The sequence below is a fragment of the Streptomyces sp. NBC_00273 genome (assembly GCF_036178145.1).
Classification (GTDB): Bacteria; Actinomycetota; Actinomycetes; order Streptomycetales; family Streptomycetaceae; genus Streptomyces.
Window position 1 is genome coordinate 6484407 of the sequence record NZ_CP108067.1, and the last position, 56246, is coordinate 6540652.

The window sequence follows — 56246 nt, forward strand, 5'->3', positions numbered from 1 at the left end:
GGCGTTCACGGCCGGGGAAGACTCGGCCTGACCTGTGTGTTCGCTTTGCCCTCCGGTGCCACTGGCTTCGAGCCACCCGCCCCGGACACTCCGCCCGGGCGCATCCTGGCCTACGCCACCGAGCACGGGTACGAGCCCCTGACCGACGAGCACTTCGACCTGGCCAAGCTGGGCCTGCCCTGACGTCACCTACGTCCGTTTAGCGCCCTTTGCCCATACACTGCCTGGTCATGATGGTCCTGGCGCCCTGGTACGAGTCCGGCTCCTTTTGGCAGTTCCTCATCACGACGCTCGTCGGCGTGGCAGTAGGAGTCTTGGGCGCGCTGGCGACCATGCGAGCCTCGTATCCGAAGCGACGCCTCACCTACAAGACGCGCACCAATGCGCCACTGTTCGACGCATCCGACAATCAAGCGGCGGGCCTTGCCGTGACCCACGACGGCACCCGAGTAATCCGCCCGCGAATCGTCGAGCTGGAGTTGCGCAACACTGGGCGCCGCGACATCACTGAGACCCAGTTCCACGCCAGGGAAGCGCTCAAGTTTGATCTCGGCGCCGATGTAAAGGCTGTGCTTGGGGTGGCATCACTCCCGACTGGGACTGTCACCCCCGGCGTAGGTATCGACCCGTCATCACCTCAAGCGATTCTCGTCCCCCCAACCCTCATGGTCAGCAAGCAGACGATCCGGGCTACAGTCCTCGTGGATGGCCCGAACGCCGAGGTGAGCTGTAGTCGGGCGCCGCTGATCGAGGTCGCCGTCCGCGAGGCGGGCCCAGACCTGGTACCGCGCGTCATCGCGGTGACGGTCCCGAACGTCTTGCTGGCATTGCTCATCATCTCGATCGCTTACGTGGTCTCGGCTTGCCTGCTTGCTTGGTGGACCTGAGCGTCGCCCTGCCAGCAGGTCGACCCTGAAACCGTGGCGCAATCTTGGCCGGTAAGACGTGGCGGTCAGGAAGATGCGGCTCCGGGGGTTACCCCCCCACCCCTCACGGCTCGACCTGGCCAACGTCGATCGCACACAGCAGGACAGGAGCAGCGGCGACGGCCGCGAGAGTCGAGTAGGCGCGCACGGCACAGTCCCCAGCCGCTCACCCAACGGTCAGCACAACGACTCGCAGCGGCTCGGCGAGAGCGGCAACGACGGCCGTAGCCAAGCGAGACAGGCCAGAGCCCCGGCCCATCTCTCCTCCCGAGAGTTAATGCCGGGGCCCTCTCTCCATGGTGAAGCACGTCACATCAGGCAGGGCCGGGCTTGACAGGGGCCCTCGCTCCCGTGAGAGAAAGAGGCGCAAGTTTGTTCCCCCAAGCCTCACCAGTCGAACTCGGCGTGCAGCGGCTCGATGAGCAGTCCGGGCAGGGAGGCGAAGCCGGCCGCGCCGATGATCGTCACGAAGGCGACGGCGGCGACGAACCAGGCACGGTGGACGCGGGCGGGCCGCCGCGGGGAGCGGCGGTCCACGGGGGCGGAGGCGGAGGCTGTCTGGGGCACGACGACAGCTTCCGGCCATCTGGGGACCGCAGGAAAGTGGCTTGACTGTCATGCTTCGCTACGATCGGGCCATGGAGTCGGAGAAGAAGGCACACCGGGTCGTCGTCCTCGCCCTCACCGGGCTGCTGCCCTTCGAGCTCGGTATCCCGCACCGGATCTTCGGGCGCGCCAAGGGCCCGACCGGGCAGCCGCTGTACGAGATCCTCACCTGTGGACTCGCCCCGGGGCCGGTGCGCACGGACGCCGACTTCGCGATCCATGTCGAGCACGGCCCGGAACTCCTGGCCGCCGCCGATACGGTGGTGGTGCCGGCCTCGTACGAGCTGGGCCCGGTGCACGAGGAGGGTCGGCTGACCGACGAGCTCGAGGCGGCCCTCGCGCACATCCGGCCCGGTACCCGGCTCGTCTCCATCTGCACGGGCGGATACGTGCTGGCCGCGGCCGGGTTCCTCGACGGGCGTCCCGCCACCACCCACTGGGCCTCCGCCGAGCACTTCCAGCGGCTCTTCCCGGCCGTGCGGGTCGACCCGGACGTGCTCTACACCGACGACGGGGACGTGCTGACCTCGGCCGGAGTCGCCGCCGGAGTCGACCTGTGCCTGCACATCGTGCGCCGCGACCACGGCACGGCCGTCGCCAACGATGTGGCCCGGCGGACCGTCGTACCGCCCCACCGGGAGGGCGGGCAGGCGCAGTTCATCGCGCGCCCGATGCCGGAGCCGCAGCTCGCCACCACCACGGCGGCCCGCGCATGGGTGCTGGACCGGCTGCACGAACCGCTCCGACTGACCGACCTGGCCCGGCAGGAGTCCATGTCGGTACGGACCTTCACGCGCCGGTTCCGCGAGGAGTCCGGCGTCAGCCCGGGCCAGTGGATCGTCGGCCGGCGGGTGGAGCGGGCCCGGCAGCTGTTGGAGCAGACGGAGCTGCCGATGGAGCGGGTGGCGCGGGACAGCGGCTTCGGTACGGCCCAGTCGCTGCGCAAGCACGTGCAGGCGGCGCTGGGGGTGAGCCCGACGGCTTACCGGCGCACCTTCCGCGCGGCCGGCGGGACGGGCACCCTGCCATCTCCTGATGGGCCATCAGTTGCTGCCGGACCCGCGCATTGACTTCTCCCGCCCCCCGCTCGTGAATGGCCCCCTGCGCCGGGCTCGGGCGCGCGGGAACGTAAGGGGCGAGCAGTGCGAACTGGGGCGCGGAAGCGGAGATGGCCGGCGGCCGTGGGCCTGGCCGTGCTGGCGGCCACGACCGGGAGCGCCCTGAGCGCACCCGCCGCGGCCGAGGGGGAGGCGCCCCCGGGCCAGGTGGACTTCCCGACCCACTGCCCGGCACCCCAGGAGGCCGGGCTCCCGCCCGCGGACGGGCCGACCACCGCGCGGATCACCGTCGACAACCCGGCCCCGCAGGTCGGCGACACCGTCACCGTGACCTACCAGGTGGTCCGGACCCCCGCCGTCAACCCGGTCGGCGGCGAACTCCCCGCCGACGTGCTGACGCCGACCGGCCGGATCCTGCTGGCGGGCGCCCAGAGCGGCGAGGTCACCGTGGTCGGGGCCAAGCGCAACGAGCCCGTCCCGGCGGGCGCGGCCCTCCCCGCCGTCACGATGACCGGCACGTTCACCGTCACCGCGCCCGGCGAGACCACGCTCGCCCCGGGCGGCTACACCCTGCACACCAGCCACTTGCTGGGCCTCGACACCATCTGCACCGCTGATGCCGCGTCCCCCGTCCCCGTCTCCGGCCGCCTGACCGCGACCGGGCTGCCCACGGCCAACCTGCGCAGCGTCTTCCTCGGCGCGGCCCAGGGCAGGCCGGGCGCCAAGGTCAAGGTCACCGCCGCCGGCTTCCCGCCGGGCGCGGCCCTCACGGTGGCCGGTCGGGCCGGCGCCGCCGAGACCGCCGACCGGGTGAGCGCCACCGCCGACGAGCTGGGCGCGGCCCTGGTCGAGCTGCCGGTCACGGACAAGGCCACCACCGCAGTGATCGCCTACGAGGGCGGGGCCTGGTCGGCGCGCCAGGGCTCGGGGCCGGCCGCGTACACGGTCATCGACGCGGCTCCGCCGCCGCCCTCCGCCACGCAGCAGGTCACGGCCACCGTCGAGCCGGGCGTCCTGGGCATGACCCAGACCGGCGAGGACATCACCCTGGGCGCCGTTCCGTACGGCGACGGCGGCGCCGCACCCGGCCGGATCGGGACGGTGACCGTCACCGACGCCCGCGGCGGCCCGGCCGGCTGGACCCTGATCGGCAAGGTCACCGACTTCACCGGACCCGGCGGGATCCGCATCCCGGGCGCCTCCCTGTCCTGGACCCCGAGGTGCGCGGCGGCCGAGGGGAGCCGCAGCGTCTGTACGCCGGGCAGCGCGGGCGCGGTCGGGGCCGACGGGGCGGTGCTCGCCTCCACCCCCGACGCACCGCTGGTCGGCGGCACCTTCACCATCGATGCCACGGTCACCCTCACGGTGCCGCCGTACACCCCGCCGGGTGCGTACACGGCGGTCCTCACCCTGACCTTGTCGTGACCGGGCGCCTGCGGCTGCCGCTGCGCGGGGCTCTCCCCGCCCCGCCCTTTCTCCGTTTCCCGGGGCTCCGCCCCGGACCCCGTGCCCCAATGGCAGGCGGGGCCGTTCTCGCCGCCGTCCTGCTCGCCCTCGTCCCCGCCGCGCCGGCCGAGTCCGCGGACGGCGGGCAGTGGTCCGTGCTGCCCGTCGCGAACACCGTCGGGCAACGGCCCTACTTCTACCTCGCCGCCGCGCCCGGCCAGTCCGTCGCCGACGCCGTCACCCTCACCAACCGCACCGACCGGCCCCGCACCTTCCGGCTGTACGCCGCCGACGCCTACAACACCGCCCGCGACGGCGGCTTCGCCCTGCGCGGCCCCGACGAGCCGCGGCTGGCCACCGCCGCGTGGACGGAGCTCGACCGGGAGCGGGTCACCGTAGCGGCCCGCTCTTCGGTCTCCGTCCGCTTCACCCTCGCCGTCCCCGACCGGGCGGAGCCGGGGGACCACCCCGGCGCCGTCGTGGCCCTGGAGGAACGGCCGGGGGCCGCGGCCGACGCCGGCCGGGGGATCGGCGTGCAGCAGGCCGTCGCCGCCCGGCTGTACCTGCGGGTGACCGGCCCCACCGCCCCCGCCCTCGCCGTCCGGGGCGTCACCGTGAAGCGTCGCGGCTCCGGCGCGGACGTCGCGTACACGCTCCACAACATCGGCAATGTCACCCTCCGCCCCCGGGCCGCCCTCACCGCCACCGGAGCCCTCGGCCGCCCGCTCCTCGCCCGCGAGCTCGGCGGGCTGCCCGCCGAACTGCTGCCGGGTCAGGAAGTACGGCTCGGCGCCCGTTGGGAGGGCGCGCCCAGAGCGGAATGGGCCGAGGTCACGGTGCGCGCCCGGGCCGACGGAACCACAGCTCAGGGCCGTGCGGACCTGGTCCGGCGGCCCTCGCCGATGGTCGTGCCGGCCCTTGTCGCCGTGATCTGGTCGGCGCTGGGAGCCGCATCGGGGAGAATGGCCCGTATGAGCGATCGTTCCCCCGAGTCCACCGCCCCGCACCGTGCGGGGTTCGCCTGCTTCGTCGGCCGCCCCAACGCGGGGAAGTCGACCCTCACCAACGCACTCGTGGGCACCAAGGTCGCGATCACCTCCAACCGGCCGCAGACCACCCGCCACACCGTTCGCGGCATCGTGCACCGCCCCGACGCCCAGCTCGTCCTCGTGGACACGCCCGGCCTGCACAAGCCGCGCACCCTGCTCGGCGAGCGCCTCAACGACGTCGTACGGACCACCTGGGCCGAGGTCGACGTCATCGGCTTCTGCCTGCCGGCCGACCAGAAGCTCGGCCCCGGCGACAAGTTCATCGCCAAGGAGCTGGCGGGGATCAAGAAGACCCCCAAGATCGCCATCATCACCAAGACCGACCTGGTCGAGTCCAAGCAGCTGGCCGAGCAGCTCCTCGCCGTGCACCAGCTCGGTGCCGAGCTCGGCTTCGAGTGGGCCGAGATCGTTCCCGTCTCGGCCGTCGGGGACACCCAGGTCCAGCTGCTGGCCGATCTGATCGCGCCGCTGCTGCCGGAGAGCCCGCCGCTGTACCCGGAGGGCGACCTCACCGACGAGCCCGAGATGGTCATGGTCGCGGAGCTGATCCGCGAGGCCGCGCTGGAGGGCGTACGGGACGAGCTCCCGCACTCCATCGCCGTGGTCGTCGAGGAGATGATCCCGCGCGAGAACCGTCCGGCGGACCGCCCGCTGCTCGACATCCACGCCAACGTCTACATCGAGCGGCCGAGCCAGAAGGGCATCATCATCGGCCCGAAGGGCTCCCGGCTGAAGGAGGTCGGGATGAAGTCGCGCAAGCACATCGAGGCGCTGCTCGGCACCCCGGTCTTCCTCGACCTGCACGTGAAGGTCGCCAAGGACTGGCAGCGGGACCCCAAGCAGCTGCGGAAGCTCGGTTTCTGAGCCGCGAACCGCCCGCCGCGACGACATGACGGCATGACGACGAACGGACGCCGCCCCCTCGGGGCCGCGTCCGTTCGTCATTCCGTCCGTGCGTCGGGGCTACGCGGGCCGGGCTACGCGGGCCGGCGCACCCGGACCACGTTGTCCGTACGGGTCCCGGGCGTTCCGTCGGGCTGGTTCTGGATCCGCTCGGTCTCCTCGGCCCGCAGCACCTCCCAGCCCGCCGTGACCGGCTCCAGTTGCGCGAGGACCTCTTCGGGGGTGGGGAAGTGCGCCTCTTCCCGCTCCTCCTGCCACGGCGCCCAGCCCGCGTGGCCGACCACCAGCAGCGTGCCGCCGGGGGCCACGGCCGCGGCGGCCGTGCGCAGGACCGCGTCACGGGGGAAGTCCCCGTAGTTGTGCAGGAAGCACGCGGAGACGAGGTCGAACTCCCCCTGCGGGAAGGACTCCGTCAGATCGTGCCGCGCGAAGGAGACGCGGTCGGCGACCCCGGCCTCCGCCGCGTGCTCGGTCGCCCGGCCGAGGGCGACCGAGGAGATGTCGGTCCCGGTGACCGTCCATCCGCGGCGGGCCAGCCACACGGCGTCGGCGCCCTCTCCGCACCCCAGGTCCAGGGCCCGGCCCGGGGCGAGGGCGGACACCTCGTGCACCAGCATGGCGTTGGCCTCGCCGCTCCAGATGCGGTGGCTCTCCCCGTACCGGCCGTCCCAGAACTCCTCGCCCGCCAGCGCCCCGGGCTCGGGGTGGTGATGGGTGTGCGTGTGGGTGTGCGCGTGCTCGGTCATGGCTTCCTCTTCCAGTACGGGTGCCGGTACGGCCGATGCTCCGCCCGCCCGACGAGGTGCGGCAAACTTTGTTGCCGACCTGGCAAAGAGGGATCCGAACTCGTCCGCCCCGCCCCGCCCCGCCGGCCGCGGCCGGCGGGGGCGCATCACACCTCGGGCTCGGCGATCAGGGCCGTGGCCACCCGGCGGAAGCCGATGCGGGCGTAGACGCGGGCCACGTCCTCGTCGCCCGCCGAGAGGAAGACCGTACGGGCCCCGCGCTCCCGGGCCCGTGCGACCAGGGCGGCCGTGACCCCGAGGGCCAGGCCCTGGCGGCGGGCCGACGGGAGGGTGCCGACGCCCACCACCTCGACGACGTCCCCGACCGGGTTGTACTGGCCCGCGCAGAGCACCACGCCGTCCCGTACGGCAGCGGCCAGGACCGTGCTGCCCGCCGCCAGCTTCCCGGCCACCCGGGCCCGGCCCGCCTCGGCCGCCGGGTCCGTCAGCGCCGCCGCCAGTTCCGCGGGGCCCGCCTCGCCGACCGCCGTTCCCGGGGCCGCGAAGGCCAGGGCCGGGACCGTCACGGCGGCGGTGAGCAGCGGGTCGTCGGCGCCGAGGAGGCGGACTTCCGGGTGCGGGGGAAGGGCCTCGGCCGAGGGGTCCAGGACCATCAGCGGGTGGGCGTGGACGTGGAGCCCCGCCGCCTCCACCGCGGCCCGTAGCGAGGGGCTGGTTTCGGCCACCCACTCGAAGGCCTCGGGAACCTTCAGCTCCCGCTGGCGCTCCCAGACCCGCTCCACGTCGGCCCGGGTCGCCGCGGGGCCGCCGAGCGCGGGCCGCGCGTAGTACGGCCAGCCCGCGCCCTCCTGGACGAACAGGGTCAGCGGGCCGAAGTCCTCGGCGCGGGCCCCGCCCACCCGCGGCACCGTGTCGTAGTACCGCTCCAGCTCGGACAGCGTTGAATCGATCATGTGGTCGGTCATCCGGCCATCCAAACAAAGCGGCGCCGCGCGGGCACCTGCTTTCCGGACCCGCTCAGGCACCCTCCTTCAGCACGCGCGAGATCAGCGCCCGCTGGGCGTCCGACAGGTTCGGCTCCGCGCAGGCCACCGTCCGCCCGTCCACGGTGATCCGGTAGGAGAAGCCGTCCCGCACCCGGTCCGCCGGGTCGCCCGGCGGCCCGGGCCGCAGCGCGAGCTGGGCCAGGGCCTTCCACTCGTCCTCGTCCGGCCGGGCCGAGGTGTCCACCTCGGCCCGGCGCTCGATGCCCGCGAAGCCGCCCGTCCGTACCACCTGAATGCGCATGGGTGCCCTCTACCCCGCGAGCGGGACACCCACCGCGGACCACGCCTTCTGGAGCGCCTGGTGCTCGGCGCCGCCGGCCCCGTACCGGGTCACGGCCGCCGCGGTCGAGAGCCGGGCGAAGTCCGCGAAGTTCGCCCGGGAGGTGAGGTCGCCGCCGGTCAGGGTGTCGTACCAGATCCGTCCGGCCCGCTCCCAGGCCTTGCCGCCCAGCTCGGTCGCCACGATGTAGAAGGCGTGGTTGGGGATGCCGGAGTTGATGTGGACGCCGCCGTTGTCGCTGTGGGTGTTCACGTAGTCGTCCATCGTGGCGGGCTGCGGGTCCTTGCCGAGCTCGTCGTCGTCGTACGCGGTGCCCGGGGCCTTCATCGAGCGCAGCGCGACCCCGGTGACGTTGGGGCCGAGCAGCCCGGCCCCGATCAGCCAGTCGGCCTCCTCGGCCGTCTGCTCCAGCGAGTACTGCTTGATCAGCGAGCCGAAGACGTCCGACATCGACTCGTTCAGGGCGCCCGACTGGCCGCGGTAGGTCAGGTTCGCCGTGTACTGGGTGACCCCGTGGGTCAGCTCGTGGCCGATGACGTCCACCGACACGGTGAAGTCGAGGAAGAGGTCCCCGTCCCCGTCGCCGAAGACCATCTGCTGGCCGTCCCAGAAGGCGTTGTTGTACTCCTCGCCGTAGTGGACGGTGGCGTCCAGGGGGAGCCCGGAGTCGTCGATCGAGCGCCGGCCGAAGCCCTTCAGGAACAGTTCGTACGTCGCCCCGAGCCCCGCGTAGGCGCGGTTGACGGTGGCGTCCTTGCTGAGCGGGTCGCCCTCCCCGCGGACCTTCGCCCCGGGCAGCCGGGTGCGGTGCTGGGCGTCGTAGACGGTCCGGTCCGGATCGTCGGAGGTCGGCGCGGCGAGTGCGGGGACGATCCCGCGGACGGCGGTGACCCGGCGCCGGGTGCGCAGCAGGGAGTCGCGCTCCAGGGTGCGCTGGGCGAGGTCGGCGCGGCGGGAGTCCTCGGACAGGGCGGCCTTGTCGAGGAGGTGCGGCGGTACGACCGTGCAGAAGACGGGGTGATGGCGGTGGGTGTGGGAGGCATCCATGCCCGGCAATGTGGCAGTGGGTCATGGCGGTGTCACTACCTGCGACCATGATTCATTCACTTGTCTGAAAGCGGTGACGCCAGGTTGACGGAACGACCCGACCCGGGCGGAGCGAAAGAGGCTTGGCTCACATTTGGTGCAAATCGGACGCTCCGGTCTTGCATACTGAAACAGGTCCTCGCGTCACGGCGCGGCTCGGCTAGGCTCGGCCCATCATGCGTTTCGGGCTGCTTCTCCTTAGCTGCCGCGGCGAGGGTCTGTAGTCGTAGGCCGACCCCCTCCCCGCGGAGTTTGGTGTTGCGGTTTTCACTACCGCCGTCGGCCGTCCCAGCGAACTACACGCGGACACGCGAGGAGCCCAACGCCATGAGCCAGCAGCCTTTTGTCGGTCGCCCCACGCCCATCACCAACGCGACCCACACCCAGAAGTCCTCCGGGATGCCGATCCACAAGTACGGCTCGTACCAGCAGGTGGACATCCCCGACCGCACCTGGCCGGACGCCCGCGTCACCAAGGCTCCCCGCTGGCTCTCCACCGACCTGCGCGACGGCAACCAGTCGCTGATCGACCCGATGACCCCCGCCCGCAAGCGCGAGATGTTCGACCTGCTGGTGCGCATGGGCTACAAGGAGATCGAGGTCGGCTTCCCCTCCTCCGGCGAGACCGACTTCGCCTTCGTGCGCTCCATCATCGAAGAGGGCGCGATCCCGGACGACGTCACCATCTCCGTACTGACCCAGGCCCGCGAGGACCTGATCGAGCGGACCGTGGAGTCCCTGGTCGGCGCCAAGCGCGCCACCGTCCACCTGTACAACGCGACCGCCCCGACCTTCCGCCGGGTCGTCTTCCGCGGCTCCAAGGAGCAGATCAAGCAGATCGCCGTCGACGGCACCCGCCTGGTCATGGAGTACGCGGAGAAGCTGCTGGGTCCCGAGACCACCTTCGGCTACCAGTACAGCCCGGAGATCTTCACCGACACCGAGCTGGACTTCGCCCTGGAGGTCTGCGAGGCCGTCTGCGACGTCTGGCAGCCGGCCGAGGGCCGCGAGATCATCCTGAACCTGCCCGCCACCGTGGAGCGCTCGACGCCGTCCACGCACGCGGACCGCTTCGAGTGGATGGCCCGCAACCTGACCCGCCGCGAGCACGTCTGCATCTCCGTGCACCCGCACAACGACCGCGGCACCGCCGTCGCCGCCGCCGAGCTGGCCCTGATGGCCGGCGCCGACCGCATCGAGGGCTGCCTGTTCGGGCAGGGCGAGCGCACCGGCAACGTCGACCTGATCACCCTGGGCATGAACCTGTTCTCCCAGGGCATCGACCCGCAGATCGACTTCTCGCAGATCGACGAGATCCGTCGCACCAGCGAGTACTGCAACCAGATGGAGGTCCACCCGCGCCACCCCTACGCGGGCGACCTCGTCTACACCGCCTTCTCCGGCTCCCACCAGGACGCCATCAAGAAGGGCTTCGACGCGATGGAGACCGACGCGGCCGCCCAGGGCAAGACGGTCGACGACATCGAGTGGGCCGTTCCGTACCTGCCGATCGACCCGAAGGACGTCGGCCGCTCCTACGAGGCGGTCATCCGGGTCAACTCGCAGTCCGGCAAGGGCGGCATCGCGTACGTCCTGAAGAACGACCACAAGCTGGACCTGCCGCGCCGCATGCAGATCGAGTTCTCCCGGATCATCCAGGCCAAGACCGACGCCGAGGGCGGCGAGGTCACGCCGAAGGCGATCTGGGACGTCTTCTCCGACGAGTACCTGCCCAACCCCGAGAACCCGTGGGGCCGCATCCAGCTGCGCTCCGGTTCGACGGCCACCGACAAGGACGGCACGGACACGCTGACCGTCGAGGCGGTCGTGGACGGCGTGGAGACGGTCCTGGACGGCACCGGCAACGGTCCGATCTCGGCCTTCTTCGACGCGCTGGCCGGCATCGGCGTCGACGCCCGACTGCTGGACTACACCGAGCACACCATGAGCGAGGGCGCCTCCGCCGTGGCCGCCTCGTACATCGAGTGCGCGATCGACGGCCGTGTCCTGTGGGGCATCGGCATCGACGCCAACACCACCCGCGCCTCCCTGAAGGCGGTCATCTCCGCCGTCAACCGCGCGGGCCGCTGACCCTCGTACGCGGACCCCGCTCCCTCCCTTCCGGAAGGGGGCGGGGTTCCGTCGTTCCCGCGCCCGGCCGGGCGGTGCGCGGGGCGGCGGTGCGCGGGGCGGCGAGGCGGCGGGGCGTGCGGGCTCAGCGGGCCAGATAACCGCCGTCCACCGGCAGGATCGCGCCCGTCACGAACGAGGCCGCGTCCGAGGCCAGGAAGGCGATGACGCGGGCCACCTCCTCGGGCTCCCCGAGCCGGCCCATCGGGTGCGCCCCCTCGATCTCCGACAGGTACTCCGGCCCGCCCGGCTCGTCCTCCAGCGCGATCACCCGCTCCGTACGGATGGTTCCCGGTGCCACCGCGTTGACCCGGATCCCGCGTGCGGCCCACTCCACCGCGAGGTGCTTCGTCAGCCCCGACGCCACGAACTTCGCGGGTCCGTACGCGGCCTGGCGGGCTTGCCCGGCCACGCCCGAGATCGAGGACACGCAGACCAGGGCCCCGCCGGGGCGCGGCTGCGCGATCATCGCCTCGATGGCGTACTTGCAGGTCAAGAACATGCCGCGGCCGTCGACCGCCATGACGTGGTCCCAGTCCTCGGGACTGGTCTCGCGTACGTCGGAGAGGGGGAGGACCCCGGCGTTGGCCACGGCCACGTCCAGGCGCCCGTACGCCCCGACGGCGGCCGCGACCATCGCGCGGTTGGCCTCCGGATCGGAGACGTCACCGGCGACGGCGGTGATCGCGTACCCCTCGTCGGCCAGTTCCGTACGCAGGGCCTCGACCCCGGGGCCATTGATGTCGGCCGCGGTCACCCGGGCCCCGGAGCGGGCCAACAGCCGGGCGGTGGCCCGGCCGATCCCGCTCGCGGCGCCGGTGACCAGACAGGACTTCTCGTTCATGCGGCGAACCCTAGAGGGGGCGGGGCGGGGGCGGGGGGACGTCGGGGACGCAGACCGGCCAAGTCCGGGACGCGGGACATGTTGTCTTGTCACACGACTGACGCATCCTCATCGATGTGGCTAACATCACGCCCACCCGGCGATGTTGCCGGAAGGTGACGGAGGTGCGACGTGCTGCCAGTTCGGGGTGGGGACGGCCGGAAGCTGACGGTCTGGGGCACCCGTACCACCTGGAGCACCGTGGGGGACGGGGAGTTCTTCTGCCCCGCCTGCGGTGGCGACCGCAATTACCGCAGGCGGATCGGACGGCGCCGGTTCACCGTCCTCGGGGTGCCGCTGCTGCCCCGAGGGCAGGCCGGGCCCGTCATCGAGTGCCAGGGCTGCCGTGCGCGCTTCGCCACCGACGTCCTGGACCACCTCACCACGACCCGCTTCACGGCCCTCCTGCGCGACGCCGTGCACACCGTGGCGCTGGCCGTGCTCACCGCGGGCGGAACGGCCTCGCGCGGCGCGCTGGAGGCCGCGGTGGGCGCCGTACGGGCCGCGGGCTTCCAGGACTGCACCGAGGAGCAGCTGGAGTCCCTCGTGGAGGCGCTGTCCACGGACGAGGGACGGCTCGGGCTGTACGACGTCCCGGAGTGTTGCGGGGCCGCGCTGTCGATAGAGCTCCACGAGGCCCTGGAACCGTTGGCCCCGCACCTGGCCGGCCCGGGCCGCGAATCGATCCTGCTCCAGGGGGCCCGCATCGCACTCGCGGACGGCCCGTACACCCCGGCCGAGCGCGAGGTGCTCGCGACGGTCGGCTCGGCGCTGCGGATCGACACGGACGAGGTGACCCGACTGCTGTCGGCGGTACGCGCTCCCTGAGGGGCGTTCCAACGGATCTCACACCAGCGGCCCTGTGCGAATCCATCGCGCAGGGCCGCTGGTGTCCGACCCGTGGACTCCGGACGGGCCCGTTCCGTCCAGAACGGCCTTCCGTGACGTAACGATCCGGCCTCGCAGGGCCTGTTTCGGGACGCGTGAACGGCGTGTGAAGGGTGCGGGCGCGGGCTCCGTGCCCGATGTGTCCACCAGTCGGACGGGCGGAACAGTGCGTTCGAGTTTGCCCTTCCGAAGGGCTGCAAACCTCGTATCCGCACGTCATGGGGCAGGTGCTTCACGGGTGCGCGGCGGGAAGGGTGGGCTCCGCACCGCTGTGCGCATACGCCTGTCGCGGACTCCGCACCACTGGAGAAACCTACAGATCGAGCAGGCCTGAACGTCAACAGTTTGTCGAAGTCGACGATATGTGTGAGGCCACCCACAGGCGTTCAATTCCGGTCACACGACAAGACGGCGCCGTTAACACAGCGCGGCTTCGATTCGCTCCACCGTGAATGCACTGACAACCCTGGCGTACCAACGGGTTAGCGACCCACTACGCCCCAGGGATAACCAGATCTCCTCTCACTTACCTACCTTGAAGGGCAAGGCTGAGATGGCACGTGTCGCCGCCCGGCTTTCCACCGACGGAGAGCAGAGCACGCACCCGGTCGACGAGGTGCTCCCCCTCCCCAAGCTCGCGCTGTACGGCTTCCAGCACGTACTCGCCTTCTACGCCGGCGCGGTGATCGTTCCGATCATCGTCGGCAACGCGCTGAAGCTGAGCCCTGAACAGCTGGTCTACCTGATCAACGCGGACCTCTTCACCTGCGGTATCGCCTCGATCATCCAGGCCTGGGGCATCGGTCGGATCGGTGCGCGCCTGCCGCTGATCCAGGGCGTGACCTTCACCGCCGTCTCCCCGATGATCGCCATCGGTCTCGGCGCCGGCGGCGGCACCGCCGCCCTGCTGGTCATCTACGGCGCCGTGATCACCGCCGGTATCGCCACCTTCGCCTTCGCCTGGCTCCCGGCCAAGGCGTTCCGGACGGTGATGCGGCTGTTCCCGCCGGTCGTCACCGGCACGGTGATCACCGTGCTGGGCATCGTCCTGATCCCGGTCGGTCTCAACGACGCCGCCGGCGGCCTCGGCAGCCCCGACTTCGGAGACCCGAAGAACTTCGCCTACGCCGGCGGCACGATGCTCTTCATCCTCATCCTGATGAAGATCGGCAAGCCGTTCCTCTCCAGCATCTCGATCCTCCTCGGCCTGGTCGTCGGCACCACCGTCGCCTTCCTGCTCGGCGACGCGAAGTTCGGCGACGTGAGCAAGTCCGAGTGGATCGGCGTCACCACCCCCTTCCACTTCGGTGCTCCGAAGTTCGAGTGGTTCCCGATCGTCCTGATGCTCATCGTCATGCTGATCACCATGGTCGAGACGACCGGTGACACCTACGCCGTCGGTGACATCGTCGGCAAGGAGGTCGACAGCGAGACCGTCGCCCGCGCCCTGCGCGCCGACGGCGCCGCGACCGCGCTCGGTGGTGTCCTCAACTCCTTCCCGTACGTGGCCTTCGCCGAGAACGTCGGCCTGGTGCGGATGACGAAGGTGAAGAGCCGGTTCGTGGTGGTCGCCGCAGGTGTGTTCATGATCGTCCTGGGTCTGCTGCCCAAGGCCGCCGCGATCGTCGCCGCCGTCCCGCACGGAGTCCTCGGCGGCGCCGCGACCGTCATGTTCGCCATGGTCGCCCTGGCCGGTATCCAGACCCTGGCCAAGGTGGACCTGAAGGAGGAGAAGAACGCGCTCATCGTCGGTGTCTCCCTCGCCTTCGCCCTGCTCCCCGCGACCGTCCCGGTCCTCTTCACCAAGCACATGGACCCGGACCTGGCCTCGCTCCTCAACAGCGGTGTGACGCTCGGCGCCACGGCCGCCATCGTCCTCAACCTGGTCTTCAACGGCCTGGGCAAGGACGGCGCCCACGACGCCCCCAAGGTCGAACTGCCCGCCCAGCCGACGGCGGGCGAGGAGTCCTCGGCAGCCGTACCGGCCCCGTCGGGCGAGGGCGAAGAAGCCCGGACGCCGGCCTCCTGACCCTCCCGCGGGGTGACCCCGGCCCGGGCCCCGCGCCCGGCCCGGGGTCGCTGTCGTGCGAGGCGGGGACACGCTGCCCGTGGTTCCGTCGCCGTACGGGACAATGGGCGCATGAGCCTGTTCCGCGACGACGGCATCGTGCTGCGCACCCAGAAGCTGGGTGAGGCGGACCGCATCATCACGCTGTTGACCCGCGGCCACGGCCGGGTGCGGGCAGTCGCCCGCGGGGTCCGGCGCACGAAGTCCAAATTCGGCGCCGGGCTGGAACCTTTCTCCCACGCCGACGTGCAGTTCTTCGCCCGGGGCAGCGAACTGATCGGCCGCAGCCTGCCGCTCTGCACCCAGACCGAGATCATCGCCCCGTACGGCAACGGCATCGTCACCGACTACGCCCGCTACACCGCCGGCACCGCCATGCTGGAGACCGCCGAGCGGTTCACCGAGAACGAGGGCGAGCCCGCCGTGCAGCAGTACCTGCTGCTCGTCGGAGCCCTGCGTACCCTCTCGCGCGGCGAACACGAACCCCACCTCATCCTCGATGCCTTCCTGCTGCGCTCCCTCGCCGTCAACGGCTACGCGCCCAGCTTCGAGGACTGCGCGAAGTGCGGCATCCACGGACCCAACCGGCACTTCTCCGTCGCCGCGGGCGGGGTCATATGCGGGGACTGCCGGGTGCCCGGCAGCGTCGTACCCTCATCAGAGGCCATCGCCCTGCTCAGCGCCCTGCTGACGGGCGACTGGGGGCATGCCGACGCGTGTGAGGCGCGTCACGTGCGGGAGGGCAGCGGGCTGGTCTCCGCCTATTTGCACTGGCATCTGGAGCGCGGGCTACGCTCCCTGCGATACGTCGAGAAATAGGAGCTGGGCACATGGCACGACGCGGGATTCTGGGACGCTCTCGCCGGGAGTACAAGGTTCCCGAGCCGCACCCGTCCGGTGCGGTCCCGCCGAAGATCCCCGGTGAGCTGGTCCCCAACCACGTCGCCGTCGTCATGGACGGCAACGGCCGCTGGGCGAAGGAGCGCGGTCTGCCGCGCACCGAGGGGCACAAGGTCGGCGAGGGCGTCGTGCTCGACGTGCTCAAGGGCTGCCTGGAGATGGGCGTCAAGAACCTCTCCCTGTACGCCTTCTCGACGGAGAACTGGAAGCGCTCGCCCGACGAGGTCCGCTTCCTGATGAACTTCAACCGCGACGTCATCCGCCGCCGCCGCGACGAGATGAACGAGCTGGGCATCCGCATCCGCTGGGTCGGCCGCATGCCGAAGATGTGGAAGTCCGTCGTCCAGGAGCTCCAGGTCGCGCAGGAGCAGACCGTCGACAACGACGCCATGACCCTGTACTTCTGCGTCAACTACGGCGGCCGCGCGGAGATCGCGGACGCGGCGCAGGCGATCGCCCGCGACGTGGCGGCCGGCCGGCTGGATCCGTCGAAGGTGAACGAGAAGACCTTCGCGAAGTACATGTACTACCCCGACATGCCGGACGTGGACCTCTTCCTGCGCCCCAGCGGCGAGCAGCGGACCTCCAACTACCTGCTCTGGCAGAGCGCGTACGCGGAGATGGTCTTCCAGGACGTGCTGTGGCCGGACTTCGACCGCCGCAACCTCTGGGCGGCCTGCCTGGAGTACGCCCAGCGCGACCGCCGCTTCGGCGGCGCCGTTCCGAACCAGCCGGCGGGTTAAGCGGACTGAGCTGCCGTTATCCTCGCCGCATGAACATGGGTGGGGATCACAGTCAGTCGGTGGCGGAGCAGGCCGGCCGGGCCGGGGCGACGGGGGAGCAGGAGCAGGTCGTCTTCACGTACCGGCTGACGCTCGCCGACATCAAGGGAGCAGTTCGGGCCAGGGCCCGCCGGACGCCGGCGGGCCGGGCGGAGACGCTGCTCCTGCCGCTGCTGACGACCGTCGCCGTCGTGGGGCTGGGCCTGCTCGACGGCTCCCGGCCTCCCGTGATCGTGGCCTCGTCGGTCGCGGCCCTGTCCGCCGCGACCGTCGGTGTCTTCTGGATCCGGCGCACCATGGCCCGTCGGGTGTTCTCCGTGACGGAGCCGTACGGGGAGTGCCGCACGGTGGCCGACGAGCGGGGCGCCGCGACCACGGGCGAGACCATGTCGTACACGATGGACTGGACGCTCTTCGCGCAGTACACGGAGACGCCGGAGCTGTTCGTACTGTTCGGGGGCGCGCGTGCGGCTGCCGTGGCGACGCTGCCGAAGCGGGGCGCCCAGCACCCCGACGACATCGACCGCATGCGCGCGCTCCTGGCCCGGAACCTGAAGCAGGTCTAGGCCGTCTCAGCCGCTTGCGGGCCGGCGAGATCCGGAAGGGGCGGCTCAGCCCGCGGCGGCGCAGTCGGCGCAGGTGCCGAAGATCTCCACCGTGTGGGCGACGTTCACGTAGCCGTGCTCGGCCGCGATGGACTCCGCCCACTTCTCCACGGCCGGCCCCTCCACCTCGACGGCCTTGCCGCACTTGCGGCAGACCAGGTGGTGGTGGTGGTCGCCGGTGGAGCACCGGCGGTAGACGGACTCGCCGTCGCTGGTGCGCAGGACGTCGACCTCGCCGGCGTCCGCGAGGGACTGGAGGGTGCGGTAGACGGTGGTCAGGCCCACGGAGTCGCCACGGTGCTTGAGCATGTCGTGGAGCTCCTGGGCGCTGCGGAACTCGTCCACCTCGTCCAGCGCCGCCGCGACCGCGGCCCGCTGCCGGGTGGATCGTCCTCGTACTGGCGCGGTATTCATCTCGCCAGGCGCAGTCGCCACCGGGTTCCTCCTCGTATCGGCCTCGGCCCATTGTGCCAGGCGGCCGACCTTTCTAGACCTTCACATCGTCCCTCGTGCAGACCTCTTCGGCGGCGGCGCGGGCCGTCTTCGCCCGGCGCCCGGCCAGGGGCGCCGACACGGCGGCCATCACGACGAAGACGGCGATGGCGAGCAGCACGATCGCCGCGCCGGAAGGTGCGTCGAGGTAGTACGTGGCGGTCACGCCGCTGAGGGAGACCAGCACGCCGATCAGCATGGCGAGCGACAGCGTCGCGGCGAAGCCGCGGGTGACCCGCTGGGCGGCCGCGACCGGGATCACCATCATGGCGCTGACCAGCAGCAGGCCCACGATCCGCATCGCCACCGTGACGGTGAGGGCGGCCGTGACGGCCATCAGGAGGTTCAGCGCGCGCACCGGCAGGCCGGTGACCCGGGCGAACTCCTCGTCCTGGCTGATGGCGAACAGCTGGCGGCGCAGCCCGACGGTGACGCCGAGCACGAAGACGGCGAGGACCACCGCGGCCCAGACGTCCTCCGGTGCGACCGTGGTGATGCCGCCGAAGAGGTAGCTGCTCAGGGTGGCGGTGGAGCCCCCGGCCACGTTGATGATCATGACGCCGCCGGCCAGGCCGCCGTAGAAGAGCATGGCGAGCGCGATGTCGCCGCTGGTCTTGCCGCGGGAGCGGATGTGCTCCATGCCGACCGCGCCGAGGACGGCGACGAGGGAGGCCATCCACACCGGGCTGGTGTTCAGCAGGAAGCCGAGGCCCACACCGGTGGTGGCCACGTGGCCGATGCCGTCGCCCATGACCGCCTGGCGGCGCTGGACGAGGTACGTGCCGATCGCGGGAGCGGTGAGGCCGACGATGGCGGCCGCGATCAGGGCCCGCTGCATGAAGGCGTATTCGAGGAGGTCCATCAGCTCAGCAGTCCCGTCCGCAGGGGCTCGGCGTCGTGCGCCGCGTGGGGGTGTACGTGGTCGTGGCCGGGCAGCGCGTGCTGGCCCACGGCCTCCGGAGGCGGCCCGTCGTGGACCACGCAGCCGTCGCGCAGCACGACGGCCCGGTCGATCAGGGGCTCCAGCGGGCCCAGCTCGTGCAGGACCAGGAGCAGGGTGGTGCCGAGGGCCTTCTGCTCGCGCAGGGCGTTCGCCAGGACCTCCTGGTTGGCGAGGTCGACGCCCGCCATCGGCTCGTCCATGATCAGCAGCTCGGGTTCGATGGCGAGCGCCCGGGCTATGAGCACCCGCTGGTGCTGGCCGCCGGAGAGGGCGTTGACCGAGGAGGAGCCGTACTCCTCCATGCCGAGCAGGGTGAGCGCGCGCTCGACCGCCGCCTTGTCGGCCTTGCGCAGGATCCCGAAGCGGGAGCGGGCGAGGCGGCCGGCGGAGACGACCTCACGGACGGTGGCGGGGACCCCGCTGGCCGCCGTGGTGCGCTGCGGGACGTACCCGATGCGCGACCACGCGCGGAAGCTCTTGAAGCCGGTGCCGAAGAGGGACAACTCGCCGTCGGTCAGCGGGACCTGGCCGACCACGGCGCGCACGGCCGTGGACTTGCCGGAGCCGTTGGCGCCGAGCAGGGCGACGACCTCGCCGCGCCGGACGGTGAGGTCGACTCCGCGCAGCACGGGGCGCGAGCCGAGCGAGGCCGTGGCCCCGCGCAGGGATATGACGGGCTGGTCCGCTGACTGTGCCGGCGTCGACTGCATGGCTCGCGCCTCCGTTGCTGCTGTCATCTACTTGGCTCCGAGCGCCTTCTGGAGGTTCTTCAGGTTCGACCGCATGACCTCGAAGTAGTCAGCGCCCTGGGACTTGTCGGTGATTCCTTCGAGCGGGTCCAGGACGTCGGTCTTCAGGCCGGTGTCCGCCGCGAGGGTCCTGGCCGTCTTGTCGCTGGCCAGCGTCTCGAAGAACACGGTGGAGACATTCTCCTGCTTCGCGAGGCCCTGGAGTTCCTTCATGCGGGCCGGGCTCGGCTCGGACTCGGGGTCGACGCCGGCGATGGCCTCCTGGTCGAGGCCGTAGCGCTCGGCGAGGTAGCCGAAGGCGGAGTGGGTGGTGATGAAGGTCTTGGAGGCGGTGTTCTGCAGCCCGTCCTTGAACTCCGTGTCCAGCGCGGTCAGTTTGCCGAGGAGCTCGTCGGTGTTCTTCTTGTAGTCCGCGGCGTGGTCGGGGTCGGCCTTCTCCAGGGCCGCGCCGACTCCCTTGGCGATCTCCGCGTACTTGACGGGGTCGAGCCAGACGTGCGGGTCCTTGCCGGCCTCGCCGTGGCCGTGGTCGTGGCCCTCGCCCTCGGCGTGGGCCTCCTCGGCGCCGTGGTCGTGGCCGGCCGAGCCGTGGACCTCCAACGCGGTGAGGGTCGCGGCGTCGACGACGTTCTTCACGCCGGACTGGGCGACGGCCTTGTCGACGGCGGGCTGCAGGCTCTTGAGGTAGAGGACCACGTCGGACTCACCGAGCTGCGCGGTCTGCTTGGGGCTGATCTCCAGATCGTGGGGTTCGACGCCGGGCTTGGTCAGGCTGTCGACCTTCACGTGGTCCTTGCCGATCTGCTCGGCGAGGAAGGCCATGGGGTAGAACGACGCCGTCACGCCGACCTTGCCGTCCTTGCTGCCACCGGTGCCGGCGGCGGCTCCGGAGCAGGCGGTCAGGGCCGTGGCGCCGAGGGCGACGGCTCCGGCGAGGGCGGCGGTGGGTATGAGGCGTCGTACGTTCATGACATCCATTTTCATCAAAGATGGAAACGATTGTCAAAAACCCAGGTGGGGGGCCTGGGTGGGCGGGCGTGGAAGGGGAACCGATTTGAAAGGGGGGGTGCGGGCGCCGGTAATCTAAAGACTTCGCCGTTCGTCCTCGTAATGAAGAGAGCACCGTGGCCGCCGACAAGATCGAAACCATCGTCAGCCTGAGCAAGCGCCGTGGCTTCGTTTTCCCGTGCAGTGAGATCTACGGCGGCTCCAAGGCCGCCTGGGACTACGGCCCGCTCGGTGTCGAGCTCAAGGAGAACATCAAGCGCCAGTGGTGGAAGGCGATGGTCACCGGGCGTGAGGACATCGTCGGTATCGACTCCTCCGTGATCCTGGCCCCCGAGGTGTGGGTGGCCTCCGGCCACGTCGCCACCTTCTCGGACCCGCTGACCGAGTGCACCTCCTGCCACAAGCGCCACCGCGCGGACCACCTTGAAGAGGCGTACGAGGCCAAGCACGGCCGTATGCCCGCCAATGGTCTCGCCGACATCAACTGCCCCAACTGTGGTGTGAAGGGCCAGTTCACCGAGCCCAAGCAGTTCTCCGGCATGCTGGAGACCCACCTCGGCCCGACCCAGGACACCGGCTCGAAGGCGTACCTGCGCCCCGAGACCGCCCAGGGCATCTTCACCAACTTCTCCGTGGTGCAGACCACTTCGCGCAAGAAGCCGCCCTTCGGCATCGCGCAGATGGGCAAGTCCTTCCGGAACGAGATCACTCCGGGCAACTTCATCTTCCGCACCCGCGAGTTCGAGCAGATGGAGATGGAGTTCTTCGTCAAGCCGGGCGAGGACGAGCAGTGGCAGGAGTACTGGATGCAGGAGCGGTGGAACTGGTACCGCGACCTCGGCATCCGCGAGGAGAACATCCGCTGGTACGACCACCCGAAGGAGAAGCTGTCCCACTACTCGAAGCGCACCGCCGACATCGAGTACCGCTTCAACTTCGGTGGCAACGAGTTCTCGGAGCTCGAAGGCGTCGCCAACCGCACCGACTTCGACCTCAAGGCCCACTCCGCCGCCTCGGGTGCGAACCTCACGTACCACGACCAGGAGACGGGTGAGCGCTACACCCCGTACGTCATCGAGCCGGCCGCCGGTGTGAACCGCGCCATGCTCGCCTTCATGCTCGACGCGTACAACGAGGACGAGGCCCCGAACGCCAAGGGCGTCATGGAGAAGCGCACCGTGATGCGCCTCGACCCGCGCCTGGCCCCGATCAAGGTCGCCGTCCTGCCGCTGTCCCGCAACGCGCAGCTGTCGCCGAAGGCCAAGGGCCTCGCCGCCGACCTGCGCAAGAACTGGAACATCGAGTTCGACGACGCGGGCGCCATCGGCCGCCGCTACCGCCGCCAGGACGAGATCGGTACGCCGTTCTGCGTCACCGTCGACTTCGACACCCTGGACGACAACGCGGTGACCGTGCGCGAGCGCGACACCATGAAGCAGGAGCGCGTCTCCCTGGACCAGATCCAGGCCTACCTCGGCAGCCGCCTGCTCGGCTGCTAGGTCCTGCCGCACGAAGACCGGTGGCCCGGTGCGCTCGCAGCGCACCGGGCCACCGGTCTTTTCGCGGGGCGGGCCCGGATCAGGAGGCCATTGCCGCCTGCGCCTGCGCTGCGGCCTCGGCCGCGCGGCGCTCGCCCTCGGCCTGGGACCGCTTCCCGTACAGGGTGGTCCACACGCCGAGTGCGGCCATCACCCCGTAGATCATGATCGGGCTGAGCACGACCATGGTGCTGGCGCTGAGCGTGTAGGCCAGCACGATGCGGACGATCGCCTCGGCGATGTACGCGAGGCCCCACACCAAGGTCATCCGGGTCAAGGTGGTGCGGAAGCCCTCGTACTGCCACAGGCCGTTCCACCAGGCGGTGCTCTCCGGGGTGCCGTCGGTGGCGAACTTGCGGCCGAAGTAGAACATCAGCGGGCGCGGCGCGAGCAGCGTCCCCAGGCAGAGCAGCCCGAAGAGCCCGGTGACCCCCGAGTCCTTGACGAGCAGCGCGCGGGCCGAGTGCGCGCCGACGAGCGAGACGACGGCGGTGATCACCAGGAACACCAGGGTGATGACGGCGAACTCGTCGAACTTGCGCCGCCAGGCCAGGCTGATGACGCTCTCGAGCACCGGCCAAGCACTGCTGAGCAGCAGCGCGGAGAACTCGCTCCAGCCGTGATCCTTGGTGAGTGCGTTGTACGTGATGATCGGCGCGACCACGTTGAACGCGATGGTCAGGATCCAGCCGAGGGCGGCGGCGCCGCCCGAGCGCTTCGGAGGTGCCGGTCGTGCTTCGTGAATTGCTGGAGTGGACAAGGTTCCCCCTGAAACGTGCCTGATGAAGTGCGGTAGGGGGACCGTAAGGACATTGACAGGACGCGGACAACCAAAACGCGACAAAGATGATCATCAAGTTGTCCGGGCTGACGGATTCCGGACGGATTCCGGCTGGTGGCGGCCCCGCGTCAGGCGCGCAGGCCCCGGATCACGAGGGCGGTGACCGCCTCGAACTCGGTGATGATCGTCGGCGAGAGCCAGTCGGCCGCGTACTGCGGGTCGTGGAAGCGGCCGGTGGCGTCGAAGACCGCGCGGGCCGCCGCCGGCACGTCGTCGGCGGCGATCGAGCCCGCCGCGACGCCCTCGGAGATGATCCGGCCCAGCTGGTCGATCAGCTCGTTCAGGTGCGCGTCCACCACACCGCTGTTCTCGGCGAGCAGCACGGTGTAGGTGGCGAACAGTTCCGGGTCGTCGCCGGCCTTGTGGCGCTTGGCCTCGAAGAGGGCCTCCAGCCACGCCTCCAGCTTGGAGGGGGCGCTTCCGGTGGGAGCCGAGGCGATCTCCTCCAGCATGACCACGCTCCTGGCGAGCCAGCGGTCCGTGACGGCCTCGCGCAGCGCCGCCTTCGACGGGAAGTGCCGGTACACGCTGCCGTGGCTGACGCCCAGGGCGCGGGCCACGTCCACCACGGTCGCCTTGGTGGGACCGAAGCGGCGCAGCACCTCCTCGGTGGTCGCGAGGATGCGCTCGGGAGTCAGGGGCTCGGCAGCAGCGGGAGGCATGGGTACGACCGTACCGTCAGCTCAGTGCTCACTGTCGAGGTGGGCCATCTGGGCCGCCGGGTACCTCTCGCCGGCCGCGGCGCCCGCCGGGACGGCCTCCTCGATGGCGGCCAGGTCGGCGGCGTCGAGGGAGACGTCCATGGCACCCAGTGCCTCGGTGAGCCGGTCCCGGCGCCGGGCGCCCACCAGCGGCACGATGTCGACCCCGTGCCGCGGTCCCTGAGCGAGCACCCAGGCGATCGCGGTCTGGGCGACGCTCACGCCCTTGCCCTCGGCCACCTTGCGCAGCGCTTCCACCAGGTCGAGGTTGCGGTGGAGGTTGTCGCCCTGGAAGCGGGGGCTCATGCCGCGGAAGTCGCCCGGGGTCAGCGCGCGGTCGAGGGTGAAGTGGCCGCTGATGAGCCCGCGGGACAGCACCCCGTACGCCGTGATCCCTATGCCGAGCTCGCGGGCGGTCGGCAGGATCTCGGCCTCGATGCCGCGGGAGATCAGTGAGTACTCGATCTGGAGGTCGGAGATCGGGGCGACGGCAGCGGCCCGGCGCAGGGTGTCCGCGCCGACCTCCGAGAGGCCGATGTGGCGCACGTGTCCGGCCTCGACGGCCTCGGCGATGGCCCCGACGGTCTCCTCGATCGGCACGTCCGGGTCCACCCGTGCGATCCGGTAGATGTCGATGTGGTCCCGGCCGAGCCGCTGGAGCGAGTAGGCCAGGAAGTTCTTGACGGCCTCCGGCCGGCCGTCGTATCCGGTGAAGCCGCCCTCGACCGTGCGCAGCGCGCCGAACTTGACGCTGGTCAGCGCCCGCTCTCGGGCCTCGGCGGGCGCCGTGCTCAGGGCCTCGGCGATCAGCAGTTCGTTGTGCCCCATGCCGTAGAAGTCGCCGGTGTCCAGCAGCGTGTGCGTGCCGTCGGGGGCGGCGTCCAAATAGGCGTGGATGGTCGCGACGGACTCGGCGCGGTCCGCCTCCCCGTAGAGGGCGGACATGCCCATGCAGCCCAGCCCCAACGGGAAGACGGTGGGGCCGGTGCTGCCAAGAGTGCGGCGGTCGGCGGTCGTGTGGGTGCTCTCGTTCGTCGTCATGGAACGAGAATGGCATGACGAGTGACAGATTTCAATATCTGTCACTCGTCAGTGTCAGACGAGGATCCGCAGTGCCAGGGCGGCCGCCGCGACGAGGGTCAAGACGGCCGCCGGCGCCAGCTCGTAGTCCTTGACCCGGAGGTGGCTGATGACCGCGCCGATGAAGTAGAGGGTCACGCCGGCCGCCGCGGCCACGCCGAGCGGAGTCACCCACAGGCCGGCCACCAGGCCGATCGCGCCCGCGGCCTTGAGCGTGGCGAGGCGCGGCAGCCACGCGTCCGGGACCTGGACCTTCTGCATGCTCGCCACGATCTGGTCGTTGCGCTGGAGGGTGAAGGTGGCGGAGGCGGTCAGGACGAGGGCGAGCAGGACGCCGACGACGGCGTAGGCGATGAACATGAAGATCTCCAACGGTCGGTGATGTAAAACCATTGAATAACATCAATGATATCTTGAACGCAACCATTCCTCGATTGCTACGATGTGGACCATGACGGCAGATCAGGACGGACCGCACCCCCCGCAGCGGCTGGGCCTGCTGCTGGCCTGGCACGGATCGGTCACCCAGACGCGGATGAAGCGGGCGCTCGGCGCGGCCGGGCTCACCCCCCGGCACGCGATGACGCTGATGCACCTGGAGGACGGCCCCATCAGCCAGCGGGCGCTCGCCGAACGGCTGGAGGTGGACCCGAGCGTGCTCGTCGGGATCCTGAACGACCTGGAGGGCGAGGGCCTGGCCGAACGCCGCCGGGACCCGGCCGACCGCCGCCGTCACAACGTGGCCATCACCGAAGCCGGGGGAGCGGCCCTCCACAAGACGAACACCGCCCTCGACGAGGTCGAGAGCGGCATCTTCGCGGGCCTGTCGGCCGCGGAGCGCGACCTCCTGCGCGGCCTCCTCGACCGGGTCAACACCTCGGCCGAGGACTTCAACTGCGGCGAGTAGCCGCCGGGCGGAGGCCCCTCAGGCCCGCGGGGAACCCGTCACGGCAGCGGCGCCGACCGCCTCCTCCAGGGTGCGGGCGGTCCGTTCCGCCGTCGCGCGGGCCCACGCCCCGCTCGTCGCAGCGCCCACGACCAGGACGAGCAGTCCGCAGATCGTGATGATCCACCAGGCCGGCTGGGCCGCGCCCGAGAAGTCCGAGCCGTTCGCCAGCCCGGCCGCCAGCACCGAGCCGATCACCGCGACGCCCAGGGTGCCGCCGGTCTGCCGGCTGGTGGAGGCGATGGCGGCCGCGACCCCGGCCTGGGAGCGCGGCATCCCGGACACCGCCGTATTGGTGATCGGCGCGTTCACCATGCCGAAGCCGAGCCCGAACAGCATGTACCCGGTGAACAGGAGCGGGTTGGACGTCTCCGCCTCGAACAGGGCGAACAGCAGCCCGCTCGACGCCATCGCCACCCCCGCGATCAGCAGGCAGAGCCGCGGCCCACGACTGCCCACCAGCCGCCCGGCCAGCGGCGCGAACAGGACGGTCAGGCCGGCCATCGGCAGCATGTACAGCCCCGCGTGCAGGGCGCTGAGCCCCCGTACGTCCTGCAGGTACAGCGTGTTCAGGAAGAGGAAACCGGCCAGCCCGGCGAAGGCGCTGATCGCGATCACGGTCGACCCGCTGAAGGGTGCGCTCCGGAAGAACCGGAGATCGATCAGCGGCTCCTCGCGGCGGGGTTCGTGGATCAGCAGCCCCAGGAACGCGGCCACGGCCACCACCGCACACCCCATGATCAGCGGCGAGTGCCAGCCGGCGGCCGGCGCTTCGATGATCCCGTACGTCAGACTGCCCAGCAGGGCGATGACCAGCACCTGCCCCAGCGGGTCCGGGCGCCGCGGCCGGGCCGCCCGGGACTCGGGGATGTGCCGCAGGGTCAGCGCGAACGCCGCCAGCCCGATCGGCAGATTGATCAGGAAGATCGAGCGCCAGCCCACGGAGTCCACCAGCACCCCGCCGATCAGGGGCCCCGCAGCCATGGAGACGCCCCCGACCGCACCCCACACACCGATGGCCCGGGCCCGCTCGGCGGGATCGGTGAAGGTGTTGGTGATGATCGACATCGCCACCGGGTTGAGCATCGCGCCGCCCACCGCCTGCACCATCCGGAAGACGATGAGCCAGTCGAGGCTGGGGGCGAGCGAGCAGAGCAGGGAGCCGCCGGTGAAGGCCACCAGACCGGCCACGAACACCTTCCGGCGCCCGATCCGATCGGCCGTGGACCCCGCGAGCATCAGCAGCGAGGCCAGCACGAGGGTGTAGGCGTCGATGCTCCACTGCAGCCCCGCGACCGAGGCGTCCAGGTCACGGCGCATCGAGGGCAGGGCGACGTTGAGCACGGTGTTGTCGAGGCTGACGATCAGCAGGCTCATGCAGCAGATCGCGAGGACGAGCGTGCGCTGCCGGGGACTCGGCTCGATCATGCGCCGATGCTACGTCCCCCCCACCCCCTCGGCATGCGGGACAATGGGCGGATGACCACGCTCCCTCCGCCCCTCGCGATCGGCCCGCACACCGTGCAGCCCCCGGTGGTGCTCGCACCCATGGCCGGCATCACCAACGCCCCCTTCCGCACCCTCTGCCGGGAGTTCTCGGGCGGCAAGGGGCTGTTCGTGAGCGAGATGATCACGACGCGCGCCCTGGTCGAGCGCAACGAGAAGACCATGCAGCTGATCCACTTCGACGAGACCGAGAAGCCCCGCTCGATTCAGCTGTACGGGGTGGACCCGGCCACGGTCGGCAAGGCGGTCCGCATGATCGTCGAAGAGGACCGCGCCGACCACATCGACCTCAACTTCGGCTGCCCGGTCCCCAAGGTGACCCGCAAGGGCGGCGGCTCGGCCCTCCCGTACAAGCGCAACCTGCTGCGCGCGATCCTGCGCGAGGCCGTCGCCGGCGCCGGCGACCTGCCGGTCACCATGAAGATGCGCAAGGGCATCAACGACGAGCACCTCACCTACCTCGACGCGGGCCGGATCGCCGTCGAGGAGGGCGTCACCGCCATAGCCCTGCACGGCCGGACCACCGCCCAGCACTACGGCGGCACCGCCGACTGGGACGCCATCGCGCGGCTGAAGGAGCACGTGCCGGAGATCCCGGTGCTCGGCAACGGCGACATCTGGTGCGCGGAGGACGCGCTGCGGATGGTCCGCGAGACCGGCTGCGACGGCGTGGTCGTGGGACGCGGCTGCCTGGGGCGGCCGTGGCTGTTCAACGACCTGGTGGCGGCCTTCGAGGGGCGCCCCGAGGACTTCCACAAGCCCACCCTGCGCGAGGTGGCGATCACCATGCACCGCCACGCGCAACTGCTGGGGGAGTGGATCGGCGACGAGGCGCGCGGGGTGATCGACTTCCGTAAGCACGTGGCCTGGTACCTCAAGGGCTTCTCGGTGGGCTCCGAGATGCGCAAGAAGCTCGCGGTCACCTCTTCCCTGGCCGAGCTCGACGCTCATCTGAGCGAGCTTGATCTGGATCAAGCGTGGCCGGAGAGTGCGGACGGGCCTCGCGGTCGGACGTCCGGAAACAACCGAGTTGTCCTGCCGGACGGCTGGCTGAAGGACCCGTACGACTGCGCGGGTGTGAGCGAGGACGCCGAACTGGACACATCCGGAGGCTGACAAATCGCCCTCCGTGGTGCGTGATATACGCCACGCATGGGAAGGGTTTCGCTCAGATGAGCACAGAAGTCACGGGTAAGACTTTCAAAGGGTGGCACTGGGTGCCACCCTTTGTGCGTTCAATACTTGAAGGCAAATGTATCGATGATCGCTCATCCGGGCGTGATCAGGCCTCAGGATCCCCCTCATCCTTCGGGATGTGAACGCTCTTCGTACTTTCTGATTACCCATGAGTTACTTTCGATCTGCTGGCGCACGGGTGGTTACAGCCGTATGACGACCAAGTGGACGTACCCAGAAGCCTTCGATCTGGGTATGTTCCTGGCCGTCAGGGCAGCCACCGAGCCTCGAGGAGTCGAGACCCGTGTCGGAAAACAAAGATCAGAAGTTCGTCTACGACTTCACCGAGGGCAACCGCGACCTCAAGGACCTTCTCGGCGGCAAGGGTGCCAACCTCGCCGAGATGACCAACCTGGGTCTGCCGGTCCCTCCCGGCTTCACCATCACCACCGAGGCCTGCAAGGTCTACCTCGAGAGCGGCACGGCCCCGGCCGAGCTGCGCGAAGAGGTCAGCGCCCACCTTGCCGCCCTCGAGGCGAAGATGGGCAAGAAGCTCGGACAGTCGGACGACCCGCTGCTGGTCTCCGTGCGTTCCGGTGCGAAGTTCTCGATGCCCGGCATGATGGACACCGTCCTGAACATCGGCCTCTCCGACGAGTCCGTGACCGGCCTCGCCTCCCAGGCCGGTAACGACCGCTTCGCGTGGGACTCGTACCGCCGCCTCATCCAGATGTTCGGCAAGACCGTGCTGGGCGTCGACGGCGAGCTCTTCGAGGAAGCCCTCGACGAGGCCAAGGCCGCCAAGAAGGTCACCGTCGACACCGACCTCGACGCCGCCGACCTCAAGAAGCTGGTCACCCGCTTCAAGAAGATCGTCGCCAAACAGGCCGGTCGCGAGTTCCCGCAGGACGCCCGCGAGCAGCTCGACCTCGCCGTCGAGGCCGTCTTCAACTCGTGGAACACCGACCGCGCCAAGCTCTACCGCCGCCAGGAGCGCATCCCGAGCGACCTGGGCACCGCGGTCAACATCTGCTCCATGGTCTTCGGCAACCTCGGCCCCGACTCCGGCACCGGCGTCGCCTTCACCCGTGACCCCGCCAGCGGCCACGCGGGCGTCTACGGCGACTACCTGCAGAACGCCCAGGGCGAGGACGTCGTCGCGGGCATCCGCAACACCGTGCCGCTCGCGGACCTGGAGGCCATCGACAAGGCCTCGTACGACCAGCTCATGACGATCATGACGACGCTGGAGACCCACTACAAGGATCTCTGCGACATCGAGTTCACCATCGAGCGCGGCCAGCTGTGGATGCTCCAGACCCGCGTCGGCAAGCGCACCGCGGGCGCGGCCTTCCGCATCGCCACGCAGCTCGTGGACCAGGGCCTGATCGACGAGGCCGAGGCCCTCCAGCGCGTCAGCGGCCACCAGCTGGCCCAGCTGATGTTCCCGCGCTTCGACGAGGGCGCCAAAACGACCCTGCTCGGCCGCGGCATCGCCGCCTCCCCGGGCGCGGCGGTCGGCAAGGCCGTCTTCGACTCGTACACGGCCGTCAAGTGGTCCCGCTCCGGCGAGAAGGTCATCCTGATCCGCCGCGAGACCAACCCGGACGACCTGGACGGCATGATCGCCTCCGAGGGCATCCTGACCTCGCGCGGCGGCAAGACCTCCCACGCCGCCGTCGTCGCCCGCGGCATGGGCAAGACCTGTGTCTGCGGCGCCGAGGAGCTCGACGTCGACACCAAGCGCCGCCGCATGACGGTCGGCGAGACGGTCATCGAAGAGGGCGACGTCGTCTCCATCGACGGCTCCACCGGCAAGGTCTACCTCGGTGAAGTACCCGTCGTACCGTCCCCGGTCGTCGAGTACTTCGAGGGCCGCATGCACGCCGGCGCCGACGACGCCGACGAGCTCGTCGCCGCCGTGCACCGGATCATGGCCTACGCGGACCGCGTCCGCCGCCTGCGCGTGCGCGCCAACGCCGACAACGCCGAGGACGCGCTGCGCGCCCGCCGCTTCGGCGCCCAGGGCATCGGCCTGTGCCGCACCGAGCACATGTTCCTCGGCGAGCGCCGTGAACTGGTGGAGCGACTGATCCTCGCGGACACCGACGGAGAGCGCGAGGAGGCACTCAGTGCCCTCCTGCCGCTGCAGAAGAAGGACTTCGTCGAGCTGTTCGAGGCGATGGACGGCCTGCCCGTCACCGTCCGCCTCCTGGACCCGCCGCTGCACGAGTTCCTGCCCGACATCACCGAGCTGTCGGTGCGCGTCGCCCTCGCCGAGTCCCGCAAGGACCACAACGAGAACGACCTGCGCCTGCTCCAGGCCGTGCACAAGCTGCACGAGCAGAACCCGATGCTGGGCCTGCGCGGCGTCCGTCTCGGCCTGGTCATCCCCGGTCTGTTCAAGATGCAGGTCCGGGCGATCGCCGAGGCCGCCGCCGAGCGCAAGAACGCCAAGGGCGACCCGCGCGCCGAGATCATGGTCCCGCTCGTCGGCACCGTCCAGGAGCTGGAGATCGTCCGCGACGAGGCCGTCCAGGTCATCGCCGAGGTCGAGGCCGCGACCGGCACCAACCTCAAGCTGAGCATCGGCACGATGATCGAGCTGCCGCGCGCCGCCCTGACGGCCGCCCAGATCGCCGAGGCCGCGCAGTTCTTCTCCTTCGGCACGAACGACCTGACCCAGACGGTGTGGGGCTTCTCCCGCGACGACGTCGAGGCCAGCTTCTTCACCGCCTACCTGGAGAAGGGCATCTTCGGGGTCTCGCCCTTCGAGACCATCGACAAGGACGGCGTCGGCTCCCTCGTCCGCCACGCGGTCAAGCAGGGCCGGGCCACCCGCCCCGACCTCAAGCTCGGCGTCTGCGGTGAGCACGGCGGCGACCCCGAGTCCGTCCACTTCTTCCACGAGGTCGGCCTCGACTACGTCTCCTGCTCGCCCTTCCGGATTCCGGTGGCGCGCCTCGAGGCCGGCCGTGCGGCCGCCGAGGCGAAGGGCAGCGACAGCCGCTGACCCACGGGCCGCCAAGGGCCCCATAGACCGCGCCTGTCCCCGGGTTCCCTGACTGCCCGGGGGCGGGCGCGCCTATTTTTGTTGTTCAACAAATCTTTACGCCAGCAGGCGGTGGACGGATCCCCACCCGTCCACCGCCGCTGTCATTCTGCCGGGCACGTCGGCGCTTCCCGGTGCGACCGACCGCCAGGCCCCGCAAAGCCCCCCACGGCCTTCGCGGAGCGTTTCGGTCGCACCGGAGTGTGCCCGGCGGAGTACAGGATTTCGGTTGTCACGCCCCCGCCGAAAGGGGTTTCAACTGTGGCCGAAAGGGCGTGGTGACAACGTGTGACGGCATGCATACTCATGGAGCGGGGGGATTGCGGTTGCACAGGTGGGGGTTCGGTGCTGCGTATCCATTTCACTGGAGTGGACCTGGCACGCGTACGGATGGCAGGGCGTCCCGATGCGTTGTGGGAAACGATTCTGAGCTTTCACCGCTTAAGGGACCGGCGCGATGCCCGGTTGTTCGGTGAATGGCGTACTGAAACCCGGAGCAGGTTGAATAGTGAAACACGCACGCTCGGTATGCTCATACCGAGTCGTGGCTATTTCCCCGATTTCTTGACCCCTGTGGAGGGGCAGTACGGGTGGGACGTGGGCCTCGACGCGCTGCGCGGGATCCGTTCCGAGCGCATGCGGCACGAGCTGCAACTGCTGGCCGCCGGTGCGCCGATGACGCCGCGGCTACGGGAGTTCATGGACGGCGGTGACAAGCAGCTGCCGCGGCTCATGGGCGAGTTGCGTGCGTACCACCGGGCCGCCGTGGAGCCGTACTGGACGCACATCCAGGCCCAGATCGAAGCCGAGCGCGCGGCGCGCGGTCGGGCGCTGCTGGACGGCGGCGCGGACGAACTGCTGGACTCGCTGCCGCCGATGCTGCGCTGGCGGGCTCCGGTGCTGGAGTGCGACTACCCGGTGGACCGTGACGTACGGCTGCGGGGGCGCGGGCTGCTGCTCCAGCCGTCCTTCTTCTGCCGGCGCACCGCGGTGACCCTGCACGATCCGGAGCTACCCCCCGTCCTCGTCTACCCGGCCGCGGCGCAGTTGGCTTCGGCGCCGGCGGGGGGCGAGGCGGCCCGGCCCGCGGAGGAGCAGCGCCAGCGCACCCTGGGCAAGCTGGTCGGGCACACCCGCTCGGTCGTGCTGCGGGCCATAGGGGACGGAGCGACCACCAGCGAGCTGGCCCGCCGGGCCGGGGTCTCGCTGGCCTCCGCGAGCCAGCACGCCTGCGTGATGCGGGAGGCGGGGCTGGTGACCACGCTGCGGCGGGGGAACGCGGTGCTGCACACCGTGACGCCGTTGGGGGCTGCGCTGCTGAAGGGCGGGGCCGTGGCCTCGTGAACGCGGCCGCGCCCCGGCGGGGGTGAACCCGTCGGGGCGCGGTCGGTCGTGCGGGTGCGGCGCCGTTGCGGGGGCGCTGCCCCCGGGCCCCCGCGCCTCAAACTCCCCCAGCTACCGCTGGGAGGTACCCCCTGGCGGGGCTGGAAGGGAGCGCCGGCGGGGCCTATACGCGGAAGGGGCCCGTCACCTCGTAGGTGATGCCGCCGGACGAGCTGCCGCTCGTACCGCGCTGGCTGGAGAAGTAGAGCCGGTTGCCGGCCGGCGAGAAGGCCGGGCCGGTGATCTCGGAGGAGGACTGGCCGGTGATCCGCAGGAAGGGCGCCACCACGTCGTCCGGGGTGATCACGCAGATCTCCATGTTGCCGCCGTCCTCGGCGACGTACAGGTCGCCGTACGAGGACCCGGTGACGTTGTCGACGCCGGTCAGCGGGGCCGCGCCGCCGGGCACGAGCGAGTCGTCGTAGGCCAGCTCGTAGGTGTTGTTCGTGAGGTTCAGCTGCCAGACCCGGTTGTCGCCCTTGGTGGTGAACCAGACGGTGTCGTTGGCGTAGTGACAGCCCTCGCCGCCGTTGAACTTCTTCGAGCCCGAGACCTGGCTGCGGGTCACGGTCGGCGAGCCGTCCGGGTCCGGGACGTTCTGCCAGGTGAAGGAGCCGGAGGTGGCGGTGCCGGCCTTCAGGACCTGGAGGGTGCCGGAGGAGAGGTTGCCCCAGGTGGTCGGGACGAAGCGGTAGAAGCAGCCGTTGGTCTCGTCCTCGGTCAGGTAGATCACCTGGCGCACCGGGTCGGCGGCGGCCGCCTCGTGCTTGAAGCGGCCCATCGCAGGACGCTGCACGGCCGCGTTCACCCCGTACGGGTCGGTCTCGTAGACGAAGCCGCGGTCGACCTCCTCGCAGGACAGCCAGGTGTTCCAGGGGGTCTTGCCGCCCGCGCAGTTCTGCCGGGTGCCGGAGAGGATCCGGTAGGCGCCGGTGACGGTGCCGGAGGAGTTGAACTTCACGGCGCTCGCGCCGCCGGAGGGGTTGATCTCCGAATTGGACACGTAGATCCAGCCCGAGCCGTCGGTGTAGCAGGCACCGCCGTCGGGGGCGCTGTGCCAGGCGTACGAGGTGCCGCTGACGGTCTGGCCCGAGCGGGCGATGACCCGGCTGGTGAAGCCGCTGGGGAGCATGATGCCGTTGGCGTCGGCCGCGCCGAGCGCCCCGTAGGGTCCGGCACCGGGCTGGGCGGGGGCGGCGTAGGCGGCCCCGTGCATCAACGTGCCGCCGAAGGCGGCGGCCGACGAACCGATCACTGCGCCGCGCAGGAAGGTACGACGTTCCACGGTCACTCCTGTGGGAGGAAGGCCCCGCGGCCGGTCGGACGCGGGGTCGCACGCGTGGAGGAACCTAGGAGGTGCCAGTTGCCGGGGCGCCAACTCCCCGTGACGCAGGAGCGACCGCCCGACGTGCATCCGCCGGCCACGGCGTGGCGCGGCGCACCGCGGGACTTTCCGCCCCGGGCGGGCTCCCGGTGGGGGAGGATGGTGCAGCAATGAACCACTTCGCCGCCGCCGACATCTCGGGCCGTGCCGACCTCGACGTCGTGCTGCGCCGCTTCTACACGGCCGCCTTCGCCGACCGGCGGATCGGGCCCTTCTTCACCGAGCTCGCGGGCACGGACCTGGAGGCCCACCTGCCCCGGATCACCGATTTCTGGGAGCGGGCCCTCTTCCGCACCGCCGAATACCGGCGCGACGTCTTCGCCCCGCACGCCGCTCTGCACGCGGTGCGCGAGCTGACCGCCGCCGACTTCGGCCGCTGGGTGCAGCTGTGGAGGGCCGCGATCGACGGACTGCACCGGGGTCCGAACACGGAGCGGGCCAAGGTACAGGGGGAGCGGATCGCGCTGACCCTCCACCAGCGCCTCGCCGGGCCCGGGGCCTCGCTGCAGGGCGAGGACGCCGCCGGCTTCATCCCGCTGGCGGCGCTGGAGCTGAGCCTCGTCTCACTGGCCTGACCTGCGATTTCTCAGGCCAGGCAAGAAGATTCGAAGAAACATCGCGGGGAGCGATGAGTTTCCCGGGGACCCGAGGTCTACCTCTCGAAAGCGCTGAGCACCGAGCAGCACGCACCGAGCACCACACACGAGAGAAGAGGGACCTCGATGTCCGCCACCATGATCTTCGTCAACCTGCCGGTCAAGGACCTGGACGCCAGCAAGGCCTTCTGGAGCAAGCTGGGCTACTCCTTCAACGCCCAGTTCACCGACGAGAACTGCGCCTCGATGGTCATCAGCGACACCATCGTCGCGATGCTCCTGACCGAGGCCCGCTACAAGGACTTCACCCACAAGGAGATCGCGGACGCCACGAAGACGTCCGAGGTGCTGCTCTGTCTGAGCGCCGAGAGCCGCACCGCGGTCGACGAGCTGGTGGACGGGGCCCTGGCGGCCGGCGCCACCGAGCCCCGGCCCGCCCAGGACCACGGCGTCATGTACGGCCGCGCCTTCGACGACCTCGACGGTCACACCTGGGAGATCATGTGGATGGACCCGTCGATGGTCCAGGGCTGACCACCCTCCTGACCACCTTCCTGACCACCTCCGACCCCACGGTCACGAGGTCACGGCGGTCCGCACCGGGTAGGTCCGGACCACCGTCTCCTCGTCGTCCAGGCAGCGCCCCGACTCCAGGTCGAAGCGCTGCTTCAGCAGCGGCGAAGCCACGAAGGGCCGGCCCCCCGCCGTCCCCACCAGCCCGCGCGAGAGCACGTGCGCCCCGGTGAAGGGGTCCTGGTTGCCGATGGCGTACGGGCGCCCCGCGCGGTCGACGAACACCGCGGCCTGGCTCCCGTCGGGCAGCAGGGCCGCCACCCCGCGCCCGGGGATGAGCGAGGAAAGCTCGCACACCGTCAGCCAGCCCTGCGCAACCTGCAGTTCCACGGTCATCGGACGGGTCCTCCTATGGTCAGGACGGCCAGGTCGGGCTTGACCTGGTCGCGCTCGGGAACGAACTTCACGGTCGGGTCGGGGGCGCCGGGCGCATTGACGAAGGACACGAACCGGCGCAGCCGCTCCGGGTCCTGGAGCGTCTCGGCCCATTCGTCGCGGTAGTGCGCCACGTGGTCGGCCATCAGGGCCTCCAGCTCCGCGCACAGTCCCAGCGAGTCGTGCACGACCACGTCCCGCAGGTGGTCCAGGCCCCCCTCCAGCCGCTCCAGCCAGGTGGAGGTCCGCTCCAGCCGGTCGGCGGTGCGGATGTAGAACATCAGGAACCGGTCGATCAGCCGGACCAGTTCCGCGTCCGACAGGTCCTGGGCCAGCAGGTCGGCGTGGCGCGGGGTGGCCCCGCCGTTGCCGCCCACGTACAGGTTCCAGCCACTCGCCGTCGCGATGACGCCGAAGTCCTTGCTCTGCGCCTCCGCGCACTCGCGGGCGCAGCCGGAGACCGCCGACTTGAGCTTGTGCGGGGCGCGCAGCCCCCGGTAGCGGAGCTCCAGGTCGATGGCCATCCGGACGCTGTCCTGGACCCCGTAGCGGCACCAGGTCTGTCCCACGCAGGACTTCACCGTGCGCAGGGCCTTCCCGTACGCGTGCCCGGACTCGAACCCGGCGTCGACGAGCCGCGCCCAGATCCGCGGGAGCTGGTCCACGCTCGCCCCGAAGAGGTCGATCCGCTGGCCGCCGGTGATCTTCGTGTAGAGCCCGAAGTCACGGGCCACCTCGCCGATCACGATCAGCTTGTCGGGGGTGATCTCACCGCCGGGGATGCGCGGGACGACCGAGTAGGAGCCGTTGCGCTGCATGTTCGCGAGGAAGTGGTCGTTGGTGTCCTGGAGGGCGGCCTGTTCCCCGTCCAGGACGTAGCCGCTCGCGCCGAGGGTCGGGGCGAGCGAGGCGATGATCGAGCCGACGGTGGGCTTGCAGACCTCGCAGCCGTCGCCGCCGCGGGCCTCCGGGCGGCCGTGGCCGTCGAGGATCTCCTCGTACGAGGTCAGCCGGCGGGTGCGGACGATCTCGTAGAGCTCGGCCCGGGTGAAGGGGAAGCAGCCGCACAGCCCCTTGTCGGTGGCGGCGGGCAGCAGTTGCCCGATCACCTTGACGCAGCTGCCGCAGCCGGTGCCCGCCTTGGTGCACTTCTTGACCTCGGCGAGGGTGTCACAGGCGGCGATGGCCTTCTTGGTGACGTTGTGGCAGGAGCAGATCACCGCGTGGTCGGGGAGCGCGGACGGCCCGAGGGCCACCGGGGCGCCGACCCCGGCGGGCAGCACCAGCTGCTCGGGGGCCACGGGCGGGACGCTTCCGGTGAGCGGGCGCAGCAGCCCGTAGGAGTCCGCGTCGCCGACCAGCACCCCGCCGAGGAGGACGCCGTCGGGGGAGACGACCAGCTTCTTGTAGACCCCGGAGCGGGAGTCGGACCAGACGACGTCGAGGCTGTCCGGGGTGGCGCCGTGGGCGTCGCCGAAGGAGGCCACGTCCACGCCGAGGAGCTTGAGCTTGGTGGAGAGGTCGGCTCCGGTGAACTCCTTCTCGCGGCCCAGCAGGTCGTCGGCGGCCGTCTCGGCCATCTCGTAGCCGGGGGCGACCAGCCCGTAGACCCGGCCGTCGACCGCGAGGGCGCACTCGCCGATGGCGTAGACGTGCGCGTCGGAGGTGCGGCAGCGGGCGTCGACCGCGATGCCGCCGCGCTCGCCGACGTCCAGTCCGCAGTCGCGGGCCAGCTGGTCGCGGGGGCGGACGCCGGCCGAGAAGACGACGAGGTCGGTGTCGACGGTGGAGCCGTCGGAGAGCCGCATTCCGCTGACGTGGCCGTCCTCGCCGGTCACCACCTCCTGGGTGCCGACGCCGGTGTGGACGGTCAGTCCCATGGATTCGATGGTGCGCAGCAGGGCCGCGCCGCCGCCCTCGTCGACCTGTACGGGCATCAGGCGCGGGGCGAACTCGACGATGCGGGTGGCCAGGCCCAGCCCCTGGAGTGCGCCGGCGGCCTCCAGGCCGAGCAGGCCGCCGCCGACGACGGCGCCGGAGCCGCGGTCCTTCGCGTACTCCTCGATCGCGAGGAGGTCCTCGATCGTGCGGTAGACGAAGCAGCCGGGGGCGTCCTTGCCCGGGACCGGCGGCACGAAGGGATAGCTGCCGGTGGCCAGCACCAGGACGTCGTACGGGAACACCTGCCCGGACCGGGAGGTGACCCTGCGGGCGGCCCGGTCGATGTGCTCGGCGGGGTCGTCGAGGTGGAGGGCGATGCCGTGCTCCTCCATGAACCCGGCGGGCGTCATGGACAGGTCCTCGGCGGTGCTGCCGGAGAAGTACGAGGTCAGGTGCACGCGGTCGTAGGCGGGCCGGGGCTCCTCGCAGAGCACGGTGATCCGGTGCGTGGCGGTGACCCCGCGCTCGGCGAGTGCCTCGAGGTAGCGCTGGCCGACCATGCCGTGCCCGATGAGCACGATCGTGGGCAGGGGCTCGGTCATGTCAGTGGCCTCCGTCGTCGGTGAGCAGGTGGAACAGGTCGTGCGGTGGTTCCTCGCCCTCCCAGGTGCGGGCGAGGGCCCCCACGGTGGAGAGCTCGCCGAGCAGGACCCCGCCGACGAGGCGGTCGCCCCGCAGGACGACCTTGCGGTAGGTGCGGCGGGTGGCGTCGGCGAGGCGGACCACGTCGTCGCCGGGCAGGGGGGTGGTCTCGCCGAAGGCGGCGAGATCGAGGGAGCGGTCCCCGTCGGTGGTGAGGGTGAGGCGGGTGAGGGCGCGGGTGCCGGTGTACTGCGCGGGCTCGCCGGTGACGTCGGTGACGCCGGTGAGGAGCGCGGCCAGGGCGTCGGCCTGCTCGAGGGCGGCGCCCGCGAGGCCGTACACCTGGCCGGCGTGTTCGGCGCAGTCGCCGATGGCGTGGATGCGGGGGTCCGTGGTGCGGAGGTGGTCGTCGACCACGATGCCGGTGCGGACGTCCAGTCCGGCGGCCCGGGCCAGGCCGGTGCGGGGGCGTACGCCGCAGGCGAGCACGACGACATCGGCGTCGAGCCGGTAGCCGTCGGCGAGCTCTACCCCGGTGACGCGCCGTTGTCCTGGTGCGGCGCCGTTGCCGGGGGCGCTGCCCCCGGAGCCCCGCGCCTCGAACGCCGGCGGGGCTGGATGCGTCGTGCTCAGGCCGCGGACCCGGCATTCCGTGTGGATCTCGACGCCGAGCGAGGTCAGGTGCGCGTGCAGCAGGGCGGAGGCGTCCGCGTCCAGCTGGCGCTCCATCAACCGCTCGCCCTGCTGGGCGAGGACCACCTGCGCCCCCCGGGCGGCCAGCGCACGGGCCGCCGAGACGCCCAGCAGGCCCCCGCCGATCACCACCGCGCGGACCCCGGGCCGCACGGCCGCCGAGAGCGCCAGGCAGTCGTCCATCGTGCGGAAGGCGTGCACCCCGTCCGGGAGGTCCCGCCCCTCGGGTTCGAACAGCCCGCGCAGCGGCGGGAGCACCGCGTTCGAACCGGTGGCCAGCACCAGCGTGTCGTACCGGGCCACCGTGCCGTCGTCGCAGTGCACGGCCCGCTCCGCGCGGTCCACGCGCACCGCCCGCACCCCGCGCCGCAGCGCCGGGCCGGGCGCCGGAAGGGCCGTCACCTCCGGTGCGTACCGGCCCGCGAGGACCTCGGCGAGCAGGACCCGGTTGTACGGCGCGTGGGTCTCCTCGCCGAGGACGGTCACGGCCGCGGCCGGGCCGAGCCGCTGCGCGAGCCGCAGGCCCGCGAGGCCGCCGCCGATCACCACCACACGCTGGTCCGAGGTCATGCCACGAGCGTGCGCGGCCGCTGTTTCCCCACGGCATCGCCCCTGTTACCCGGACGGAACGCCGACCTCAGCGCCGGGGTTAAGGGTCGGTGAGGCCTTCCTCAAGGCCGCCTTAAGCACCATCGGGGCCGCCACCTGCGCCCTTAGCGTGATCCGTATGCGGAATGCGGTGGTACGGGTGAGGGGCGGGATGCTGGGCGGTGCGGGGGTGGTGACCCTGCTCTGGGCGGCGCAGGTGCGGCCCTCGGCCCGGCCCGACGCGCTGTTCGCCACCGCCGCGCACCTGTCCGGTCTGCTCGCCGGGTACGGGGTGCTGGTGCTGCTGTTCCTGATGGCCCGGGTACCCGCCGTCGAGCACGGGGTCGGCGCCGACCGGCTCGCCCGCTGGCACGCCTTCGGCGGCCGGTACGTCCTGCTGCTCGTCTTCGGGCACGGAACCTTCGCCCTGCTCGGATACGCCGTGCACGAGGGGATCGACGTGGTCTCCGCCGCCTCGGAGCTGCTCGGTTACCCCGCGCTCGCCGCCGCCGCTGCCGGGACCGTCCTCCTGGCCGCGGTCGGCGTGACCTCCGCCCGGGCGGTACGTCGCCGGGTGCCGCACGAAACCTGGCGAGGGGTGCACCTGCTGGTCTACGTCGCCGCCGCCCTCGCCTTCGGGCACCAGCTCGCCGGCCCCGATCTGGCCGCGGCCGCCTGGTTCTGGGCGCTCGCCCACACCGTGGTCGCCGTCCTGCTGCTCTGGTACCGCGCCGTGGTTCCCGTACGGCAGGCCCTGCGGCACGCGCTGCGGGTCGCGGACGTCCGGGTCGAGGGCCCCGGGGTGGTCTCCGTCGTCGTCTACGGAGAGCACCTCGCGGAACTGCGCGCGGAGCCGGGCCAGTTCCTGCGCTGGCGGTTCCTCCAGCGGCGACTGTGGCACACGGCCCTGCCGTTCTCGCTGTCCGCGCCCGTCCGCGGCAACGCCCTGCGGATCACCGTGAAGGGGCTCGGCGGCCACTCCCGCCGGATCCGCCGGCTGCGCCCCGGGACGCGGGTGCTGGCCACCGGGCCGTTCGGCGCGCTCACCGCCGCCCGGCGGACCCGGCCCAAGGTGCTGCTGATCGCGGGCGGGGTCGGGATCACCCCGATGCGGGCCCTGTTCGAGACGCTGCCCGGGGGCCCCGGGGACATCACCCTGCTCTACCGGGCCGGGACCGAGGAGCACCTGGTCCTGCGGGCCGAGCTGGAGGCCATCGCCGCCGAGCGGCAGGCCGGTCTGCACTACCTGCTCGGGCCGTCCGGCGCGGCCTACGACCCGCTGGCCCCGCAGGCGCTGGCCGCGCTGGTGCCCGACCTGGCCGAGCACGACGTGTACCTGTGCGGGCCGCCGGGGATGGCCGGGGCGACCCGGGCCGCGCTGCTGCGGGCCGGGGTGCCGGCCGGCCGCATCCATTCGGAGTGCTTCAGCTTCTGAGCCGCGCGCCCACTGCCCGCGATCCCCGCGATCCCCGCGATGCCGGGCCACCCCCGCGTTCCCTGCGTTTCCCGCGATCCCTGCGTTCCCGCGTTCTCCGAGGAGTCACCGCCCCATGCGTCACCCGCTGCACGTCGCCCTCTCCGTACCCGTCGGCGCCGAGGCTCCCGCGGCGGCGGCCGCGGCCCGGCACCGCAAGCCGCGGCGTCCCTCGCCGGTGCGGGCCGCACTGGCCGCGCTGGCTTGCGTACCGCCCGCGCAGCAGCTGGCGGCGGGGCTGGGGGCGGTCAGCGTGCTGGCCGCGACCGTGCTGACGGCGGCCGTGGACCCGGCGGCTCCGGTGGCCCCGGACCGGGTCCCGGCTCGGCAAAGCTCAACCTTTGCGCAAGTTTCAGGGAATTGAATGGTCACTGCACCGACAGCTCCATAGGGTCAGTTCGTGCCTGACATATCAACGACCATGATCATCGTCCTGTGCGTGGCCGCGGCTGCGGCCGGCTGGATCGATGCGGTGGTGGGCGGCGGCGGCCTGCTGCTCCTGCCCGCGCTTCTCCTCGGCCTGCCGAACGCCCACCCCGCCACCGTCCTCGGTACCAACAAGGCCGTGGCCATCGTCGGCACCGCGGGGGCGGCCGTGACGTACGCCCGCAAGGCCCCGGTGAACGTGAAGCTGGCCGTCCGCATCGGCCTGGCCGCGCTCGCCGGCTCGATGGGCGGAGCCGCGCTCGCCGGCGGCATCAGCAAGGACGCCCTCCGCCCGTTGATCATGGTGGTCCTCGTGATCGTCGCGGGCGTCGTGATCTTCAAGCCGGGCTTCGGCACCGCCCCCTCGACCGCGCCCGTCAGCCGGCAACGGGTGCTGCTCGCCATCGGACTCGCGGGCCTGGGCATCGGCTTCTACGACGGCCTCATCGGGCCCGGCACCGGCACCTTCCTGGTGCTCGCGCTCACGGCACTGCTCCACCTCGACCTGGTCACCGCCTCCGCCACCGCCAAGATCGTGAACTGTTGCACCAACGCCGGGGCGCTCGCGATGTTCGCCTACCAGGGCATGGTGCTGTGGCAGCTGGCCGCACTCATGGCGGTGTTCAACCTGGCCGGCGGCATGATCGGCGCCGGTATGGCGCTCAAGAAGGGCAGCGGCTTCGTCCGCGGCGTGCTGCTGACGGTCGTGGGCGCGCTGGTGCTCAAGCTCGGCTTCGAGCAGTGGGGCTAGACGCCCCGGGGGCCGCTAGTACGTCCCGGTGAGGTGCGCGAAGACGACCACGTTGCCGCGGTAGCCCGTGCGCGGCGAGAAGCCGCCGCCGCAGGTGATCACCCGTAGCTCGGCGCGCGCCGAAGGCCCGTACACGCGGGTGTCGGGGAAGGCCTTGGCGTCGTAGACCTCGACCGCGTGCACCGTGAACACCGCCGTACGGCCGTCCGCGCGCGGGATCTCGATGGAGGCCCCGCGGCGCAGCGCGCCCAGGTGGTAGAAGACCCCCGGCCCGGCGGCGTCGTCCACGTGCCCGGCGATGACCGCGGTGCCGGTGGCGCCCGGGGTGGTGCCGTCGCGGTACCAGCCGGCCAGGTCGCGCCGGTCCGGCGGCGGCACTTCGAGGCTGCCGCGCGGATCCAGGCCGAGCCCGGTCAACGGGGCGTCGACCCGGATGGAGGGGATCCGGATCCGGGCCGGCGGGGAACCGGGGAGCGGGGCGATCCCGGGGCCCACCACGCCGGCTGCGTTCAGCGACTCGGCGGGGGAGGGCAGCGGCGGTCCGACGGGCTCACGCGAACCGCTGGTCACGAGCCAGATGCCGACACAGGCGGCGAGCGCGACGAGTCCGCCGTGGCGGGCGGTGGGGGTGCGGGGGAACCGGTTCCGCGCGCCACCGAAATCGCCACCCATGCGTACCCCCTCGGCTTCCGTTTCGGGGTGACTGGCCGTCGCCCGGCCCCGCGAACGGGGGGACCTCGCGGGGCGGGCGACGGGGGACGGTACCGGTCGGACCGCGGCCGGAGCCGCGGTGGGCGTCCGTCAGCTCCGCGTGCCGCTCGCCCGGCGACGCAGGAGCCAGGTACCGCCGACGGCGGCAGCGGCCAGAACGGCCGCCCCCGCCGCGATCTTGGCGGGGTCGGTGGTGGTGGTCGTGCCACCGCCCACCCCGGTGTTGACGTGGCCCTGCGGGCCGCGCTCGGTGACGATCAGGTTGCCGGTGGCGAACTTGCCGTTCGCGCAGGTCGCGCCGATGGCGTAGGTGCCGCCGCGGGTGCCGTGGGCGATCTGGAACTGTCCCACGACCACCTCCTTGTGGGTGCCCGGGACCAGCTTGAACCGGCCGCCGCCCACGGTGGTGGCATCGCCGTCCGCGTGGCTGCCACTGCCGCAGGCGGTGGTGTTCACGGTGACGGTGGCCCCGGGGGCGGCCGACTTGGGCCACACCTCCAGCGGCGCGAAGTCCCCGGGTGCGAAGCCCACCACGCCGAGTTCCGCGGCGGCGACCGCGCCGGCGACCGGACCCGTGAACGCGGCGGCGGTCAGCGCGGTCGCGGTCAACAGGTGTGCGGTACGTCGGCGCATGGGGACTCTCCTGGAGACACGGGGTCGTGCTTCCGAGGAAACCCGGCCCGCCCGCCGCACGCCTGCTGATGTTCCGTCAGGTATGCCTGTTCGGGACCCGACCGGGGGTCGTCCTCGCAGGTCAACACGTGTACCGCGGCCATCGGAGCACCCCGCGCCGTCCGGGTGACTCCGGCGGTGCGTACGGTGGTGGGGCGCGGAGGGGCCGGGACCTTCGGCCCGGCCCGCGCACTGCCGCGCCATTGCTGAGGGAGGGCCCCGTGACATCGGTCGAACGGCTACCGGACCCGAGCGATCCGCTCCCGTTCTTCGTCTACGGGACCCTGCGCCCGGGCGAGGTCAACCACGACCTCTTCCTGCGCGGCCGCACGGCCTCGGAGGAGCCGGCCGTCCTCCCGGACGCGGCGCTCTACGACGGCCCCGGATATCCGTACGCGGTCCACCGTCCCGGCACGGCGGTCGTCGGCGAGCTGATCACGGCGGCGCCGGGCGCCTACGGGAAGCTGCTGGCCGCGCTGGACCAGCTGGAGGAGTACGGGGGCCCGGGCCGCCCGGGGAACGTCTACGACCGGATGGCCCGCCCGGCCCTGCGCCCCGACGGCACCACGGTCCGCGCCTGGGTCTACCTGGCGGCCCCGCTGATCGCCCGCGACCTGCGGGAATCGGGCACCGAGATCCCCGGCGGCGACTGGTTCGCGCGCCGCTGACCCGCGGCTACAGGCCCTCGGCGCCGCGGTTGCGCAGCCGCTGGCCGTACTGCTGGAGCACCCACAGCTCCTCCTGGACGGCCGCGAGTTGTTCCGGCGGAGCCTGCGGGCCCAGCCGCGACAGCGTGCCCTGGATCTCGTGGACCCGGCGGTCGACGGCGCGCAGCCGCACCTGGACCAGCTGGACCCCCGCGTACATCTCGTCCACCGTCTTCGCGTGGATGGCCTCGACCGCCAGCTCCGTGACGAGCGCGCGCACGGTGTCGTTCGGGGCGGCCTCGCGGACGCGGGCCAGGTAGTCCTCCGTGCCGAGCGAGGCGCCGCCCGCGTCCAGGATCGCCTGGCGCACGGCCGCGTAGGGCGGGGCGGTGAACTCGTCCATCCCGTACGCGTCGAAGGCCGGGGAGACCAGGGCGGGCCGCTGGAGGGCGAGCTTCAGCAGCTCGCGTTCGGTGCGGTGGGCCGGGCTGCGCAGGTTCAGCGCGGGGCCCCCGGCCGGCTGGGCCGCGGGCGCGGGGACGTCCTCGTAGGACGGGCGGCCCCGCTGCGGCTTCCCGCCGGGCCGGCCGCCCTGCGGTCCGTCGCCCTGGCCGCGCTCGCGGGCCCAGCGCGCCAGCTGTGCGACCCGCTTGACCACGAACTGCTCGTCGCGGATGCCCAGCATGCCCGCCAGCTGGACCGCCGACTCGTGCTGGATCGCGATGTTCTTGATGTTGGCGACGACGGGCGCGGCCTCGTCCAGGGCGGCCGCCCGGCCCGCCGGGTTCTCCAGGTTGTGCCGGGCGACGATGTGCCGCAGTGCGAACTCGAACAGCGGCGTGCGGGCCTCCACCAAGCCGGCCACGGCCGCGTCGCCCTGCGCGAGGCGCAGGTCGCAGGGGTCCATGCCGCCGGGGGCGATGGTGATCGAGGTCTCCGCGGCGAACTTCTGGTCGTCCTCGAAGGCCCGCAGGGCGGCCTTCTGGCCCGCCGCGTCGCCGTCGAAGGTGAAGATCACCTCGGCGGTGGCGTTGTCCATCAGCAGCCGGCGCAGGATCTTGATGTGGTCCCCGCCGAAGGCGGTGCCACAGGTCGCGATCGCGGTGGTGACCCCGGCCATGTGGCAGGCCATCACGTCCGTGTAGCCCTCGACGACCACGGCCCGGGAGGTCTTCGCGATCTCCTTCTTCGCCAGGTCGATGCCGTACAGCACCTGGGACTTCTTGTAGATCGCGGTCTCGGGGGTGTTCAGGTACTTCGGGCCGTTGTCGTCGTCGCGCAGCTTGCGCGCGCCGAAGCCGACCACCTCGCCGCTGATGTCGCGGATCGGCCACATCAGCCGGCCGCGGAAGCGGTCGATCGGCTTGCCGCTGCGGCTGTCCTGGGCGAGCCCGGAGGTGATCAGCTCCTTGTCGCTGAAGCCCTTGCCGCGCAGGAAGCGGGTCAGGTGGTCCCACCCGGCCGGGCTGTAGCCCACGCTGAAGTGCGCGGCCGCGGCCTGGTCGAAGCCGCGCTCCGCCAGGAACTTGCGGCCGATCTCGGCCTCGGGGCTGCCCAGCTGGTCGACGTAGAACTGGGCGGCGGCCTTGTGCGCCTCGACCAGCCGGATGCGGTCACCGCGGCCGCTGGTGCCCGCGGTGTAGCCGCCCTCCTCGTACCGCAGGGTGATGCCGGCCAGGCCGGCCAGGCGCTCGACCGCCTCCGAGAAGGAGAGGTGGTCGATCTTCATGACGAAGTCGAGGGTGTCCCCGCCCGCCTGGCAGCCGAAGCAGTGGTAGAGCCCCTTGCTGGGGCTGACCTGGAAGGAAGGGGACTTCTCGTCGTGGAAGGGGCACAGGCCCTTGAGGTTGCCGCCGCCCGCGTTGCGCAGCTGGAGGTACTCGGAGACCACGGCGTCGATCGGGACCGCGTCCCGTACCGCCTTCACGTCGTCGTCGTTGATCCGTCCTGCCACCCGTGAAGTCTACGGCCGGGCGCCGGCAATTCGGTCAGGCCCCCTCGGCCCGCACCAGGGAGTCAAGCGGAATGGATGGGTCCGCCAGCGCCTCGCGGTTGACCGGGGTCTTCGACCTGATCAGGGCCTGGATGTGCTCGGTGACGTCCCACACGTTCACGTTCATCCCGGCCAGGACCCGCCCCTGCGACAGCCAGAAGGCGATGAACTCCCGCTTGCCCGCGTCCCCGCGGATCAGCACCTGGTCGTAGCCGCCGGCCGGCGCGTACCCCGAGTACTCCAGGCCCACGTCGTACTGGTCCGAGAAGAAGTACGGCACCCGGTCGTAGCCGACCTCCTGGCCCAGCATGGCCCGTGCGGCGGCCGGCCCGCCGTTCAGCGCGTTGGCCCAGTGCTCCACCCGCAGCCGGGTCCCGAGCACCGGGTGGTGGGCGGCGGCCACGTCCCCGACCGCGTAGACGTCCGGGTCGGAGGTGCGCAGGGAGGAGTCAACCGCGATCCCGCCGCCGTGCTCCCGGTCGACCAGGGCCAGCCCGGCGGTCTCGGCGAGCGCGGTCCGCGGGGCGGCCCCGATCGCGGAGAGCACCGCGTGCGCCGGGTGCTCCTCCCCGTCGTCGGTACGGGCGGCCAGCACCATGCCGTCGTGGCCCACGATCTCGGTCAGCCGCGCCCCGAAGTGGAACCGCACCCCGTGATCGGAGTGCAGGTCCGCGAAGAGCCGGCCGATCTCCGGGCCGAGCACCGCGTGCAGCGGCGTGGCCTCCGGCTCGACGACGGTGACCTCGGCGCCGTAGCCGCGGGCCGCGGCGGCCACCTCCAGCCCGATCCACCCGGCGCCCGCGATGAGCAGGTGCCCGTTGTCCCGGCCGAGCCCGGCCAGTACGCCCTTCAGTCGTTCGGCGTGCGCGAGGCGCCGCAGGTGGTGCACCCCGGCCAGGCCGGTGCCGGGGACGTCCAGGCGGCGCGGCTCGGCGCCGGTGGCCAGCAGCAGCTTGTCGTAGAACAGGACGGTGCCGTCGCCGAGGACCACCTTCTTGGCGTCCCGGTCGAGGTGGACGGCGGGCTGCCCGAGGTGCAGCTCGATGTCGGAGGCCGCGTACCAGGACGGCTCGTGGACGAAGACGCTCTCCCGGTCGTCCTTGCCGGTCAGGTAGCCCTTGGACAGCGGGGGGCGTTCGTAGGGGTGGTCGCGCTCGTCGCCGATCAGGATCACCCGCCCCGTGAACCCCTCGGACCTCAGCGTTTCGGCCGCCTTCGCCCCGGCGAGCCCCGCGCCGACGATGACGAACGTCCGGTGTGCGTCGACCACCTGATGCCTCCTCATAACCTCTCCGCCACATGCGAGCACATGCGAGCGTCCCGCACCGAGCCTGCCGCGTGAAGGGGGAGTGGCTCGATCAGCTCACCTTTCGGCGCGTCGGCCGCGCCGGGTGAGGCGTGCGTGAAGGGAACGGGCGGATGCGTCGGTGAGGCACGCGATCTGGTCGATGACCGCCCTCTTCCTGGCCTTGTCGTCCGGGGCCGCGTCGAAGATCGCCCGGAACTGCGGGTCCAGCCCCTCGGGGGCGCGGGCGCTCAGCGCCTCCGCGAGTTCGGCCAGGACGATGCGCTGGTCGGCGCGGATCCGTTCCTGCTCGTCGCGCTGCATCACGTAGAGGTCGGCGACCGCCTTGAGGACCGCGCACTCGTTGCGCGCCTCGCGCGGGATCACCAGTTCGGCACCGTACCGGGTGAGGCGGCCGGAGCCGTACGCCTCACGGGTGGCTCCTTCGGCCGCCAGGCAGAACCGGCCGATCAGCTGGCTCGTCGCGTCCTTCAGCCGGGACTGGGCGACGGCCGAACCGTCGTACCCGTGCGGCCACCACTCCTGTTCCATCAGCCGGTCGAGGGCGGCCCGCAGCTCCTCGGGCGCGGTGTCGGCGGGGACGTACCGACCGATGGCCACCTGCCAGATCGCCGTGCGCTCGGGTTCGGCGTAGAGCATGTTGGGGTCGAGGTGGCCGGCGTGCAGGCCGTCCTCGAAGTCGTGGACCGAGTACGCGACGTCGTCCGCCCAGTCCATGACCTGGGCCTCGAAGCACTTGCGGTCCGCGGGTGCGCCGCGGCGCAGCCAGGCGAAGACCGGCAGGTCGTCCTCGTACGCGCCGAACTTCACCGAGTCGGGGTCGGTGGGGTGGTCCCCGCGCGCCCACGGGTACTTGGTGGCGGCGTCCAGGCAGGCCCGGGTGAGGTTGAGGCCGACGCTGACGAGCTCCCCGCTCGTCGGATCGGGCACGAACCGCTTGGGCTCCAGGCGGGTCAGCAGGCGCAGCGACTGGGCGTTGCCCTCGAAGCCGCCGCAGTCCTTGGCGAACTCGTTGAGCGCCTCCTCGCCGTTGTGGCCGAAGGGCGGGTGGCCCAGGTCGTGGGAGAGGCAGGCGGCTTCGACGAGGTCGGGGTCGCAGCCGAGCGCGGCGCCGAGCTCTCGTCCGACCTGGGCGCACTCCAGCGAGTGGGTCAGGCGGGTGCGGGGGCTCGCGTCCCAGTCGTAGGAGCGGCTGCCGGGGGTGACGACCTGGGTCTTCCCGGCGAGGCGGCGCAGCGCGGCCGAGTGCAGTACGCGGGCGCGGTCGCGCTGGAAGGCGGTCCGGCCGGGCCGTTTGTCGGGCTCGGCGGCCCAGCGTTCGGTGTCGGCCGTGTCGTAGCGGCCGCAGTGGTCGTCGGTGAGGGCGTGCGTGGTGCCTTCCATGGAGAGACGGTAACCGGAACAACTGACAAACCGGGATCAGGCGGAGACGAGTTCCGGCCGCACCGGGTCGACACCCCCTACGGGCAGTGCGCGGGCCTCGTCGTACCGGTGCAGCAGCAGCCGGGCCAGCGCCGGGTGATCGCCCAGCGGGGCGGCGGCTGGGCCGGGCGCGGCCGCGGCGGCCTGGGTGGCGAACCGGCCGGGTGCGGCGAAGTACGAGGCCACGGCGATCCGGTGGTGACCGCGGGCGGCGAGGGCCCGGACCGCCTCGGGCGCGCTCGGCGCGGCGGCGGAGGCGTAGGCGGGGGTCACCGGGACGCCGCCGAGGCGTTCGCGGAGCAGGGCGGCGGTGCGGCGGGTGTCGGCCGCCGAGTCGGGGTCGCGGGAACCGGCGGCGGCCAGCACGACGGCCGAACCGGGGGTCGGGGTCCAGCCGGTCTCCAGGAGCCGCTCGTACAGGGCCTCGACGAGCAGCGGGTGCGGGCCCAGCGGGGCGGCGACGCGGGTGAGCAGGTGGCCGGCCCGGGCGGCGGCCGCGGGGAGGTCGCGCTTGACGTGGTACCCGCGGCCGAGCAGCAGCGGGACGAGCACGGCCGAGCCGGACAGCCCGTCGAGGGTGTCGTCGAGCAGCGGCTCGTTCAGCTCGACGTGGCCGAGCCGGACGTCGAGCCGGGGGCGGAGTTCGCGGACCCGTTCGAGGAGGGCGAGGGCGGTGTGCAGGGCGCGCGGGTCACGACTGCCGTGGGCCACGGCGACGAGGGTGGGCTGCATGGGCGGACTCCGGGTCGGCGCAGGCCGCTGAGCTGGGTGCCCAGCTGGAGGGTGATGTGGCCGAGCAGCTCGGCCGTGCTGTCGAAGGGGAGGGCGGGAAACTCGGGAGGGTGCACCGACTCCGTCATGAACCGATCCTCCGCGCCGGAGGTTGCCGGTGCGTTGCGCGGGGATGACGGGTCTTTGCCGTGTGCTCACAGGGCGGCCGGCGCGGCTGTTCGGAGCCGGCCCGGCCGGCGGCGTACCTGCCGGAGGTCGGGGTCCGGGCGAACCGCGCGGCCCCGGTACGCGTCCTGACCAGCGGACGAGCAGCCGAGACACCAGGGGATGGATGATGCGCCGACCGCGCCTGCCGAGAGTCGAGTGGAGCCGGGCGGTGGCGGCGCTGCGCAGCGTACGGGCCCGGCGGCGGGCGGTGCAGGCCGTCATGGCGGGCTGCGTGCTGGCGCTGCTGCCCTCGGCCTGGATGCACGCGGTGGCCGCCGACCGGCTGCGGACCACGGCCGACGCGCCCTCCGCCGAGGTGGCCGTGGTCTTCGGCGCGGGCCTGCTGGGGAGCCGGCCCACGCCCTACCTGGCCGACCGGCTCGACGCCGCCGCCGAGCTGTACCGCACCGGCAAGGTCAAGGTCGTCCTCGTCACCGGGGACAACGGCCGGCACGACTACGACGAGCCCGACGCGATGCGCAGGTACCTCACCGCGCACGGCGTGCCGGACGGGCGGATCGTCAGTGACTACGCGGGCTTCGACACCTGGGACTCCTGCGTGCGGGCCAAGGAGATCTTCGGCGTGGAGCGGGCCGTGCTGGTCACCCAGGGCTTCCACATCCGCCGGGCCGTCGCGCTGTGCCAGGCGGCGGGCCTGGAGTCGTACGGCGTCGGGGTCGCCGACGTGCACGACGCCACCTGGTACTACGGCGAGACCCGTGAGGTCTTCGCGGCGGGCAAGGCCGCGCTGGACGCCGCCTTCAAGCCCGCACCGCGCTTCTTGGGGCCGAAGGAGGAGGGGGTGTCGCGGGCCCTGGCCGCTCTGGCAGACTGACGACCCCGCGCATATGCCGATTAGTCATATGCCGGTCAGTCGCTACGAGAGCATCAGGAGTGTGGAACCGTGGCCGGTGTGGATCTGAGCGGCAAGGTCGTCGTCATCACCGGTGGAGCCCGGGGCCTCGGCGCCGCGGCCGCGCAGGCCGTCGTGGACGGCGGCGGCCGGGTGCTGATCACCGACGTGCTGGAGGCGGAGGGCGCCGAGACGGCCGCGAAGCTCGGCGGCGCGGCGCGATTCCTGCGGCACGACGTGACCAGCGAGGCCGACTGGCGGGCGGCACTGGACCACGCGGTCGCCGAGTTTGGCCGCATCGACGGCCTCGTGAACAACGCGGGCATCTCCACCGGCCAGTTCCTGGAGCACGAGAGCGTCGAGCACTTCCGCCAGGTCATCGAGATCAACCTGGTCGGCGTGTTCATCGGCATCAAGACGGCGATCCCGCTGCTGCGCGCGAACGGCGGCGGGTCCATCGTCAACATCTCCTCCGCCGCCGGCCTGACCGGCCTCGCACTCACCGCCGGGTACGGGGCCTCCAAGTGGGGCGTGCGCGGCCTGTCGAAGATCGGCGCGGTGGAACTCGCCGAGGCGGGGATCCGCGTCAACTCCGTCCATCCCGGCATGACCCTGACCCCGATGACCGCCCCGATCGGCATCCGGGCGGGCGAGGGCAACTACCCCGGCGCCCCGCTCGGCCGCGTCGGCGTCCCCGAGGAGATCGCGGCCGCGATCGCCTTCCTGCTCTCCGACGCCGCCGGCTACATGACGGGCGCCGAACTCGCCGTCGACGGCGGCTGGACCGCGGGCCTGACGGTGAAGTACCTGACGGGCCAGTGACCCGCCCCGCGCCCCCGGCGGGACGGCCACGAATTCGCGTGCCGTCGGAGGGGCGCCGGACTACGGTCTGCCCGTGGATCAGGACGCCGTGGATCAGGACGCCGTGGAACGGGACGCCGTGGATCAGGACGGCCCCCTCGTGCGCGACGTCTTCCCCGACCTGACGGCGCAGCTCATGCGGCTGCTGGAGGCGGAAGGCGAGCACTGGCTCGCCGTCTGCGCCTACGACCTCCGCCTCCTGGAGGAGTGCGACTGCCGCAACGACTTCTGCCAGAGCTTCCGCACCCACCGGCATCCGCCCGGCACGCCGTACGGTCCCGGCCACCGCACGGTCCCCCTCGACCCGGGCAACGGGTTCCTGAACCTGGACGTCGTCGACGGCCGGATCGTGTACGTCGAGCTCGTCGACCGTCCCCCGCTGCGCCGGGCCTCACCGCAGCCGCCCGGCGGCGCTGAGGCGGAGCACCCGGACTCGTAACGCGCAGTGGCGGCCGGCGTAACACCGGCGACCCACGCTGGACCGCATGCACACCTCGGACGCCGCCACCGACACGCACTGCCCGTACTGCGCCCTGCAGTGCGGGATGAGGCTGCGCCCCGAACCGGGCGGCGCCGCCGTGGCGGTGGAGGAGCGGGCCGACTTCCCCGTCAACCGGGGCGCGCTGTGCGGCAAGGGCCGCACCGCGCCCGCCGTGCTCTCCTCCCGGGTGCGCCTGACCGAGCCGCTCGTCCGCACCCACGCCGGGCGGCTGGAGCCGGCCACCTGGGAGGAGGCCCTCGACACCGTTGCCGAGGGCCTCGCCCGCACCGGCCGCACGTACGGCCCCGACGCCGTCGGGGTCTTCGGAGGCGGCGGGCTCACCAACGAGAAGGCCTACGCGCTCGGCAAGTTCGCCCGCGTCGCCCTGCGCACCTCGCAGATCGACTACAACGGCCGCTTCTGCATGTCCTCGGCCGCCGCCGCCCACCAGCGGGCCTTCGGGCTCGACCGCGGGCTGCCCTTCCCGCTGGCGGACGTCCCGCGCACCGGCTGCGTGATCCTCGTCGGCTCGAACCTGGCGGAGACCATGCCGCCCGCCCTGCGTTACCTCACCGAGCTCAAGGCGAACGGCGGCACGCTGATCGTCATCGACCCGCGCCGCACCCGCACCGCCGAACAGGCCGACCTGCACCTCGCCCCGCGCCCCGGCACCGACCTGGCCCTCGCGCTCGGCCTGCTGCACCTGATCGTCGCCGAGGGCCGGACCGACGAGGAGTTCATCGCCGCCCGCACCACCGGCTGGCAGGAGGCCCGGGCCGCCGCGATGGCCCACTGGCCGGAGCTGGTGGAGCGCATCACCGGGATACCGGTCCCCAGGCTCCGCGAGGCCGTGGCGATGTTCTGCGCCCCGGAATCCGCCATGGTCCTCACCGCCCGGGGCCCCGAGCAGCAGTCCAAGGGCACCGACACCGTCGGCGCCTGGATCAACCTGTGCCTGGCCACCGGCCGGGCCGGCCGACCGCTGTCCGGCTACGGCTGCCTCACCGGGCAGGGCAACGGCCAGGGCGGCCGCGAGCACGGGCAGAAGGCCGACCAGCTCCCCGGCTACCGCAAGCTCACCGACCCGGCGGCCCGCGCCCACGTCGCAGGCGTCTGGGGCGTCGACCCCGACAGCCTCCCCGGCCCGGGCCGCAGCGCCTACGAACTCCTCGACGCCCTCGGTACGGACGTGAAGGCCCTGCTCCTGATGGGCTCGAACCCGGTGGTGTCCGCCCCCCGCGCCGCCCACGTCGAGGAGCGCATCCGCTCCCTGGACTTCCTCGCGGTCGCCGACGTCGTCCTCTCCGAGACCGCGGCCCTCGCGGACGTGGTCCTCCCGGTCACCCAGTGGGCGGAGGAGACCGGCACCACCACCAACCTGGAGGGCCGCGTCCTGCTGCGCCGCCGGGCGCTGACCCCGCCGCCGGGGGTCCGCAGCGACCTGGACGTCCTGCACGGACTCGCCGCCCGCCTGGGCGTCGAGAAGGGCTTCCCCACCGAGCCGGAGGAGGTCTTCGAGGAACTGCGCCGCGCCTCGGCCGGCGGCCCCGCGGACTACTCGGGCATCACCTACGCCCGGATCGAGGCCGAACAGGGCGTCTTCTGGCCCTGCCCCGAGGGCCCCGAAGGCTCCGAAGGCCCCGGGGGATCCCCGGGCACCGAGCGACTCTTCCTGGACCGCTTCGCCACCGACGACGGCCGGGCCCGCTTCGTCCCCGTCTCCCACCGGGACGCCGCCGAGGTTCCCGACGCGGACTACCCGCTGCTGCTCACCACCGGCCGGGTCGTCGCCCAGTACCAGTCCGGAGCCCAGACCCGCCGGGTGGACGAGCTCAACGCGGCGGCCCCCGGCCCCTTCGTGGAACTCCACCCGCGGCTGGCCGCCCGGATCGGCGCGGTCGACGGCAGCCCCCTCGCCGTGACCTCCCGCCGCGGCCGGGCCGTCGCCCCGGCCCGCATCACCGACACCATCCGGGCGGACACGGTCTTCATGCCGTTCCACTGGCCGGGCGAGGGCCGTGCCAACACCCTCACCAACCCGGCCCTGGACCCCACCTCCCGCATGCCGGAGTTCAAGGTCTGCGCGGTCCGCGTCGAGCCGGCCTAGGGTTCTCGGGGGCCTCCGCGAAGGTCGGGGCCAGGACCGCCACCAGCCGGGCGAGGAAGGCTTCGTCCCCCGGGGCGGCCAGCTCCGGGTACTCCGCCTCGAAGTGCTCCCACTCGGCGCCCACGTAGCCCTCGGGGGCGATGTGCACGATGTCCAGCAGCTCCACGTCCCGGTTCGGCTGCGGGGCCTCGCCCGCCTGCCGGAACACCTCCTGGAGCAGGGCGTTCGGCAGCCGGTGCCGTTCGGCGAGCAGGACCGCGTCGTACAGGTCCTTGCCCTGCGGGTGCCGGTCGCTGATGAGCCACAGCACCTTCCAGGCCAGCGACAGCGCCGGAGTCGCGGCGAGGACCACCGCCCCGCAGGCGAGTTCGGCCGGCTCCGGCGGGACCGGGAGAGGCTCGTTGAAGACGAAGTCCAACTGGACCTGCCCGTCCGGCAGGCCGGGCACGGACCACGGCAGCACCATGCGCCGCCCCGGCACCCGGTCGTACGTCCAGATGTCCTCCGATACCGCCCCCGAGGCCTTGATCCCGGCCCGCCCGTCGGCCGCCGCCGCGATGCCGTCCAGCATCCGGCCGGTCCGGCCGTCCTCCATCCGCCACGTCTCGGGGACCACCACGAAGTCCAGGTCGCCGGGCTCCCGGGCCCGGTCTCCGAACCAGTCGGCGAGCAGCACGCTGCCCCGCAGCACCAGCGAGCCCGCCCACTCGGACTCCGAGACCGCCAGCAGGACCGCGTCCATCGCCGCCCGCCGCGCCCGCACCCAGGCGACGGTTCGCTCCGGAGCGTCGAAGACCGGGTCACCGGCCCGGTAGCCCTGGAAGTTGTGCCGCAGCGACGGGTCGAAGACCGCCCGCTGACGTACGTCGTCCCCGACGACCGGACGCAGCGTCCGCGGCAGGTGCCGGGCCGCACGCGTCTCCTCGTCCAGGGGCTCGCTCGGCAGGTGCGTGCTGTCCATGCCGAACTGCCGCCACGAACCCGTCGCGCATCCTCCCGGCAGGTCCCGGACCTCCCGCTCCCCGGTCATGCCGTCACCCCTTCGCCGATCCACCCGTCGTCCACCGACAGGTCGCTGTCGTACAGCACGAACTCCCGCTCCTGCGAACGGATCCCGTACCCGGCCGCGCCGAGGGCGGCGACCAGCGCGTCGCAGGCCGCCCCCGCCTGCGCCGCCGTGCCGCGCCACCGCTGGGTCACGAACCGCTCGTGCGCGCCGGCGGCCAGGACCCGGCGGGCGTTCCAGGACAGGTGCGCCCCGTGCGGGACGACCAGGTCCTCCAGGGCCGCGCGGTCGAAGTCCGCGGGCAGCCGCAGCTTCAGATGGTGCTCGAAGTAGCCGCCGCCCGGGCCGGGGGAGTCCGTGGTCCACGGGACCGTCTCCACCTTGACCCGGACCGGGTCGAAGCCGGCCGCCCGCAGCCTCGGCACCAGCCGCTCGTGGCCCGTGCGGTCCGGCAGGGTCAACATCGGCTGGGACACCATCCGGCCGCGGGCCAGCAGGATGTGCGTGACCTTCAACTCCCGTGCCCCGGCCCACGCGTCGAGGCGCGCCAGCTCGGCCGCGTCCGCGCAGCGCACCGTCACGTGGGTTTCGTACTCCGCCATGAAGTCGATCATCTCGGACATGCGTCCGATCCGCATCGGGGTTCCCGCCGGGGGGTAACCATCCGGTCACGCACCGGACTCAGAAAGTGCTCGCACGCCCCTCGTGGCCACGATGTGTCGTACCCCACACTGAGGTTCGGTGCCCCCGTCCTCGGAGCCCTGGAGGTCGCCCCCGTGCAGACCCGGACCCTGACCGTGAACGTGAGCGAGTCCTCGGAGGCCAAGGCCGTGGACGAAGAGCCCGAGGTACTGGAGCTGATCGAGCCGGTGCCCGTGCCGCGCAGGCGCAGCAGTGGCGACAGCGGAGGCGGAGCGGGCCCGTCCGCGGACCTGTTCCGCCAGTACCTCCGCGAGATAGGCAGGATCCCGCTGCTCACCGCCGCCGAGGAGGTGGACCTCGCGCGCCGCGTCGAAGCCGGCCTGTTCGCCGAGGAGAAACTCGGCAA

The 56246-nt window shown here is 71.9% G+C and carries 53 protein-coding genes and 3 pseudogenes (2 of these 56 cut by a window edge); 29 read left to right on the forward strand and 27 right to left on the reverse strand.

Annotated elements, in window-relative coordinates; genetic code table 11:
* The 3 genes in view from OG386_RS28700 to OG386_RS28710 are tightly spaced (at most 47 nt apart) and all read left to right on the forward strand, a layout consistent with a single transcriptional unit that may run on beyond the window.
* A protein-coding gene (locus tag OG386_RS28700; protein ID WP_328790497.1) for a hypothetical protein crosses the window boundary here: on the forward strand, positions 1-31 show its 3' portion. It extends 566 nt beyond the left edge of the window; 31 of the gene's 597 nt are visible here — the last part of the coding sequence; its start codon lies off the left edge, out of view; its stop codon occupies positions 29-31.
* 5 nt (positions 32-36) lie between these two features.
* On the forward strand, positions 37-183 hold the full coding sequence (locus tag OG386_RS28705) for a hypothetical protein (protein WP_328790498.1): 147 nt from the start codon (positions 37-39) through the stop codon (positions 181-183).
* A 47-nt stretch (positions 184-230) separates the two neighbouring features.
* Positions 231-887, forward strand: a complete 657-nt coding sequence (locus OG386_RS28710) for a hypothetical protein (protein WP_328790499.1) — start codon at positions 231-233, stop codon at positions 885-887.
* A gap of 429 nt (positions 888-1316) precedes the next feature.
* On the opposite strand, the pseudogene OG386_RS28715 reads toward OG386_RS28710, so the two are convergent.
* A pseudogene (locus OG386_RS28715) lies at positions 1317-1493 on the reverse strand (MFS transporter); the annotation flags it as partial.
* A 71-nt stretch (positions 1494-1564) separates the two neighbouring features.
* Here OG386_RS28715 and OG386_RS28720 point away from each other — a divergent pair.
* The 4 genes and pseudogenes from OG386_RS28720 to era all read left to right on the forward strand — a co-directional run bounded on the left by OG386_RS28720 (position 1565) and on the right by era (position 5949).
* Positions 1565-2602 (forward strand): GlxA family transcriptional regulator, encoded by a 1038-nt coding sequence (locus tag OG386_RS28720; RefSeq protein WP_328790501.1) that lies wholly within the window; start codon positions 1565-1567, stop codon positions 2600-2602.
* 117 nt (positions 2603-2719) lie between these two features.
* Positions 2720-4015: a beta-xylosidase gene (locus OG386_RS28725; protein ID WP_443053321.1), complete on the forward strand. Its 1296-nt coding sequence runs from the start codon at positions 2720-2722 to the stop codon at positions 4013-4015.
* A gap of 89 nt (positions 4016-4104) precedes the next feature.
* Positions 4105-4503 (forward strand): annotated as a pseudogene (locus OG386_RS28730) (WxL protein peptidoglycan domain-containing protein); the annotation flags it as partial.
* A gap of 495 nt (positions 4504-4998) precedes the next feature.
* The gene (gene era / locus OG386_RS28735) at positions 4999-5949 is read left to right on the forward strand and encodes a GTPase Era (protein WP_030384631.1); all 951 of its coding nucleotides are present in this window, start codon (positions 4999-5001) and stop codon (positions 5947-5949) included.
* Positions 5950-6062: 113 nt separating this feature from the next.
* Here era and OG386_RS28740 read toward each other — a convergent pair whose 3' ends face one another.
* The 4 genes from OG386_RS28740 to OG386_RS28755 all read right to left on the reverse strand — a co-directional run bounded on the left by OG386_RS28740 (position 6063) and on the right by OG386_RS28755 (position 9107).
* Positions 6063-6734, reverse strand: coding sequence for an SAM-dependent methyltransferase (locus tag OG386_RS28740; protein ID WP_328790503.1), 672 nt, complete (start codon positions 6732-6734; stop codon positions 6063-6065).
* A 146-nt stretch (positions 6735-6880) separates the two neighbouring features.
* Entirely contained in the window at positions 6881-7699 is an 819-nt protein-coding gene (locus OG386_RS28745; protein WP_327385460.1) for a GNAT family N-acetyltransferase, read from the reverse strand.
* A 52-nt stretch (positions 7700-7751) separates the two neighbouring features.
* Positions 7752-8021: a protealysin inhibitor emfourin gene (locus OG386_RS28750; protein WP_328790504.1), complete on the reverse strand. Its 270-nt coding sequence runs from the start codon at positions 8019-8021 to the stop codon at positions 7752-7754.
* 9 nt (positions 8022-8030) lie between these two features.
* Positions 8031-9107 (reverse strand): M4 family metallopeptidase, encoded by a 1077-nt coding sequence (locus tag OG386_RS28755; protein ID WP_328790505.1) that lies wholly within the window; start codon positions 9105-9107, stop codon positions 8031-8033.
* Positions 9108-9473: 366 nt separating this feature from the next.
* On the opposite strand from OG386_RS28755, the gene leuA reads away from it, so the two are divergent.
* Positions 9474-11237 carry a 2-isopropylmalate synthase gene (gene leuA, locus OG386_RS28760; RefSeq protein WP_328790506.1) on the forward strand — a complete coding sequence of 588 codons (1764 nt, stop codon included), beginning with the start codon at positions 9474-9476 and terminating at the stop codon, positions 11235-11237.
* Between the two features lie 124 nt (positions 11238-11361).
* On the opposite strand, the gene OG386_RS28765 is transcribed toward leuA, so the two are convergent.
* Entirely contained in the window at positions 11362-12120 is a 759-nt protein-coding gene (locus OG386_RS28765; protein ID WP_328790507.1) for an SDR family NAD(P)-dependent oxidoreductase, read from the reverse strand.
* Positions 12121-12291: 171 nt separating this feature from the next.
* On the opposite strand from OG386_RS28765, the gene OG386_RS28770 reads away from it, so the two are divergent.
* The 5 genes from OG386_RS28770 (at position 12292) to OG386_RS28790 (ending at position 17363) form a co-directional block, all read left to right on the forward strand.
* A complete protein-coding gene (locus OG386_RS28770; protein WP_328790508.1) occupies positions 12292-12987 on the forward strand; it encodes a TerB family tellurite resistance protein in 696 nt (231 codons plus the stop codon).
* A 613-nt stretch (positions 12988-13600) separates the two neighbouring features.
* Complete coding sequence (locus OG386_RS28775) at positions 13601-15076, forward strand: nucleobase:cation symporter-2 family protein (RefSeq protein ID WP_328790509.1); 1476 nt, start codon at positions 13601-13603, stop codon at positions 15074-15076.
* A gap of 111 nt (positions 15077-15187) precedes the next feature.
* Complete coding sequence (gene recO, locus OG386_RS28780; protein ID WP_030009060.1) at positions 15188-15934, forward strand: DNA repair protein RecO; 747 nt, start codon at positions 15188-15190, stop codon at positions 15932-15934.
* An 11-nt stretch (positions 15935-15945) separates the two neighbouring features.
* Positions 15946-16758, forward strand: a complete 813-nt coding sequence (locus OG386_RS28785; RefSeq protein ID WP_266596626.1) for an isoprenyl transferase — start codon at positions 15946-15948, stop codon at positions 16756-16758.
* Between the two features lie 29 nt (positions 16759-16787).
* The gene (locus tag OG386_RS28790; protein ID WP_328790510.1) at positions 16788-17363 is read left to right on the forward strand and encodes a YcxB family protein; all 576 of its coding nucleotides are present in this window, start codon (positions 16788-16790) and stop codon (positions 17361-17363) included.
* A gap of 45 nt (positions 17364-17408) precedes the next feature.
* Here OG386_RS28790 and OG386_RS28795 read toward each other — a convergent pair whose 3' ends face one another.
* Genes OG386_RS28795 through OG386_RS28810 form a run of 4 tightly spaced genes read right to left on the reverse strand, consistent with a single transcriptional unit; the run spans position 17409 to position 20555 of the window.
* Positions 17409-17837, reverse strand: coding sequence for a Fur family transcriptional regulator (locus OG386_RS28795; protein WP_078626133.1), 429 nt, complete (start codon positions 17835-17837; stop codon positions 17409-17411).
* Between the two features lie 52 nt (positions 17838-17889).
* Positions 17890-18756 carry a metal ABC transporter permease gene (locus tag OG386_RS28800; RefSeq protein ID WP_328790511.1) on the reverse strand — a complete coding sequence of 289 codons (867 nt, stop codon included), beginning with the start codon at positions 18754-18756 and terminating at the stop codon, positions 17890-17892.
* Complete coding sequence (locus OG386_RS28805; protein ID WP_328793390.1) at positions 18756-19547, reverse strand: metal ABC transporter ATP-binding protein; 792 nt, start codon at positions 19545-19547, stop codon at positions 18756-18758. The genes OG386_RS28800 and OG386_RS28805 overlap by 1 nt, the downstream gene beginning before the upstream one ends.
* A 27-nt stretch (positions 19548-19574) precedes the next feature.
* Positions 19575-20555 carry a metal ABC transporter substrate-binding protein gene (locus OG386_RS28810; RefSeq protein WP_328790512.1) on the reverse strand — a complete coding sequence of 327 codons (981 nt, stop codon included), beginning with the start codon at positions 20553-20555 and terminating at the stop codon, positions 19575-19577.
* Positions 20556-20710: 155 nt separating this feature from the next.
* On the opposite strand from OG386_RS28810, the gene OG386_RS28815 reads away from it, so the two are divergent.
* Entirely contained in the window at positions 20711-22093 is a 1383-nt protein-coding gene (locus OG386_RS28815) for a glycine--tRNA ligase (RefSeq protein WP_328790513.1), read from the forward strand.
* A gap of 79 nt (positions 22094-22172) precedes the next feature.
* Here OG386_RS28815 and OG386_RS28820 read toward each other — a convergent pair whose 3' ends face one another.
* The 4 genes from OG386_RS28820 to OG386_RS28835 form a co-directional block, all read right to left on the reverse strand.
* Positions 22173-22892 carry a VC0807 family protein gene (locus OG386_RS28820; RefSeq protein ID WP_328790514.1) on the reverse strand — a complete coding sequence of 240 codons (720 nt, stop codon included), beginning with the start codon at positions 22890-22892 and terminating at the stop codon, positions 22173-22175.
* A gap of 149 nt (positions 22893-23041) precedes the next feature.
* Positions 23042-23635 (reverse strand): TetR family transcriptional regulator, encoded by a 594-nt coding sequence (locus tag OG386_RS28825; protein WP_328790515.1) that lies wholly within the window; start codon positions 23633-23635, stop codon positions 23042-23044.
* Between the two features lie 21 nt (positions 23636-23656).
* Positions 23657-24715: an aldo/keto reductase gene (locus OG386_RS28830; protein ID WP_328790516.1), complete on the reverse strand. Its 1059-nt coding sequence runs from the start codon at positions 24713-24715 to the stop codon at positions 23657-23659.
* Positions 24716-24769: 54 nt separating this feature from the next.
* Positions 24770-25114 carry a DoxX family protein gene (locus tag OG386_RS28835; RefSeq protein ID WP_328790517.1) on the reverse strand — a complete coding sequence of 115 codons (345 nt, stop codon included), beginning with the start codon at positions 25112-25114 and terminating at the stop codon, positions 24770-24772.
* A 91-nt stretch (positions 25115-25205) separates the two neighbouring features.
* Here OG386_RS28835 and OG386_RS28840 point away from each other — a divergent pair, with 91 nt between their 5' ends.
* Positions 25206-25661, forward strand: coding sequence for a MarR family winged helix-turn-helix transcriptional regulator (locus tag OG386_RS28840; protein ID WP_328790518.1), 456 nt, complete (start codon positions 25206-25208; stop codon positions 25659-25661).
* 18 nt (positions 25662-25679) lie between these two features.
* On the opposite strand, the gene OG386_RS28845 is transcribed toward OG386_RS28840, so the two are convergent.
* A complete protein-coding gene (locus OG386_RS28845; protein ID WP_328790519.1) occupies positions 25680-27128 on the reverse strand; it encodes an MFS transporter in 1449 nt (482 codons plus the stop codon).
* Between the two features lie 33 nt (positions 27129-27161).
* On the opposite strand from OG386_RS28845, the gene dusB reads away from it, so the two are divergent.
* The 3 genes from dusB (at position 27162) to OG386_RS28860 (ending at position 32778) form a co-directional block, all read left to right on the forward strand.
* Positions 27162-28322: a tRNA dihydrouridine synthase DusB gene (gene dusB / locus OG386_RS28850; protein WP_328793392.1), complete on the forward strand. Its 1161-nt coding sequence runs from the start codon at positions 27162-27164 to the stop codon at positions 28320-28322.
* A gap of 364 nt (positions 28323-28686) precedes the next feature.
* Complete coding sequence (gene ppdK, locus OG386_RS28855; protein ID WP_328790520.1) at positions 28687-31395, forward strand: pyruvate, phosphate dikinase; 2709 nt, start codon at positions 28687-28689, stop codon at positions 31393-31395.
* Positions 31396-31779: 384 nt separating this feature from the next.
* The gene (locus OG386_RS28860) at positions 31780-32778 is read left to right on the forward strand and encodes an ArsR/SmtB family transcription factor (RefSeq protein WP_327385480.1); all 999 of its coding nucleotides are present in this window, start codon (positions 31780-31782) and stop codon (positions 32776-32778) included.
* 163 nt (positions 32779-32941) lie between these two features.
* Here OG386_RS28860 and OG386_RS28865 read toward each other — a convergent pair whose 3' ends face one another.
* Positions 32942-34102 (reverse strand): alkaline phosphatase PhoX, encoded by a 1161-nt coding sequence (locus tag OG386_RS28865; RefSeq protein WP_328790521.1) that lies wholly within the window; start codon positions 34100-34102, stop codon positions 32942-32944.
* Between the two features lie 209 nt (positions 34103-34311).
* Between OG386_RS28865 and OG386_RS28870 the strand changes: the two genes are divergently transcribed.
* Together OG386_RS28870 and OG386_RS28875 are read left to right on the forward strand one after the other, a co-directional pair.
* Entirely contained in the window at positions 34312-34776 is a 465-nt protein-coding gene (locus OG386_RS28870; protein WP_328790522.1) for a group III truncated hemoglobin, read from the forward strand.
* A 147-nt stretch (positions 34777-34923) separates the two neighbouring features.
* Positions 34924-35331 (forward strand): VOC family protein, encoded by a 408-nt coding sequence (locus OG386_RS28875; RefSeq protein ID WP_030010766.1) that lies wholly within the window; start codon positions 34924-34926, stop codon positions 35329-35331.
* Between the two features lie 42 nt (positions 35332-35373).
* On the opposite strand, the gene nirD is transcribed toward OG386_RS28875, so the two are convergent.
* Genes nirD through OG386_RS28890 form a run of 3 tightly spaced genes read right to left on the reverse strand, consistent with a single transcriptional unit; the run spans position 35374 to position 39531 of the window.
* The gene (gene nirD, locus OG386_RS28880; RefSeq protein WP_327385484.1) at positions 35374-35706 is read right to left on the reverse strand and encodes a nitrite reductase small subunit NirD; all 333 of its coding nucleotides are present in this window, start codon (positions 35704-35706) and stop codon (positions 35374-35376) included.
* Positions 35703-38228, reverse strand: coding sequence for a nitrite reductase large subunit NirB (nirB, locus tag OG386_RS28885; protein WP_328790523.1), 2526 nt, complete (start codon positions 38226-38228; stop codon positions 35703-35705). The genes nirD and nirB overlap by 4 nt, the downstream gene beginning before the upstream one ends.
* A 1-nt stretch (position 38229) precedes the next feature.
* Positions 38230-39531 carry an NAD(P)/FAD-dependent oxidoreductase gene (locus OG386_RS28890; RefSeq protein WP_328790524.1) on the reverse strand — a complete coding sequence of 434 codons (1302 nt, stop codon included), beginning with the start codon at positions 39529-39531 and terminating at the stop codon, positions 38230-38232.
* Positions 39532-39688: 157 nt separating this feature from the next.
* On the opposite strand from OG386_RS28890, the gene OG386_RS28895 reads away from it, so the two are divergent.
* The 3 genes from OG386_RS28895 to OG386_RS28905 all read left to right on the forward strand — a co-directional run bounded on the left by OG386_RS28895 (position 39689) and on the right by OG386_RS28905 (position 42200).
* Positions 39689-40984, forward strand: a complete 1296-nt coding sequence (locus tag OG386_RS28895) for a ferredoxin reductase family protein (protein ID WP_328790525.1) — start codon at positions 39689-39691, stop codon at positions 40982-40984.
* 115 nt (positions 40985-41099) lie between these two features.
* Positions 41100-41387: a hypothetical protein gene (locus OG386_RS28900; protein WP_328790526.1), complete on the forward strand. Its 288-nt coding sequence runs from the start codon at positions 41100-41102 to the stop codon at positions 41385-41387.
* Between the two features lie 36 nt (positions 41388-41423).
* Positions 41424-42200, forward strand: coding sequence for a sulfite exporter TauE/SafE family protein (locus tag OG386_RS28905; RefSeq protein WP_030012032.1), 777 nt, complete (start codon positions 41424-41426; stop codon positions 42198-42200).
* A 15-nt stretch (positions 42201-42215) separates the two neighbouring features.
* Here the strand turns inward: OG386_RS28905 and OG386_RS28910 are convergent, their stop codons facing one another.
* Complete coding sequence (locus OG386_RS28910; protein WP_328790527.1) at positions 42216-42872, reverse strand: class F sortase; 657 nt, start codon at positions 42870-42872, stop codon at positions 42216-42218.
* Positions 42873-43001: 129 nt separating this feature from the next.
* The gene (locus OG386_RS28915) at positions 43002-43544 is read right to left on the reverse strand and encodes a hypothetical protein (protein ID WP_328790528.1); all 543 of its coding nucleotides are present in this window, start codon (positions 43542-43544) and stop codon (positions 43002-43004) included.
* 260 nt (positions 43545-43804) lie between these two features.
* Between OG386_RS28915 and OG386_RS28920 the strand changes: the two genes are divergently transcribed.
* Complete coding sequence (locus OG386_RS28920; RefSeq protein WP_328790529.1) at positions 43805-44251, forward strand: gamma-glutamylcyclotransferase family protein; 447 nt, start codon at positions 43805-43807, stop codon at positions 44249-44251.
* 7 nt (positions 44252-44258) lie between these two features.
* Here the strand turns inward: OG386_RS28920 and dnaG are convergent, their stop codons facing one another.
* The 4 genes and pseudogenes from dnaG to OG386_RS28940 all read right to left on the reverse strand — a co-directional run bounded on the left by dnaG (position 44259) and on the right by OG386_RS28940 (position 49811).
* On the reverse strand, positions 44259-46184 hold the full coding sequence (gene dnaG / locus OG386_RS28925) for a DNA primase (RefSeq protein WP_328790530.1): 1926 nt from the start codon (positions 46182-46184) through the stop codon (positions 44259-44261).
* Between the two features lie 34 nt (positions 46185-46218).
* Complete coding sequence (locus tag OG386_RS28930) at positions 46219-47493, reverse strand: NAD(P)/FAD-dependent oxidoreductase (protein WP_328790531.1); 1275 nt, start codon at positions 47491-47493, stop codon at positions 46219-46221.
* A 93-nt stretch (positions 47494-47586) separates the two neighbouring features.
* Positions 47587-48912: a deoxyguanosinetriphosphate triphosphohydrolase gene (locus OG386_RS28935; protein WP_328790532.1), complete on the reverse strand. Its 1326-nt coding sequence runs from the start codon at positions 48910-48912 to the stop codon at positions 47587-47589.
* 36 nt (positions 48913-48948) lie between these two features.
* A pseudogene (locus OG386_RS28940) lies at positions 48949-49811 on the reverse strand (sirohydrochlorin chelatase).
* A gap of 206 nt (positions 49812-50017) precedes the next feature.
* Between OG386_RS28940 and OG386_RS28945 the strand changes: the two are divergent.
* The 4 genes from OG386_RS28945 to OG386_RS28960 all read left to right on the forward strand — a co-directional run bounded on the left by OG386_RS28945 (position 50018) and on the right by OG386_RS28960 (position 54192).
* Positions 50018-50725 carry a SanA/YdcF family protein gene (locus tag OG386_RS28945; RefSeq protein WP_405790711.1) on the forward strand — a complete coding sequence of 236 codons (708 nt, stop codon included), beginning with the start codon at positions 50018-50020 and terminating at the stop codon, positions 50723-50725.
* A gap of 69 nt (positions 50726-50794) precedes the next feature.
* The gene (locus OG386_RS28950) at positions 50795-51565 is read left to right on the forward strand and encodes a glucose 1-dehydrogenase (RefSeq protein ID WP_328790535.1); all 771 of its coding nucleotides are present in this window, start codon (positions 50795-50797) and stop codon (positions 51563-51565) included.
* Between the two features lie 73 nt (positions 51566-51638).
* Positions 51639-52043, forward strand: coding sequence for a hypothetical protein (locus tag OG386_RS28955; RefSeq protein WP_328790536.1), 405 nt, complete (start codon positions 51639-51641; stop codon positions 52041-52043).
* A gap of 46 nt (positions 52044-52089) precedes the next feature.
* Positions 52090-54192 (forward strand): molybdopterin oxidoreductase family protein, encoded by a 2103-nt coding sequence (locus tag OG386_RS28960; RefSeq protein WP_328790537.1) that lies wholly within the window; start codon positions 52090-52092, stop codon positions 54190-54192.
* On the opposite strand, the gene OG386_RS28965 is transcribed toward OG386_RS28960, so the two are convergent.
* Positions 54158-55222 carry a nucleotidyl transferase AbiEii/AbiGii toxin family protein gene (locus OG386_RS28965; protein ID WP_443053217.1) on the reverse strand — a complete coding sequence of 355 codons (1065 nt, stop codon included), beginning with the start codon at positions 55220-55222 and terminating at the stop codon, positions 54158-54160. The two genes, OG386_RS28960 and OG386_RS28965, sit on opposite strands and share 35 nt — an antisense overlap.
* Complete coding sequence (locus tag OG386_RS28970) at positions 55219-55821, reverse strand: hypothetical protein (RefSeq protein WP_328790538.1); 603 nt, start codon at positions 55819-55821, stop codon at positions 55219-55221. Before OG386_RS28970 ends, OG386_RS28965 begins: the two co-directional genes overlap by 4 nt.
* A 93-nt stretch (positions 55822-55914) precedes the next feature.
* Between OG386_RS28970 and OG386_RS28975 the strand changes: the two genes are divergently transcribed.
* On the forward strand, positions 55915-56246 hold the 5' end (the start) of the coding sequence (locus tag OG386_RS28975; RefSeq protein ID WP_405787143.1) for an RNA polymerase sigma factor. It continues 781 nt past the right edge of the window; the window shows 332 of its 1113 coding nt (coding positions 1-332); the start codon lies at positions 55915-55917; its stop codon lies beyond the right edge, outside the window.

Coding starts and splice junctions, on each gene's coding strand:
- OG386_RS28890 (WP_328790524.1), bottom strand. CDS start 39,531: ATGACCTCGGACCAGCGTGTGGTGGTGATCGGCGGCGGCCTCGCGGGC.
- OG386_RS28960 (WP_328790537.1), top strand. CDS start 52,090: ATGCACACCTCGGACGCCGCCACCGACACGCACTGCCCGTACTGCGCC.
- dusB (WP_328793392.1), top strand. CDS start 27,162: ATGCGGGACAATGGGCGGATGACCACGCTCCCTCCGCCCCTCGCGATC.
- leuA (WP_328790506.1), top strand. CDS start 9,474: ATGAGCCAGCAGCCTTTTGTCGGTCGCCCCACGCCCATCACCAACGCG.
- era (WP_030384631.1), top strand. CDS start 4,999: ATGGCCCGTATGAGCGATCGTTCCCCCGAGTCCACCGCCCCGCACCGT.
- OG386_RS28830 (WP_328790516.1), bottom strand. CDS start 24,715: ATGACGACGAACGAGAGCACCCACACGACCGCCGACCGCCGCACTCTT.
- OG386_RS28755 (WP_328790505.1), bottom strand. CDS start 9,107: ATGGATGCCTCCCACACCCACCGCCATCACCCCGTCTTCTGCACGGTC.
- recO (WP_030009060.1), top strand. CDS start 15,188: ATGAGCCTGTTCCGCGACGACGGCATCGTGCTGCGCACCCAGAAGCTG.
- OG386_RS28965 (WP_443053217.1), bottom strand. CDS start 55,222: ATGACCGGGGAGCGGGAGGTCCGGGACCTGCCGGGAGGATGCGCGACG.
- OG386_RS28745 (WP_327385460.1), bottom strand. CDS start 7,699: ATGACCGACCACATGATCGATTCAACGCTGTCCGAGCTGGAGCGGTAC.
- OG386_RS28765 (WP_328790507.1), bottom strand. CDS start 12,120: ATGAACGAGAAGTCCTGTCTGGTCACCGGCGCCGCGAGCGGGATCGGC.
- OG386_RS28875 (WP_030010766.1), top strand. CDS start 34,924: ATGTCCGCCACCATGATCTTCGTCAACCTGCCGGTCAAGGACCTGGAC.
- OG386_RS28970 (WP_328790538.1), bottom strand. CDS start 55,821: ATGTCCGAGATGATCGACTTCATGGCGGAGTACGAAACCCACGTGACG.
- OG386_RS28915 (WP_328790528.1), bottom strand. CDS start 43,544: ATGCGCCGACGTACCGCACACCTGTTGACCGCGACCGCGCTGACCGCC.
- nirD (WP_327385484.1), bottom strand. CDS start 35,706: ATGACCGTGGAACTGCAGGTTGCGCAGGGCTGGCTGACGGTGTGCGAG.
- OG386_RS28800 (WP_328790511.1), bottom strand. CDS start 18,756: ATGGACCTCCTCGAATACGCCTTCATGCAGCGGGCCCTGATCGCGGCC.
- OG386_RS28785 (WP_266596626.1), top strand. CDS start 15,946: ATGGCACGACGCGGGATTCTGGGACGCTCTCGCCGGGAGTACAAGGTT.
- OG386_RS28835 (WP_328790517.1), bottom strand. CDS start 25,114: ATGTTCATCGCCTACGCCGTCGTCGGCGTCCTGCTCGCCCTCGTCCTG.
- OG386_RS28805 (WP_328793390.1), bottom strand. CDS start 19,547: ATGCAGTCGACGCCGGCACAGTCAGCGGACCAGCCCGTCATATCCCTG.
- OG386_RS28935 (WP_328790532.1), bottom strand. CDS start 48,912: ATGGAAGGCACCACGCACGCCCTCACCGACGACCACTGCGGCCGCTAC.
- OG386_RS28810 (WP_328790512.1), bottom strand. CDS start 20,555: ATGAACGTACGACGCCTCATACCCACCGCCGCCCTCGCCGGAGCCGTC.
- nirB (WP_328790523.1), bottom strand. CDS start 38,228: ATGACCGAGCCCCTGCCCACGATCGTGCTCATCGGGCACGGCATGGTC.
- OG386_RS28840 (WP_328790518.1), top strand. CDS start 25,206: ATGACGGCAGATCAGGACGGACCGCACCCCCCGCAGCGGCTGGGCCTG.
- OG386_RS28790 (WP_328790510.1), top strand. CDS start 16,788: ATGAACATGGGTGGGGATCACAGTCAGTCGGTGGCGGAGCAGGCCGGC.
- OG386_RS28910 (WP_328790527.1), bottom strand. CDS start 42,872: ATGGGTGGCGATTTCGGTGGCGCGCGGAACCGGTTCCCCCGCACCCCC.
- OG386_RS28900 (WP_328790526.1), top strand. CDS start 41,100: ATGCGTCACCCGCTGCACGTCGCCCTCTCCGTACCCGTCGGCGCCGAG.
- OG386_RS28895 (WP_328790525.1), top strand. CDS start 39,689: ATGCGGAATGCGGTGGTACGGGTGAGGGGCGGGATGCTGGGCGGTGCG.
- OG386_RS28945 (WP_405790711.1), top strand. CDS start 50,018: ATGCGCCGACCGCGCCTGCCGAGAGTCGAGTGGAGCCGGGCGGTGGCG.
- OG386_RS28720 (WP_328790501.1), top strand. CDS start 1,565: ATGGAGTCGGAGAAGAAGGCACACCGGGTCGTCGTCCTCGCCCTCACC.
- OG386_RS28710 (WP_328790499.1), top strand. CDS start 231: ATGATGGTCCTGGCGCCCTGGTACGAGTCCGGCTCCTTTTGGCAGTTC.
- OG386_RS28740 (WP_328790503.1), bottom strand. CDS start 6,734: ATGACCGAGCACGCGCACACCCACACGCACACCCATCACCACCCCGAG.
- OG386_RS28750 (WP_328790504.1), bottom strand. CDS start 8,021: ATGCGCATTCAGGTGGTACGGACGGGCGGCTTCGCGGGCATCGAGCGC.
- OG386_RS28845 (WP_328790519.1), bottom strand. CDS start 27,128: ATGATCGAGCCGAGTCCCCGGCAGCGCACGCTCGTCCTCGCGATCTGC.
- OG386_RS28825 (WP_328790515.1), bottom strand. CDS start 23,635: ATGCCTCCCGCTGCTGCCGAGCCCCTGACTCCCGAGCGCATCCTCGCG.
- OG386_RS28775 (WP_328790509.1), top strand. CDS start 13,601: ATGGCACGTGTCGCCGCCCGGCTTTCCACCGACGGAGAGCAGAGCACG.
- OG386_RS28870 (WP_328790522.1), top strand. CDS start 34,312: ATGAACCACTTCGCCGCCGCCGACATCTCGGGCCGTGCCGACCTCGAC.